This window comes from Pseudomonas sp. UBA5706, from assembly GCF_002419965.1.
Lineage (GTDB): Bacteria > Pseudomonadota > Gammaproteobacteria > Pseudomonadales > Pseudomonadaceae > Aquipseudomonas.
This window is the reverse complement of the sequence record NZ_DIHC01000011.1, coordinates 170,870-226,492: the sequence shown is the minus strand read 5'-3', so window position 1 is coordinate 226,492 and position 55,623 is coordinate 170,870. Positions and strand designations below refer to the sequence as shown.

At 59.9% G+C, this 55,623-nt stretch carries 54 protein-coding genes, 2 tRNA genes and 3 pseudogenes (1 of these 59 running past the window's edge); 27 read left to right on the top strand and 32 right to left on the bottom strand.

Translation table 11 applies throughout. The annotated features are described in order from the left end of the window. Nucleotides 1-29, bottom strand: partial view of a transcriptional activator NhaR gene (gene nhaR / locus B3I26_RS06785; protein ID WP_296256487.1) — the beginning only. It extends 868 nt beyond the left edge of the window; the window shows 29 of its 897 coding nt (coding positions 1-29); it begins with the start codon at nt 27-29; its stop codon lies beyond the left edge, outside the window. Between the two features lie 127 nt (nt 30-156). Here nhaR and B3I26_RS06780 point away from each other — a divergent pair, with 127 nt between their 5' ends. Further along, nucleotides 157-921 (top strand): TerC family protein, encoded by a 765-nt coding sequence (locus B3I26_RS06780; protein WP_296256328.1) that lies wholly within the window; start codon nt 157-159, stop codon nt 919-921. Between the two features lie 478 nt (nt 922-1,399). Then, nucleotides 1,400-2,095 carry a cysteine peptidase family C39 domain-containing protein gene (locus tag B3I26_RS06775; RefSeq protein WP_296256326.1) on the top strand — a complete coding sequence of 232 codons (696 nt, stop codon included), beginning with the start codon at nt 1,400-1,402 and terminating at the stop codon, nt 2,093-2,095. 171 nt (nt 2,096-2,266) lie between these two features. Here the strand turns inward: B3I26_RS06775 and B3I26_RS06770 are convergent, their stop codons facing one another. Further along, nucleotides 2,267-3,550, bottom strand: a complete 1,284-nt coding sequence (locus B3I26_RS06770; RefSeq protein ID WP_296256324.1) for an NAD(P)/FAD-dependent oxidoreductase — start codon at nt 3,548-3,550, stop codon at nt 2,267-2,269. Nucleotides 3,551-3,753: 203 nt separating this feature from the next. Between B3I26_RS06770 and B3I26_RS06765 the strand changes: the two genes are divergently transcribed. After that, nucleotides 3,754-3,830: transfer RNA gene (locus B3I26_RS06765), tRNA-Val, on the top strand. A gap of 94 nt (nt 3,831-3,924) precedes the next feature. Here the strand turns inward: B3I26_RS06765 and B3I26_RS06760 are convergent. Together B3I26_RS06760 and B3I26_RS06755 are read right to left on the bottom strand one after the other, a co-directional pair. After that, the gene (locus B3I26_RS06760; RefSeq protein WP_296256322.1) at nt 3,925-4,152 is read right to left on the bottom strand and encodes a hypothetical protein; all 228 of its coding nucleotides are present in this window, start codon (nt 4,150-4,152) and stop codon (nt 3,925-3,927) included. Nucleotides 4,153-4,310: 158 nt separating this feature from the next. Further along, complete coding sequence (locus B3I26_RS06755) at nt 4,311-4,658, bottom strand: hypothetical protein (protein ID WP_296256321.1); 348 nt, start codon at nt 4,656-4,658, stop codon at nt 4,311-4,313. 209 nt (nt 4,659-4,867) lie between these two features. On the opposite strand from B3I26_RS06755, the gene B3I26_RS06750 reads away from it, so the two are divergent. From B3I26_RS06750 to B3I26_RS06740, 3 genes are all read left to right on the top strand, one after another. Continuing rightward, nucleotides 4,868-4,944, top strand: a tRNA-Val gene (locus B3I26_RS06750). 276 nt (nt 4,945-5,220) lie between these two features. Beyond that, a complete protein-coding gene (locus B3I26_RS06745; RefSeq protein ID WP_296256320.1) occupies nt 5,221-5,787 on the top strand; it encodes a DUF4174 domain-containing protein in 567 nt (188 codons plus the stop codon). 167 nt (nt 5,788-5,954) lie between these two features. Beyond that, on the top strand, nt 5,955-6,251 hold the full coding sequence (locus tag B3I26_RS06740) for a 2-oxoacid ferredoxin oxidoreductase (protein ID WP_296256318.1): 297 nt from the start codon (nt 5,955-5,957) through the stop codon (nt 6,249-6,251). Between the two features lie 153 nt (nt 6,252-6,404). Here B3I26_RS06740 and B3I26_RS06735 read toward each other — a convergent pair whose 3' ends face one another. The 11 genes from B3I26_RS06735 to B3I26_RS06685 form a co-directional block, all read right to left on the bottom strand. Further along, on the bottom strand, nt 6,405-6,986 hold the full coding sequence (locus tag B3I26_RS06735) for a DUF5666 domain-containing protein (RefSeq protein WP_296256485.1): 582 nt from the start codon (nt 6,984-6,986) through the stop codon (nt 6,405-6,407). A 261-nt stretch (nt 6,987-7,247) separates the two neighbouring features. Further along, nucleotides 7,248-8,711: a D-alanyl-D-alanine carboxypeptidase/D-alanyl-D-alanine endopeptidase gene (gene dacB, locus B3I26_RS06730; RefSeq protein ID WP_296256316.1), complete on the bottom strand. Its 1,464-nt coding sequence runs from the start codon at nt 8,709-8,711 to the stop codon at nt 7,248-7,250. A gap of 438 nt (nt 8,712-9,149) precedes the next feature. After that, a complete protein-coding gene (locus tag B3I26_RS06725) occupies nt 9,150-9,494 on the bottom strand; it encodes a YggL family protein (RefSeq protein WP_296256314.1) in 345 nt (114 codons plus the stop codon). Nucleotides 9,495-9,676: 182 nt separating this feature from the next. Beyond that, complete coding sequence (locus tag B3I26_RS06720; protein WP_296256312.1) at nt 9,677-13,309, bottom strand: transporter substrate-binding domain-containing protein; 3,633 nt, start codon at nt 13,307-13,309, stop codon at nt 9,677-9,679. Nucleotides 13,310-13,317: 8 nt separating this feature from the next. Beyond that, nucleotides 13,318-13,941, bottom strand: a complete 624-nt coding sequence (locus B3I26_RS06715) for a response regulator transcription factor (RefSeq protein ID WP_296256310.1) — start codon at nt 13,939-13,941, stop codon at nt 13,318-13,320. 383 nt (nt 13,942-14,324) lie between these two features. Further along, nucleotides 14,325-14,723, bottom strand: coding sequence for a response regulator (locus B3I26_RS06710; protein WP_296256309.1), 399 nt, complete (start codon nt 14,721-14,723; stop codon nt 14,325-14,327). Between the two features lie 286 nt (nt 14,724-15,009). Next, on the bottom strand, nt 15,010-16,344 hold the full coding sequence (locus B3I26_RS06705) for a deoxyguanosinetriphosphate triphosphohydrolase (protein WP_296256307.1): 1,335 nt from the start codon (nt 16,342-16,344) through the stop codon (nt 15,010-15,012). A gap of 84 nt (nt 16,345-16,428) precedes the next feature. Further along, complete coding sequence (locus B3I26_RS06700; RefSeq protein WP_296256305.1) at nt 16,429-17,592, bottom strand: EAL domain-containing protein; 1,164 nt, start codon at nt 17,590-17,592, stop codon at nt 16,429-16,431. A gap of 136 nt (nt 17,593-17,728) precedes the next feature. Then, on the bottom strand, nt 17,729-18,070 hold the full coding sequence (locus B3I26_RS06695) for a hypothetical protein (RefSeq protein WP_296256303.1): 342 nt from the start codon (nt 18,068-18,070) through the stop codon (nt 17,729-17,731). Then, nucleotides 18,067-18,453: a phage holin family protein gene (locus tag B3I26_RS06690; RefSeq protein WP_296256301.1), complete on the bottom strand. Its 387-nt coding sequence runs from the start codon at nt 18,451-18,453 to the stop codon at nt 18,067-18,069. Before B3I26_RS06690 ends, B3I26_RS06695 begins: the two co-directional genes overlap by 4 nt. Nucleotides 18,454-18,458: 5 nt before the next feature. After that, complete coding sequence (locus B3I26_RS06685; protein WP_296256299.1) at nt 18,459-18,773, bottom strand: DUF883 family protein; 315 nt, start codon at nt 18,771-18,773, stop codon at nt 18,459-18,461. Between the two features lie 352 nt (nt 18,774-19,125). On the opposite strand from B3I26_RS06685, the gene B3I26_RS06680 reads away from it, so the two are divergent. The 3 genes from B3I26_RS06680 to B3I26_RS06670 all read left to right on the top strand — a co-directional run bounded on the left by B3I26_RS06680 (nt 19,126) and on the right by B3I26_RS06670 (nt 21,837). After that, entirely contained in the window at nt 19,126-20,334 is a 1,209-nt protein-coding gene (locus B3I26_RS06680) for an ammonium transporter (protein ID WP_296256297.1), read from the top strand. A 120-nt stretch (nt 20,335-20,454) separates the two neighbouring features. After that, entirely contained in the window at nt 20,455-21,540 is a 1,086-nt protein-coding gene (locus B3I26_RS06675) for an acyltransferase family protein (RefSeq protein WP_296256296.1), read from the top strand. Between the two features lie 45 nt (nt 21,541-21,585). Then, entirely contained in the window at nt 21,586-21,837 is a 252-nt protein-coding gene (locus B3I26_RS06670) for a glutaredoxin family protein (protein ID WP_296256294.1), read from the top strand. A gap of 40 nt (nt 21,838-21,877) precedes the next feature. Here B3I26_RS06670 and B3I26_RS06665 read toward each other — a convergent pair whose 3' ends face one another. Further along, the gene (locus B3I26_RS06665; protein ID WP_296256292.1) at nt 21,878-22,144 is read right to left on the bottom strand and encodes a hypothetical protein; all 267 of its coding nucleotides are present in this window, start codon (nt 22,142-22,144) and stop codon (nt 21,878-21,880) included. A gap of 584 nt (nt 22,145-22,728) precedes the next feature. Between B3I26_RS06665 and B3I26_RS06660 the strand changes: the two genes are divergently transcribed. The 5 genes and pseudogenes from B3I26_RS06660 (at nt 22,729) to B3I26_RS06640 (ending at nt 26,874) form a co-directional block, all read left to right on the top strand. Next, nucleotides 22,729-23,619, top strand: coding sequence for a pseudouridine synthase (locus B3I26_RS06660; RefSeq protein WP_296256291.1), 891 nt, complete (start codon nt 22,729-22,731; stop codon nt 23,617-23,619). A 129-nt stretch (nt 23,620-23,748) separates the two neighbouring features. After that, nucleotides 23,749-24,051 (top strand): annotated as a pseudogene (locus tag B3I26_RS06655) (DeoR family transcriptional regulator); the annotation flags it as partial. Nucleotides 24,052-24,418: 367 nt separating this feature from the next. Next, a complete protein-coding gene (locus B3I26_RS06650) occupies nt 24,419-25,609 on the top strand; it encodes a GAF domain-containing sensor histidine kinase (RefSeq protein ID WP_296256288.1) in 1,191 nt (396 codons plus the stop codon). Between the two features lie 44 nt (nt 25,610-25,653). Further along, nucleotides 25,654-25,968, top strand: a pseudogene (locus B3I26_RS06645) (manganese efflux pump); the annotation flags it as partial. A gap of 63 nt (nt 25,969-26,031) precedes the next feature. Further along, a complete protein-coding gene (locus tag B3I26_RS06640; protein WP_296256483.1) occupies nt 26,032-26,874 on the top strand; it encodes a hypothetical protein in 843 nt (280 codons plus the stop codon). 16 nt (nt 26,875-26,890) lie between these two features. On the opposite strand, the gene B3I26_RS06635 is transcribed toward B3I26_RS06640, so the two are convergent. Then, on the bottom strand, nt 26,891-27,910 hold the full coding sequence (locus B3I26_RS06635; RefSeq protein WP_296256286.1) for a DMT family transporter: 1,020 nt from the start codon (nt 27,908-27,910) through the stop codon (nt 26,891-26,893). 74 nt (nt 27,911-27,984) lie between these two features. On the opposite strand from B3I26_RS06635, the gene B3I26_RS06630 reads away from it, so the two are divergent. Beyond that, nucleotides 27,985-28,839 carry a LysR family transcriptional regulator gene (locus tag B3I26_RS06630; RefSeq protein ID WP_296256285.1) on the top strand — a complete coding sequence of 285 codons (855 nt, stop codon included), beginning with the start codon at nt 27,985-27,987 and terminating at the stop codon, nt 28,837-28,839. Between the two features lie 75 nt (nt 28,840-28,914). Here the strand turns inward: B3I26_RS06630 and B3I26_RS06625 are convergent, their stop codons facing one another. From B3I26_RS06625 to B3I26_RS06610, 4 genes and pseudogenes are all read right to left on the bottom strand, one after another. Beyond that, a complete protein-coding gene (locus tag B3I26_RS06625) occupies nt 28,915-29,226 on the bottom strand; it encodes a cupin domain-containing protein (protein ID WP_296256283.1) in 312 nt (103 codons plus the stop codon). Between the two features lie 26 nt (nt 29,227-29,252). Then, nucleotides 29,253-30,023: a class I SAM-dependent methyltransferase gene (locus tag B3I26_RS06620; RefSeq protein ID WP_296256281.1), complete on the bottom strand. Its 771-nt coding sequence runs from the start codon at nt 30,021-30,023 to the stop codon at nt 29,253-29,255. A gap of 139 nt (nt 30,024-30,162) precedes the next feature. Continuing rightward, nucleotides 30,163-30,954, bottom strand: a pseudogene (locus tag B3I26_RS06615) (ABC transporter permease). 84 nt (nt 30,955-31,038) lie between these two features. Next, complete coding sequence (locus B3I26_RS06610) at nt 31,039-31,935, bottom strand: LysR family transcriptional regulator (protein WP_296256280.1); 897 nt, start codon at nt 31,933-31,935, stop codon at nt 31,039-31,041. A 112-nt stretch (nt 31,936-32,047) separates the two neighbouring features. Between B3I26_RS06610 and B3I26_RS06605 the strand changes: the two genes are divergently transcribed. Continuing rightward, nucleotides 32,048-32,911: an aldo/keto reductase family oxidoreductase gene (locus tag B3I26_RS06605; RefSeq protein WP_296256278.1), complete on the top strand. Its 864-nt coding sequence runs from the start codon at nt 32,048-32,050 to the stop codon at nt 32,909-32,911. Between the two features lie 4 nt (nt 32,912-32,915). Here the strand turns inward: B3I26_RS06605 and B3I26_RS06600 are convergent, their stop codons facing one another. After that, a complete protein-coding gene (locus B3I26_RS06600; RefSeq protein WP_296256276.1) occupies nt 32,916-33,671 on the bottom strand; it encodes a creatininase family protein in 756 nt (251 codons plus the stop codon). A gap of 11 nt (nt 33,672-33,682) precedes the next feature. Further along, nucleotides 33,683-35,404, bottom strand: a complete 1,722-nt coding sequence (locus B3I26_RS06595; protein WP_296256274.1) for an amidase — start codon at nt 35,402-35,404, stop codon at nt 33,683-33,685. Nucleotides 35,405-35,644: 240 nt separating this feature from the next. Between B3I26_RS06595 and B3I26_RS06590 the strand changes: the two genes are divergently transcribed. Beyond that, nucleotides 35,645-36,628: a GlxA family transcriptional regulator gene (locus B3I26_RS06590; RefSeq protein ID WP_296256481.1), complete on the top strand. Its 984-nt coding sequence runs from the start codon at nt 35,645-35,647 to the stop codon at nt 36,626-36,628. Between the two features lie 23 nt (nt 36,629-36,651). Here B3I26_RS06590 and B3I26_RS06585 read toward each other — a convergent pair whose 3' ends face one another. After that, nucleotides 36,652-37,248, bottom strand: a complete 597-nt coding sequence (locus tag B3I26_RS06585; RefSeq protein ID WP_296256273.1) for a cupin — start codon at nt 37,246-37,248, stop codon at nt 36,652-36,654. A 293-nt stretch (nt 37,249-37,541) separates the two neighbouring features. Between B3I26_RS06585 and B3I26_RS06580 the strand changes: the two genes are divergently transcribed. Continuing rightward, on the top strand, nt 37,542-38,879 hold the full coding sequence (locus B3I26_RS06580) for a PQQ-dependent sugar dehydrogenase (protein WP_296256479.1): 1,338 nt from the start codon (nt 37,542-37,544) through the stop codon (nt 38,877-38,879). Nucleotides 38,880-39,060: 181 nt separating this feature from the next. Next, complete coding sequence (locus B3I26_RS06575) at nt 39,061-39,942, top strand: DMT family transporter (RefSeq protein ID WP_296256271.1); 882 nt, start codon at nt 39,061-39,063, stop codon at nt 39,940-39,942. Nucleotides 39,943-39,969: 27 nt separating this feature from the next. Here the strand turns inward: B3I26_RS06575 and B3I26_RS06570 are convergent, their stop codons facing one another. Continuing rightward, a complete protein-coding gene (locus B3I26_RS06570) occupies nt 39,970-40,866 on the bottom strand; it encodes a DMT family transporter (protein WP_296256270.1) in 897 nt (298 codons plus the stop codon). A gap of 132 nt (nt 40,867-40,998) precedes the next feature. Between B3I26_RS06570 and B3I26_RS06565 the strand changes: the two genes are divergently transcribed. From B3I26_RS06565 to B3I26_RS06555, 3 genes are all read left to right on the top strand, one after another. Next, complete coding sequence (locus B3I26_RS06565) at nt 40,999-42,333, top strand: PLP-dependent aminotransferase family protein (protein WP_296256268.1); 1,335 nt, start codon at nt 40,999-41,001, stop codon at nt 42,331-42,333. Nucleotides 42,334-42,508: 175 nt separating this feature from the next. Continuing rightward, complete coding sequence (locus tag B3I26_RS06560; protein WP_296256266.1) at nt 42,509-43,213, top strand: ATPase; 705 nt, start codon at nt 42,509-42,511, stop codon at nt 43,211-43,213. Nucleotides 43,214-43,429: 216 nt separating this feature from the next. Further along, nucleotides 43,430-43,852 (top strand): ester cyclase, encoded by a 423-nt coding sequence (locus B3I26_RS06555; protein WP_296256264.1) that lies wholly within the window; start codon nt 43,430-43,432, stop codon nt 43,850-43,852. Here B3I26_RS06555 and B3I26_RS06550 read toward each other — a convergent pair. Continuing rightward, nucleotides 43,782-44,219 carry an NUDIX hydrolase gene (locus B3I26_RS06550; protein WP_296256262.1) on the bottom strand — a complete coding sequence of 146 codons (438 nt, stop codon included), beginning with the start codon at nt 44,217-44,219 and terminating at the stop codon, nt 43,782-43,784. The two genes, B3I26_RS06555 and B3I26_RS06550, sit on opposite strands and share 71 nt — an antisense overlap. A 221-nt stretch (nt 44,220-44,440) precedes the next feature. Here B3I26_RS06550 and yghU point away from each other — a divergent pair, with 221 nt between their 5' ends. Then, nucleotides 44,441-45,280: a glutathione-dependent disulfide-bond oxidoreductase gene (gene yghU / locus B3I26_RS06545; protein ID WP_296256260.1), complete on the top strand. Its 840-nt coding sequence runs from the start codon at nt 44,441-44,443 to the stop codon at nt 45,278-45,280. A 124-nt stretch (nt 45,281-45,404) separates the two neighbouring features. Here the strand turns inward: yghU and B3I26_RS06540 are convergent, their stop codons facing one another. Further along, a complete protein-coding gene (locus B3I26_RS06540) occupies nt 45,405-47,507 on the bottom strand; it encodes a TonB-dependent siderophore receptor (RefSeq protein ID WP_296256259.1) in 2,103 nt (700 codons plus the stop codon). A gap of 313 nt (nt 47,508-47,820) precedes the next feature. On the opposite strand from B3I26_RS06540, the gene B3I26_RS06535 reads away from it, so the two are divergent. The 4 genes from B3I26_RS06535 (at nt 47,821) to B3I26_RS06520 (ending at nt 50,909) form a co-directional block, all read left to right on the top strand. After that, nucleotides 47,821-48,084: a hypothetical protein gene (locus B3I26_RS06535; RefSeq protein WP_296256257.1), complete on the top strand. Its 264-nt coding sequence runs from the start codon at nt 47,821-47,823 to the stop codon at nt 48,082-48,084. A 50-nt stretch (nt 48,085-48,134) separates the two neighbouring features. Then, entirely contained in the window at nt 48,135-48,374 is a 240-nt protein-coding gene (locus B3I26_RS06530; protein WP_296256255.1) for a hypothetical protein, read from the top strand. 10 nt (nt 48,375-48,384) lie between these two features. Beyond that, complete coding sequence (locus B3I26_RS06525; RefSeq protein ID WP_296256254.1) at nt 48,385-48,525, top strand: hypothetical protein; 141 nt, start codon at nt 48,385-48,387, stop codon at nt 48,523-48,525. A gap of 161 nt (nt 48,526-48,686) precedes the next feature. Next, nucleotides 48,687-50,909 carry an OsmC domain/YcaO domain-containing protein gene (locus B3I26_RS06520; RefSeq protein WP_296256252.1) on the top strand — a complete coding sequence of 741 codons (2,223 nt, stop codon included), beginning with the start codon at nt 48,687-48,689 and terminating at the stop codon, nt 50,907-50,909. 165 nt (nt 50,910-51,074) lie between these two features. On the opposite strand, the gene B3I26_RS06515 is transcribed toward B3I26_RS06520, so the two are convergent. The 5 genes from B3I26_RS06515 to B3I26_RS06495 all read right to left on the bottom strand — a co-directional run bounded on the left by B3I26_RS06515 (nt 51,075) and on the right by B3I26_RS06495 (nt 55,526). Further along, nucleotides 51,075-51,590, bottom strand: coding sequence for a GNAT family N-acetyltransferase (locus B3I26_RS06515; protein WP_296256250.1), 516 nt, complete (start codon nt 51,588-51,590; stop codon nt 51,075-51,077). A 156-nt stretch (nt 51,591-51,746) separates the two neighbouring features. Further along, nucleotides 51,747-52,106 (bottom strand): hypothetical protein, encoded by a 360-nt coding sequence (locus tag B3I26_RS06510; RefSeq protein ID WP_296256248.1) that lies wholly within the window; start codon nt 52,104-52,106, stop codon nt 51,747-51,749. Between the two features lie 305 nt (nt 52,107-52,411). After that, complete coding sequence (locus B3I26_RS06505) at nt 52,412-52,918, bottom strand: thioredoxin family protein (RefSeq protein ID WP_296256247.1); 507 nt, start codon at nt 52,916-52,918, stop codon at nt 52,412-52,414. 376 nt (nt 52,919-53,294) lie between these two features. Then, nucleotides 53,295-53,576, bottom strand: coding sequence for a hypothetical protein (locus B3I26_RS06500; RefSeq protein ID WP_296256245.1), 282 nt, complete (start codon nt 53,574-53,576; stop codon nt 53,295-53,297). Nucleotides 53,577-53,702: 126 nt separating this feature from the next. After that, nucleotides 53,703-55,526 (bottom strand): NAD(P)/FAD-dependent oxidoreductase, encoded by a 1,824-nt coding sequence (locus tag B3I26_RS06495; RefSeq protein ID WP_296256243.1) that lies wholly within the window; start codon nt 55,524-55,526, stop codon nt 53,703-53,705. Nucleotides 55,527-55,623 lie beyond the last annotated feature (97 nt).

Sequence of the window (55,623 nt, the reverse complement as noted above, 5' to 3'; positions counted from 1 at the left end):
AAGTAATGCAGTTGTCGGTAATTGAGCATCATGGGGCCTGATCGGGGACACTTCGTAATAACCGAAGTATATGCTTTAAAAATACGAATTTTTCTGAGGTGTTCAGCTATTTAGAATGCGCCGTTATCAACCCATCGGCTCATTGGATACCGGCGTATGGAATACCTTCTGCAATTGGCTGCAAGCCCCGCGGCGTGGATTGCCCTGGCGACGCTGGTCGTCATGGAAATCGTCCTGGGCATCGATAATCTGATCTTCATTTCGATCCTCACCAACAAGCTGCCGGCGCATCAGCGTACCAAGGCACGCCGTCTCGGCATCAGCATGGCGCTGGTACTGCGGCTTGGCCTGCTGGGCACCGTGGCCTGGATCGTTCAATTGACCGAGCCTGTGATTGACGTCTTCGGTCAGATCTTCTCGTGGAAAGACATGATTCTGATTGCAGGGGGGCTGTTTCTGGTATGGAAGGCAACTACCGAGATCCACCACAGCATGGATATCAGGACCGAGCAGGACAGCGCAATGTCCAAAACCGTGGTCATGGGCATGGCGGCGGCAATCGGCCAGATCCTGATGCTGGACCTGGTATTTTCCATTGACAGCATCGTCACCGCTGTTGGCATGACAGAACATCTGCCGATAATGATCACTGCTGTGATTGCCGCCGTATTCGTGATGCTGGTTGCATCCGAACCGCTGGCAAAGTTCATCAATGACAATCCAACGGTGGTGATGCTGGCATTAGGCTTTTTGATCATGATCGGCATGACGCTGATTGCCGAAGGCTTTGGTGCCCATGTGCCGAAAGGCTATGTGTATACCGCAATGGCTTTCTCGGCTTTGATTGAAATCCTGAACATGCTGGCCCGCCGAGCCAGGCAGCGAAAGCTCCAGGCAACTGCGCTGAAGCAGGAAGGCTGACAGCGTCGCTCAAATGAAAAGGGTCGGGAATGAGGCTCTCATCGCCGACCGTTTCACTCTGTGCGGTTACTCGCTAAGGGTCGCATCAATGCGCAGCGGCATGACGGTGCGCGCGCTCCATGCGCGGCGCAGGCTTTGTTGTCTCGGCGCTACGGGAATGCGGATGGTGACGACGCGAAATTCTCATTACCCCCCACAACATAGCGGTGGCAACTGCCAACCAGGCAGCGATCAACATTACTAAGGTCATTCCGAGGCTCATGTCTTCCTCCGGCTCTGTGCATTTCGTTCTCTTAGTAACCGACAGTCTAGTGCGCCGGTTGTTGCCGAAAATTGACCGGTGGTAGAAATCAGCGACCATTTTCATCTGTACGGCAAGGCTGACAGCGCATTGACGCTATACCGCCATGGTTTAGCGCTCTATGATCGGCGTCCAGGCCGGGTCGCAGGTTGCCCGGCAACGATAAGTGAGTGAAGAATGTCTCGAGCGCAAGCCTCTGCAAGCAAAAGGAAGTGGTTGGCCTTGGCATTGACTGTGGCGCTGGCCGGGTGTGCAGACCCCCATGCCTATAAGCCTGGTTACCCGGCCGAATACAAGCGTCTGCCTGATCGCGTCGAGATCAACTCGGTGCCGTTTTTCCGTGGCAATGCTTATCGGAGCGGGCCCTTCGCGCTGGCAAGCATATTAAGCGTACACGGCGTGCAGACCACGCCAGGCCTTTTGGAAAAACCGTTGAAACTGCCGGGCGCTGAAGAGATGCTCGATCAGAACATGGCGAATCTGGCGCGCGAATATGGGTTTGTGGTGTACCCGGTCGATCATCAATTGCCTGACCTGTTGGCGCAGGTGTCGGCGGGTTACCCGGTGCTGGTGCGCTTCAACGACGGATCGCTGTGGTGGAAGGAGCAGCGCTATGGCGTTCTCGTAGGCTTCAACCAGAACAAGCGCAGCGTGCTGATCTACTCCGGGCTCGGCCGCCTTACGGTCAGTTTCGAAGCGTTCACCTCAGACTGGAATAGCGCGGGCAACTGGGCGCTGCTGGTGCAAAGCCCTCGGCAGCTTCCCGCGCCTGTGGATCGCGAGCGTTGGCTCAAGGCAGCCAGCGATCTTGCCCAGGCTGGGCAAGAGCAGGCGGCGGGCGAGGCAGTGAAGGCGCTGAATAACGCCCATTAAAAGCGTTAACACTGCGAACGGACGCGCTGCCACCGGCAAGCGTGCCGCATCCCTTGTGGCAGTCCGACTTTCCGCGATAGCGAATTTGAAGACGCTGGCACTATCAAGCCGGGCTGCTAAAAGCGCAGTCGTCGCTCGGAGCGCTACCGCGCGCACGCCACGCTGCCAGCATCAGACCCCCAGTTTGTCTCGCAAGCTGTAGTACCACGCGCCCATCGCCGTCAGTGGCGTGCGCAGCAGTTGCCCGCCGGGGAACGGGTAATGCGGCAGGCCGGCGAACGCGTCGAAGCGCTCAGCCTGACCGCGCAGCGCTTCGGCGAGCACTTTGCCCGCCAGGTGGGTATAGGTCACGCCATGGCCGCTGCAGCCCTGGGAATAATAGATGTTGTCGCCCAACCGTCCGACTTGCGGCAGGCGTGACAAAGTCAGCAGGAAATTGCCCGTCCATGCGTAGTCGATCTTTACGTCCTTGAGTTGCGGAAAGGCCTTGAGCATGTTTGGCCGGATGATCGCCTCAATGTTTGCTGGATCGCGCGCACCATAGACCACGCCACCCCCAAAGATCAGTCGCTTGTCGGCGGAGAGGCGGTAGTAATCGAGCAGATAGTTGCAGTCTTCGACGCAATAATCCTGTGGCAGCAAGCTGCTGGCGAGCGCTTCGCCAAGCGGTTCGGTGGTGATCACCTGGGTCCCGCATGGCATCGATTTGGCGGCCAGTTCCGGTACCAGATTGCCGAGATAGGCGTTGCCAGCGACGATGACGAACTTCGCCCGCACCTTGCCCTGAGCTGTATGCACGACCGGGCTCGCGCCGCGCTCGATCTTGATCGCTGCCGATTGCTCGTGAATAACGCCACCCAACGATTCGACGGCCGCCGCTTCCCCGAGCGCCAGGTTCAATGGGTGAATGTGACCGCCGCTCATGTCGAGCATGCCGCCGATGTACTGATCGCAGGCCACCACTTCCCGAATACGACGGCGATCCATCAGTTCGAGCTGCGTATGACCGTAACGCTCCCAGAGCTTTTGCTGGGACTCAAGGTGGCCCATCTGTTTGGGGGTCAAAGCGGCAAATACCCCGCCGTCCTTAAGGTCGCATTGGATCTGGTACCGGGCTACACGGTCGCGGATGATGCGCGCGCCCTCGAACGCCATCTGACCCATCAACTGCGCCTGCTTCGGATCCACCGAGCGTTCGATGACGTCGATGTCCCGGCTGTAGCTGTTAACGATCTGCCCGCCGTTGCGCCCTGACGCCCCAAAACCCACCTTGGCTGCCTCGAGAACCGTGACCCTGAAGCCGTGCTCGAGCAGAAAGAGGGCGCTGGACAGTCCCGTATAGCCGGCGCCGATGATGCACACATCAGTCTCTACATCGTCTTGCAAGGCCGGACGCAAGGGAGCGGGGTTGGCCGAGGCTGCATAGTAAGACTGTGGGTATGCGGTGTTGGTCATCCTGCGGGCCCTGTTTAATATTTTTTACGAGAGGGCCGATGCTACCTGAGATAAAAAGCTCTCACCAGCCGATTTGAGCGGCAAGTGTCCTATATATGTGCCAGTCGCGGTACAGGCCGTTTGAAAAATCCAAAATTTTCAGACAGTTGGAAAAAGGAGCCGTTGACAGCCTGTTGAATATCAGTAGAATGCCGGCCCACAGCAGGCACGTAGCTCAGTTGGTTAGAGCACCACCTTGACATGGTGGGGGTCGTTGGTTCGAGTCCAATCGCGCCTACCAGACAAAATCCGCTCTGCTGGGCGGTAATGAGAAGGGCATTCCGAGAGGGATGCCCTTTTTTGCGTCTGTTTGTCAGCCCGGCAGATCGCACGGCTTACTCGGCTTTGGCGCGGGTGATCCTGCCCGCCTTGATCTCATCCACGTAAGCTCGCAAGCGATCAGCGTCTTTGTATTGCTGATTCATCAAGTGCAGCACTGCGACTACGTCGACATCCTTGATACGTTCAGCCAATCGGCTGATCTCGCCTGCGGTGCGCTCCAGATTACCGGCAATCGTATTGAGTTCGCGCTTGAGTTCCAGTGCAGGTTTCTTCATTCCCATGTGTATGTCTCCACAACCAACGGGGCGGCGCTGACAGCTACCACGCTCGGTCAGCACCACGGTTTAACAGCGGGCGATAATACGCCAGCGTCGCGGATTTTGCGGGCACAAAAAAGGCGCTGCTTGAGCGCCTTTTGCCATGATCCAGCCGTGGTCTATCAGCCTCCGGCACCGCCCGCACCGGATGAGCTCCCAGAAGAGCCGGTTGAGCCACTGCCCGTCGATCCACCGCTCGTGGACGAGCCGCCAGGCAAGTCGACATCGTTGCTCCCCCCTGTTCCATTGCTCATGGCACCGGTGTTCATCCCGCGCCGGATACCGGTAGCAGCGTCGCCCTTGTCCATAGTGGTGCCTTGTCTATCTACGTCGCTGCCCAGCGTGCGTGGGTCCTGACCGGTCTGTGAAGGAGGAGGGCCTACGGTGGGGGAGGTAGCGCCTGCTACCGCTGCGAACGAGCCGAATGCCAGGGCACAGCCCATTGCCACTGCCGCTAACGATTTGTTCATCAGATGATCTCCTTGTCTTAAGTCCTGTACTGACCTTTGGCCCGGTGATTTCTCACATAGTGCCGTCATGGCGACAGGCGGTAATCGCTCGATTGGGCGCCGTTGCACTTCGCGCTGTGGTGGCCGCAAAAAATTCGCATATTCATAGGGTTAGTGAGTAAAAAGACGTTGACACGCAACTCAATATCCGTAAAATGCCGACCCACAGCAGGCACGTAGCTCAGTTGGTTAGAGCACCACCTTGACATGGTGGGGGTCGTTGGTTCGAGTCCAATCGCGCCTACCAAACAAATCCGCTCTGCTGGGCGGTAGCGAAAAGGGCGAGTCGAAAGACTCGCCCTTTTTATTTGCCCGGAATTTCATGGCCTGGAAAACTCCGGATCTGCGTTTTTTCCTGCTTCTCTCCTCGGGCAGCTTGCCCAGCCCAGCCGGGCCCTGCGTTCGCGGTTCAGGGAATTGAGTTAGCCCCTGTCTGAAAAAAATCCTGATTATTCACCCCCGCGACTGGACCTTTTGTCATGATGCGCGATCATCAGTGCATGGAAATCGAAAGGAGGTGCGTATGTTTATCCGGTCACTGACCCTTGCCGCCCTGTTCGCCGTTGCCGCTCCCCTGCTGGCAGCCGACGCAGATACCCTACTGGCTCAGGAGCGTGGCAAGTCTCGGCCATTGATCATCATTGCGGCAAGTTCAGTCGACCCTACGCTGGTGACGCTGAAGAAAAGCCTTAACGAATCGCCCAACAAAGAAGAGTTCGCCAAGCGCAACATGGTGCTGTACACCATCGTCGCACTGGCCGGGCAGCGTAATGGCAAGGACATGGACGCGCAGTCGACCATGGCGCTGATCAGGGAGTTGAAACTTTCGGTTCTGGATAAGGATCAGGCGCAGGTGATCCTGGTGGGCAAGGACGGTGAGAAGAAGATCGACCATAAAGGCGCGATCGATCCTAAAGAGATCTTTAGCACCATTGATCAGATGCCGATGGCCGAAAAGGAAGCGGCTGCTCCTGCATCCGCTGTTCCTGCGCCTGAGCCTAAATCCTCTGCGCCAGCCGGCAAGTCCGGCAAGGCAAGCAACTCCGGCAAGAGCGCTCCGGCGGCGCCGCCCGCTGGGCTGGATGATTGAGCCGTGCCCGAGCAACCCCGACGCGGGTGCCGCTTGAGGGGCGGCATCCGGTTGCAGAAGGATAGGGCTAGCTTGCGGCTTGCTGGTAAGATCCCTCCTTTTTTCTTGAAGGGACTGTCATGAAACACTGGGCGGGAGCTATAGCGCTAGCCATGCTGGCCGGTTGCATGAGTTTGAATCAGACGCGTTCGGCGGGCCCGGCACAGGTCTACTCGAGCCAGAAACCGGCGGCCGCGGTTGCCGAATGCATCAAGGTCAGCTGGGCTAACGTGCAGTTGTTCGGTGATGTCGCCGATGTCTTCATGGAGCAAGGCAAGCCTGGCGAGTTCACCGTCTACACCACCGAAGGCGAATACTTTGCCGACCTGGTCGGCAAGAGCGGGACCACGGCGATCAGCTTCTACGCCAAGCCTGGGGCTAAGGTGGTCGATCAGCGTGGCGCGATGGTTGCGACCTGTCTGTGACGTCCTGGTATCGACGTTATCGCTGCCGCCACTCGCTGGTCGGGTTAGCGTCGATGCCGGGCCACGTTTTGGCGGTAACGACGCTCGCGCAGTCGCCGACATCGGCAAGCCGGAGGGCTGCATGCCAAGCGTGTGCCGATGCTCCAGGTTGGCCTACATCGGTGGCGTGACCCCATTTTCCCCTGCCGATATCGACAGTGCGCTCAGCACGCCATCTGCTGCGGGTTGAGCCTGCAGCACAATCTTCACGCCAGGCTTGAGCAGGCTACGACCGCCGGGCGCCAGACTAACGATCGGCACGTCGTCCGGAATCACGATCTTCTTCTGCCCGCCCTTGTAGTTCACAGTAATGGTACGACCGTTGCTGGTCACCAGATCGCCCACCGAGCCATTGGTCATGGTGCTGTCCTTGCCTAGGTCGAACGCGCGATGTCCATCCCCGGTGCCCGCCATTTCTGGCGCGAACACGTGCACTTCCAGTGCCTTAAGCGTCCCGTCGGCCTGAGGGACGGCAGCCGAACCGACATAGCTGCCCGGCTTGATGTCCGACACCTGCGCTAATGTCACGCCTCGAACCTGAGTGTCGTTGGTCAAATGGACCTGCAGGTCCTCATTGCGATTGCTGTGGACCTTAAGCATATCGCCCTCAACCGCAGTGATTGCGCCTCGCACCCGAATGGGTTTGCCATCTTCGGCCTGAGACGCTCCGGCCATCATTAACGTCGACGTCAACATAGTGGCAATCAGCAGGCTGACCCGCAGAGGTTTGGTTGTTGTGAGAGTCATGATTGCCGTCCTGTGGGGTTGAGTCCCAAGCTTAGCGCTGCCTGAGCAGGAAGTTGATGACATCGGCGTCAGAAAGGCTCGCATAGGCTGTAATGGAGCTAAGCATGGCGCTGGGAGCATCGCGCTGTCGGAGCGTGGACCGAGTGTACAGCGGGGAGGGCATTTGCGCTGCGGATTACTCTGCGCAACGCGCCCTCATCCCGCTTATTGCTATTGCAACGAGATGGCCGTATTGGCCAGTTTCGGCTGGTTAAACATGCTCACCAGCACCTCATCGAGGATCGATGAAGCGCCCCACGGGCGAGCGTCGTTGAGGATGGCGACGACCACCCAGCTGTTGCCGTTGCTGTCGCGGCTGAACCCTGCAATGGCGCGAACCGTGTTCAACGTGCCGGTCTTGATGTGTGCCTCACCACGCAGTGCAGTGCGTTTCAGGCGTTTGCGCATGGTGCCGTCCATGCCGGCCAGTGGCAACGAACTCATGAACTCGGCCTGATACGGGCTGTTCCAGGCGGCTTGAAGCATTTGCGCCATTTCCCGTGCGCTCACACGCTCGGCGCGAGAAAGGCCGGAGCCGTTCTCCATCACCAAATGCGTAGCGATGATTCCCTTTTTCGCCAGCCACTGACGAACCACCCGTTGAGCGGCCTTGGCATCGTCGCCGTCGGCCTGGTTACGGAACTCCGAACCCAGGCTCAGGAACAGCTGCTGGGCCATGGTGTTATTACTGAATTTGTTTATATCGCGGATGATTTCGGCCAGGTCAGGCGAATAGGCCTTGGCAAGCAGCTTGGCGCTCCCAGGCACTACGTCCAGGCGGTCCTTGCCGAGAATGGTGCCGCCCAGTTCCTGCCAGATGGCGCGAACGGCGCCGGCAGTGTAGGTCGGGTGATCAAGCAGCGACAGGTAGGTCTGGGAGTTGCAACCATCGCCCAGTTGGCCGGACACCGTGACCGTGATGCCGCCGTCGGGTTCGGGCACCGGATTGTACAGCACCTCGCCGGTGCATTTAGTCGAGGCGAGCGCCTTGACCTGATTGTTGATGTGGATCGCCGCAATCGGTGGTTCTACCGAGACCAGAATTTTGCCGCCGTCATTGCGGGTCACGAAGCGCAGCGCCTTGAGATTGACCATCAGCGAGTCGGGACGAACCAGGAATGGCTTGTTCTTGTCGTTGCCATCGTCATCGAACACTGGCAACTGCGGTTGAATGAAATGGCTACGGTCCAGTACCAGATCGCCGGTGACCTGTTGTACGCCGTTGGCGCGCAAGTCACGCATCAACAGCCACAACTTTTCCATGTTCAGCTTGGGGTCGCCGCCGCCCTTGAGGTAAAGGTTGCCACGCAGCACGCCATTGCTCAGCGTGCCGTCGGTGTAGAACTCGGTCTTCCACTGATGGGTAGGGCCCAGCATCTCCAGGGCGGCATAGGTGGTCACCAGCTTCATGGTGGAAGCAGGGTTGACCGACACATCGGCGTTATAGACAGTGGGAGTGCCAGGACCGGTCAGTGGGAGCATGACCAGCGACAGCGCATTGTTATCCAGTTTGCCAGCCTTGAGCGCGTCCTGAACCTTGGGCGGCAACGCGGTGTTGATCGGTACAGCGGCGACAGGCAGGGAAATCGGTAAAAGCAGGGTGGCAAAAAAAAGCGGACGCAAAGACTTGATCATTCAATAAACCCTACTGCAGGAAAAGTGAAAACAGGAGGGGATGGATTCCCTCGTCACGTAAAAATAAACAGCGCTGAAAAACTTCTCGGCCCGTGAAAAAAAAATAGGGCCTGCAATGATGCGGCATTATGCCCCAAGCTTTCGTGACTTGCGCCGGGGGACGGCCGTCAAACCGCGCTATTTTTTTCAAATGCCACCGGATTGTCACGTGAATACATGTTTCTTCATGCCGGATTAGCAGTGAAGGGCGCAGTTTTGAACATTTAAGGCTAAACCGCATGGCCTGCCCAGGACGATCGTGGCCGCACTGGGGGGCGGAACCGATACCTGCCCCTTGATGATCAGCCACAAAAAAGCCACCGCGAGGGTGGCTTGTTTGAAGCAGTCGTTCAGGACCCAGTTGCCCAGGTCTCTAGCGGCTTGCTAACGGTCGGGCAATCAGGCCGCCGGGTTGATCGGCTTTTCCGGATACCAGGCGTCCAGCAACGAGCTGACTTCAACCTTGGTCAGCTCGCTGCGGCCTTTGAGCCAGGCCTCGACGGTAGCGCGCTGTTCTTCGGTGACCGAGCCGCGTTCGGCCAGGCAAACCAGGCCGTAGTCATCGCCGCCAACGTAGTCCAGACCGTTGCCGTCCATCGCATCAGTCAGGAACGCATCGAGGAAGGCGTCGATAGCCTCGTCGTCCAGACCTTCCTTGAATTCCAGATTCAGCTCGAAGCCCAATTCCTGGAACTCGTCAACACAGAGCTTTTTGCGCAGACGACGGGAGCGGTTAGTGGCCATGAAGCAATCCTCTTAGGTAAATTCGGGGCGCAGTCTACCAGCTAACGGCTGCGCGCGCGTCCGGCGCGTCGGATATCCGGTTTCGAACAGGTGGGGAACGCAGCTTGCAAAGACAGACTCTGCCGATGGCGCATTAAGTTAAATGCTCGGCGGCGGTACTTTACGGGTGGTGGGGGGTGATTCTAGAGTCGCCGCTGCTCCTTGAGCCCTTGCTCAAGCACCCCCATCGCCGCTTCCAGCGCCTGAGCATGCACGCTTACCCCTGCCAGCGGCCCTTCCCCATCGCACGCTTGCTCCAGCCGCGCGCACAAATCAATCACCTCACTGGCACTGATAATCCGCGCCGCCCCCTTGATCTTATGCGCTACATCACGAATCTCCCGCCTGTAGCCCCGAACAACCGTTTCCCTCAACTCGTTGGCGTCGTCCCGGCAGCTGTTGATCAATTGATCGATCAAGTGCGAGATCATCTCAGGCCGGTCGCCCGTCAATGCCACGATACTGCCCATGTCGAATGGCAGCTGTTCCATCTGCGCCCCTCTGTATCTGCGTCCGAGCCCTATCCGCGACAGCCGCTCGTTCAGTGCTGTCAGGCTGATCGGCTTGAACAGGCAGTCGTCCATCCCGGCCTCTCGACAGCGCTGTATTTCCTCAGCCTGGGCATTGGCAGTGAAACCCAGCACGGTGCAAGCCTGCTGCTTGTGCTCCTGCTCATGGGTGCGAATGGCCCGGGCCAGATCATATCCATTGATCACCGGCATGTTGCAGTCGACCATCACCAGATCGAAGTGCCGCGCCAACCATTGCTCCAGCCCTTGCGCACCCTGTTCGGCAAGCTCGCAGCGATGCCCGAGGAATTCCAGCTGCTGGCACAGCAGAAGCCGGTTGGCGGGATGATCGTCCACCACCAGAATGTCCAGGGTCTCAGCGCTCTTTTCACTGTTATCGCGCAGCACCGGGAGAGCCGCCAGCGGATCCAGTGACGTCAGTTCAAAAAGCATCTGCACGCGGGTGCCGTTGCCGGGCTCGCTGTCGAGGGTCAAGCTTGCGCCCATCATTTCGCACAGGGTGCGACAGATGAACAGCCCAAGCCCGGCGCCGGTTCTTGCCAGTTGCCCGCTGTTGTCGGCTTGAGCGAAGGGCGCGAACAGCCGGGCCTGATCCGCCGGGCTGATGCCGATTCCACTGTCCTGAATGACTACCTGCAGGCGAATCTGCTGTTCGTTTAGCGAGTCTTCGGCGTGCAGGCTGATGCGGATATTCCCCTGTTGGGTGAACTTGATCGCATTGCTGATCAGGTTGGACAGAATCTGCTTGAAGCGCAGGGGGTCGATCAGCACGTCGATGTTGATCCGGCTGTCCAGGTCCAGTTGCAAGGCCAGATCTTTCTGCCGGGCCAGGCCATCGAACACCCGCACCACTGATTCCACCAACTGCCGCAGGTTGGCCCGTTCCGGGTTCAAGGTCAGGCGCCCCGACTCGATGCGGGCGATATCAAGAATGTCGCCAATCAGGTTCAGCAAGTCCTTGGCCGAGCTGTACGCCACCTCGATGGCCGGTCGGTCCAGGTGTCCTTGATCCGCGCGTTTGAGCGCCAGCTCCAGCATGCCGATGACGGCGTTCATGGGCGTGCGTATCTCGTGACTCATGGTGGCCAGGAAGGTGCTTTTGGCCCGATTGGCATCATCGGCCTGTTGTTTGGCGCTCTGCAGGTCTTCGATCAATTGACGCCGTTCGCTGATATCGATCCAGCCGCCGATGATGCCCTGAACCTTGCCCAGCGAATCCCGGAAGGGAAGGATCCAGTGGTAGATCGTCAATGACTGGTCACCGATGTGCAGCGAGCGGTCGAGGATCAGTGGCGTATCGTTGGCCATCACCTGCTGGTAATCGGTGAGGTACTGCTGGGCCTCCTGAGTATCGCTAAGTGCGCCATCGAGAATGCTCGTGCCCAGCACCTCTTCACGCGTGGCCGCGAACGCGGTGAGGTAACTCTCATTGCACATCTGCAGCAGTCCATCGCGATCACGCACGTAGATCGGATGCGGGGTGCCGTTGACCAGCGCACTCATGAATTCGAACTGATCGCTCAACGCCCGTTCGGCCAGTTCCCGCTGCTTGATCTGGCGGCGCATCCAGGCATTCCACGCCAGCGAACCCAGCAACAAAAGGCCCGCGCCGATGACGATCTGATAGACCAACAGTTGATAGTCTTTCCAGGCGCCACGTCCGGCGGGCATATACGTGCGCCAGCGATTATTGATCAGCGCAAGGTCTTCCGGAGCAATGCTCGACAGCGCCTTGTCGATGATGCCGCTCAGCTCGGTGGCATTGCGCAAGGTGGCCATGGCGATGCGCGCCGGTTCACGACCCACGGTAACGCGCATTTGCAGGGTATCGTTCAAGCCTCGCGAGGAAATGAAATAGCCGGCGCTGAACAGCGAAGTCACTGCGCCTTCCACGCGACCGTGGGCCAACAGGTCCAGTGCCTGGGCAGGGTTGTCGACTTCCACCGGGTAGATTCGCGGATGGGCTTGCCGCAGGTAGTCCAGCACCGGACTTGCCAGGGTAAGGGCAACGCGTTTGCCTTCCAGCTGGTCGAGGTTGGAGGGGCTGGAGGTTTCCTTGCGGGTCACCAGCACGAAGGCGTTATCCATGTAGGGGCGGCTGAAGTTAAAACGGTTTTCCCGCTCGTCGCTGGGCACCATGGCGCCGATCAGGTCAGCCTGGCCTTGGCTCAGGCGATTCATCATGTCGCGCATGCTCGGGGCATGACTGACCTCGAATCGCAGCCCAGTGCGCAGTTTGATGAGGTCCAGCAGATCCGCGGTGACCCCACGGAAATTGCCGTTGGCGTCGATAAACGTCAGGGGCGCATAGGCGTCATTGATGACCACCCTGACCGTGGGATGCTGGGCGATCCAGCGTTCCTCGCGCTGGGTCAGTTGCAGTTTTTGATCGGTCAGCAGCAGGTCGGCGCCCGCACCCCAGCGCTTGGAGATGGCGATCCGCTCTTCGATGGGAATGCCCTTGAGGATCAGGTTGATCAGATCCAGCAAGACGGTATTGTCAGCCTTCACGGCAAAGCTGAACCCGTTGGGCTCGTGCTGGCCGAAATTGGCCATCTGCACGTTGTTCAGATAGCCCTTGCTGATCAGGTAATGGGTGGAAATGGCGTCGCCCAGAAAGACGTCCGCCTGGTTGAATGCGACGGCGTTGATTGCGCTCTGGAAGGAGGGAAAGGTCTGTAGACGGGCCTTTGGATACAGGGCGCTGATCTGCTCGGACGGTAGATAGTGATAAACCATGCTCAGGCGCAGCCCGTCGAGACCGTCGTTCAAGCTGCGAGTCTCACCGGTGCGGGTCACCAGCACGGGCTGATCCACCGCGTACGGCAGCGAGAGCCTGATGTCGGTACCGGCCGCTTCGTAGCCGTTGGCACTGCCCAGCACGTCGACCTCCCCGCTGAGTAGCGCATCGATCGCCTCGTCGCGAGAGGAGTAGCGCAGCACCCTGACGGGCAGATCCAGGGCCCGTGAGAGGATGCCTGCGTAATCTGCGGTAAAGCCCTCGTAATCGCGACCGGTGAGGGTCATGTCAAAAGGTGGATAATCCGGGGCCGATGTGCCCAGGACCAATTCGCGCTTGTTGCGTACCCATTGCCATTGGGTGCGGTCCAGCGCGACGTCCATGTGTGCTGGATTGGCCCGGCTTAGCAGGGTGTAACGTTCGGCCGCTTCCGTATGAGCTGGCGCACTGATGCTCAGGCACACAACTACAATTACTATCAAATAGTCCTTTAACCCCTTTGACATCCTATCTCTCACACTAGGGAATTGCGTTTTGCCATCTCGATAAGTTCTACCAGAGTCTTGGCTTTGAGTTTTTGCATCAAGCGGGTTTTGTAAGTGCTCACTGTCTTGTTGCTGAGAAACATGCCCTTGGCGATCTCCTTGTTTGTTCGCCCTTGCGCAAATAACTGCAGGACCATCAATTCGCGATCATTGACCAGTTTGAAACGTTCCAGTTCGTTAGGGTCGCCATCGCTGGCCGATACACCGAGTGCCTGGCTTGGGAAATAATTGTAGCCGGATAGTACGGCTTTAACCGAACTGACAAGTTCGCTGAGGTCTTCTTGCTTGCACACATACCCGGCAGCACCCGATTGCATGCAGCGTATTGCAAATAAGCTGGGCGCTTGTGCAGTCAATACCAAAATCTTCGCCGGAAGGTTCATTGCATTGAATCGCGCGAGCACCTCCAGGCCGTCCAGTTTAGGAATGCTGATGTCCAGGATGATCAGGTCCGGCATGCATTCACGTACCATTTGCATGGCGTCTACGCCGTTGTCGGTTTCGCCGACGATCTCATAATTTTCGTTCTCCAGCAGCATCCGGATGGCAAGGCGAATGACAGGATGATCATCGATGATAAAAACTGTGTTCATAATTCAGTCCATAACGGGCAGAGAAGAAAGCGCGCACCTTATCCCAGATGCTGGAAGGCGCGCATGAATAGAAAGGGCCCACGGCTATATATAGGAAAGTTCCTACAAAATTTAGCGCCTTACCGTACGTCAATAGCCAGTCGTCTTGAAATTGTTTAAAGAATGCAAAGCTTGCTGATACGCGAAAAGTTATCAGAAAACGAGTGTTTATTTCGAATCGGAATGATCCTACATTGAGGTCAGGCTCCGGCTACACCAATCAACCTGTTATATTTTTGAAACGGTGTCCACTGCCCAAATAAGGGAGCAATATGAATGCCTGGAAAAGCAGCTCATTATTAAATGGGCAATTGGATAAGTGTCAGTAAGACGCCTAAGCAGCGTCAGCGGTCACCCGGTGCGGATGAAACAAGTCGTAAAAGTTCGATGGTGTTCAACGGCTTGATCAAGCAGCCGAGTAATGGAAGGCCGTTTTTGATCGCTTCGCATTCGAGGTCCAGCAGCTGCGACGCTTCAAGGCCGCTGAGGAGCACGGCATAACGGATCAGGCCCCGTCGGGCAGCGCTGTCGATCAACTCGATGCCGCTGATATCGGGCAGGCGCTGGTCGCATAGCAGCAGGTCGTAGGGCGCGGGGCTGCGTTCAAGCGCTGCGAGGGCTTCACGGGCATTCAGCGCGGGTGTTACCCGATACAAACCGTTGTTATTAAGCAGGATTTGCAGAGAAATAAGCTGAAACGGATGATCCTCGACAAGCAGAATTCGAAAGTTGTGTTTGGGCATCGGGCGTTCCTGACGAAGCAATGGACTCTGATCGAGCCCCGGGCGTGGTGTGCGGTGCACGAAGCGGGCCTGGGTGGAGGAGGGCTTCGGCAGGTATGGATCGAGCCGCCAGCGTTCACGGGCTGGCGGATTATTCGGCAGAGGTGTAAGAGCGGCGATAGGATGATTCCCGCGTACGTGTAGGACGTTTCCGAAGATTTAGTTTTCTTTTCGTTTTTACGTTAAAAGAAAAGCCCGATCTCCTCTAGGATTTCGGGCTTTCGGCGGTCGTGCTGCAGGCGTCGGTTTACTGGAGTGGACTGGAACGACCGGTCATTTCCCGGGCCATCTCGGTGGCGTAGCTGTCAGTCATGCCGGCGATGAAGTCGATAACCCGTAGAAATGACGTGTGCAATGGCCATTTCGGGTCAGGTGCGTTGTTGCCCAGCAGATCGAGAATGCGTCGGCTTTTGAACGACGGTGTAAGGCCGCCGTATTGCTCCAGCGAGGCGCCGCAGAACGCGTTGAGGAGGATTTCCAGGGTGGTGTAGGCGCCGATTTCATGCAGCGTCTTGCGTTTGTCCTGAAAAATTTTCTTGCGCGCCATGTCCTTGGCATTGAGCACGCAGCGTTTGGCGGGGCCATGCATGTGTTCCACCAGATCGCCCTGCAGCGTCCCGGCGAGCAGAGCGTCCTGCTGCTCGACGAAAGCGCGGGCGGCGGCATTGGTCAGGTGCTCGATGGCCTTGCCGCGCAGGATCGCCAGTTTGCGTCGGCGCGAGTCGTCGGGCCCGAGTTGACGGTAGGTCTCCGGCAGGTCATCGCCCACCAGTCCAAGCAGCAGGGATTCGACTTCCGGATAGCTGAGCAACTCCATTTCAAGCCCGTCTTCGAGGTCGATCAGCGCGTAGCAGATATCGTCGGCTGCCTCCATCAGATACACCAACGGATGCCGCGCCCAGCGCTGCTCTTCAAGCTGCGGCAGGCCCAGTTTGCTGGCGATCTGCTCAAGGATCGGCAGCTCGCTCTGATAGCAGCCGAACTTGTGTTTCTTGTAGCCCAATGAGTCGGCGTGGCGCGCGGTCCACGGGTACTTAAGGTAGGTGCCCAGCGTAGCGTAGGTCAGGCGGGTTCCGCCTTCGAACTGGTGATATTCCAGTTGAGTGAGCACGCGGAAGCCTTGGGCGTTGCCTTCGAAGTTGAGGAAGTCGTCGCGCTCGACGTCGCTCATTGCATCCAGCCAGCCGCGTCCTGCCGCCTGTTTGAACCAGTTGCGGATGGCGTCCTCACCCGAATGGCCGAAGGGCGGGTTGCCGATGTCATGGGCCAGACACGCCGATTGTACGACCATGCCCAGGTCGCTCGGATCGCACCAGTCGGGCAGGGCGCCGCGCAGGGTTTCACCAACGCGCATGCCCAGTGAGCGACCGACGCAGCTGACTTCCAGCGAGTGGGTCAGGCGCGTGTGGATATGATCGTTGCTGGTCACCGGGTGGACCTGGGTCTTGCGTCCCAGGCGGCGGAAGGCGCCGGAGAAGATAATGCGGTCGTGGTCCTTGTGGAACGGACTGCGCCCCAGTTCTTCAGGGCTGTGCAAGGTCTTGCCGAGGCGCTCGCGGGTGAGCAGGGTCTGCCAATCCAAGGCCGGTACTCCATCGGGTAATTAACGGCCTAGCTTCCCGGTTCGTTCGATAGGCTGCAAGCAGAACATAGCGACAACGGACGTTCAGAAGCCTACGGCGTCGACGTCAATCAGCAGAAGGCGCTGGCCGTCATCGAAGAATTGTCCGGCGGTCAGGCAATACTGGTTGCTTGTCGCATCGCGGTAGGTGTTGGACAGGGTCAGGCGGCGCTCGTGCCAGCCTTCGGCAAGCAGGTGGTAGAAGTACGGACGCCAGGACCAGTTGTGGCCCATGTAGCGGGCATCGGCGATCCACGTCCCGTCACTCAGCTCCAGGTTGGGTGTGAGTTGCGTGCCGTGTCGGTCGCACTGGTAAAAGCGCAACAGCCAGGGGTAGGCCTGCACATCGGGCAGCTGCTCCAGCGACGCGTGGTTCTGCGCCCAGACCTGGAGCTGCTGCATAAGCTGGCTGAGCTGTTTGCGCAGGTGCATCCAGCGCTCGCGGTCTACTACTTTTTGCATCACGTAGCGGTCGCGCAATTCGGCGAAACGATCGACAAAAGCGTCGGCGCGGAAGAAATGTTCCTCTGCCTGAGCAAACAGAAAACCCTGAACGTAGCGAGAGCCGCATTCAAGCGCAAAACTCAGTTCTGCCTCAGTCTCCACCCCTTCGGCAATGATCCAGCAACCGGTCTTTTCGGCCATCTGCGCCAGCGCCTTGACCACGTCGCTGCTGGGCCCGCCACGGGCGGCGGCCTGGAACAGGCGCATGTCGAGCTTGAGGATGTCCGGCTGCAACGCCAGTACCCGGTCGAGCTGCGAGTAGCCGGCGCCGAAGTCGTCAATGGCAATGCGCGCGCCTGCCTGGCGATAGCGCGCCACGACCTCACTCATTCGCTGGCTGTCGCCACCCAGTTCGGTGATCTCGAAGACGATTCGTTGCGGGGCAATCCCGTGTTGCTGCAGTTGCTTGAGACTGGGCAGGGGCTGTTCGGGGCGCACGCGACTGATCCAGCGTGGCGAGATGTTCAGACTCAGGAACCAATCATCCGGCACCTGATGCAAACGACTCAGCGCATTGCCTCGAATCAGTCTATCCAGGCGACGCAGCTCCACCGCTGGTCTTCTAGGATCGGCGAACAGCGGGCCTACTGATAACAGGCGGCCGTCTTCCTGACGCAGGCGCCCCAGTGCTTCTACTCCCGCAATACGGCCGGTGGCGGTATCGATGAACGGCTGAAAGCAAGCGAGCGGTTGCCCATCGATCACAGGGTGTCCTTTGTGGTGGGTGGCGGCGGCCGTTGGCTTGATCGTTTAAACGAATGCCGCACCGTCGCCCCACGTAAGTCGTGGTGCGACGGTGCGGCCTAGGGTTTATTTGCAAGAATGCAGCCAAATGGCCGGCTCAGCGGCGGCGACCGGAACTCTGAATAATAAGCCTAATGATGGGCATAACGCTGGCGCTGAGCTTGACCAAGCGCGTCACACTGCCGGTACGTTTGCTGCGCGCGCCTTTGCCGGTAAGAAAGCCCAGCAGTGACACCGCACCGACGCCCCACAGTGGAGCATGCTTGATGCCCAGCGAGCCGGGCAGGTCATGGGCCATGCCGCGCATTCGATGCAGAGGGCGCATCAGTTGCGTCGACTCGTGGCGAATTTCCTGGCGATGCATTTCCATACGCAGGCGTATCAGCGCCTTGCGCAGTTCCCGACGATTATGCGTCTGGGGCGAATCAGGCGTACTCATGGCATCAGTCGCTCGCGGTCATTGGCCAGTTCTTCCAGGGTGGAGTGAAATGGCGAGGATTCATCGAAGATCGCGGCCTTCAGGCGCATGGCGCAGAACAGCGCGGCGAGGGTATAAAACGCGCAAAGACCGATGATGCCGTACAGGCGATAACTGTCCCACACCAGAATCAGCAGCAGCGCCGACAGCCCGATCAGCAGCAGCAAGGCGAACACCAGTGCCAGGCCTGCGAACAGCAGCAGGCTGACAGTGCGCGCTTTCTGTTCCTGCAACTCGATGCCGAACAACTCGACATGACTGTGCAGCAGGCCTAGAAAAGCTGCGCCAAGGCGGCGGGGCGACGAAGTATTTTCGGTCTCGATTGGACCTGTCCCTGGTGTCATAGCAATCAGCGCCTGGTAGCCAGCAGACCGAGCAGGAAGCCGGCTCCTGCCGCGATGCCGACCGATTGCCACGGATTGGCCTGCACATATTCTTCGGTCGCAACGACCGCTTCCTGGCTGCGTTCGCGCAAGGCGGCTTGGGCCACTGATAGGGTTTCGCGGGCACGCAGCAGGCTTTCATTGATCTGGTCGCGCAGTTCGTCGGCCTGTTCGCCAGCGAGAGAGGCTGTATGTGCGAGCAATTTTTCCGTGTCTGCAACCAGTGTCTGGAAGTCCGACATCAAGACTTCCTGGGCTTTCTCTGCGGTTGGGCGAGCCATGGTGTTCTCCGAGTAAGGGGGCAATATGGGCTTTCGAGTATGGCCCATTCGTGAAGGTTCATTCCAATTCCTTCAACTTGCCATGTGCCGGGTGGTATAGCTCTTGCTTCTTGCCGGTGCGCCAGGGAGGCGGAGCGCTCCACGACGGAGCGTTTGTGTCAGCGAATTGCCGAGACACTGATCAAAAACCAAAAAACCGAGAAAAACGCCTCGGCGTTCAATTTTTTCGCCTCCAGGCATGCGCCAAATCGGGTCATGCCCCGCTGATCTGCACCAATATGGTGTCGTTCCTGCCGTGGGAGAAGAACGTTGTTCAGCCTTGGTGCTTTCGTTATTTGCAGGCCTGCCCCCCATGGAAAATGTGCAAAGTGCGGTGGAAACCCTCCTCCACAGCTCTAATACCCTGTTCATTCTGATCGGCGCGGTCATGGTCCTGGCCATGCATGCCGGTTTTGCCTTTCTGGAGGTCGGCACTGTCCGGCAGAAAAACCAGGTCAACGCGTTATCGAAAATCCTCAGTGACTTTGCGGTGTCCACCCTGGCTTACTTTTTCGTCGGTTATTGGATTTCCTATGGCGTGACCTTCCTGCAACCGGCCGGCGTGCTGGCGACCGATCACGGCTACGGGCTGGTGAAGTTCTTCTTTCTGCTGACCTTCGCTGCGGCCATTCCTGCAATCATCTCCGGTGGTATCGCCGAGCGCGCGCGCTTCGCGCCGCAGTTGTGCGCGACGGTGCTGATCGTGGCATTCGTTTATCCGTTTTTCGAAGGGATGGTATGGAACGGCAACCTGGGTTTACAGGCATGGTTGCAAAAGACCTTCGGCGCCAGCTTCCATGACTTCGCAGGCTCGGTGGTGGTGCATGCCATGGGCGGCTGGCTGGCGCTGGCGGCGGTGACGCTGCTCGGTGCCCGCAATGGTCGGTATCGAGAGGGCAAGCTGGTGGCGTATCCGCCATCGAGCATACCGTTCCTGGCATTGGGCTCATGGATTCTCATCGTCGGCTGGTTCGGCTTCAACGTCATGAGTGCACAGACCCTGGATGGCGTCAGTGGACTGGTCGCGGTCAATTCTCTGATGGCCATGGTGGGAGGCACGGTCGCGGCGCTGCTCGTCGGTCGCAACGACCCGGGCTTCCTGCACAACGGTCCCCTGGCTGGCTTGGTGGCGGTGTGTGCCGGCTCGGACCTGATGCACCCGGTGGGCGCGCTCGCCACCGGGATCGTCGCCGGTGCACTGTTTGTCTGGTGTTTCACTGCCGCCCAGGTACGCTGGAAGATCGACGACGTGCTGGGCGTCTGGCCACTTCACGGTTTGTGCGGCGTTTGGGGCGGCGTTGCCTGTGGCATCTTCGGCCAGAGTGCATGGGGCGGCATCGGCGGCGTCAGCCTGGTGAGCCAGTTGATCGGCACTGCACTGGGGGTCCTGGTCGCGCTGGTAGGGGGCTTCGCGGTGTATGGCGGGATCAAGCTGTGCCTGGGGCTGCGGCTCAGTCAGGAGCAGGAGTACTACGGCGCCGACCTGTCGATTCACAAGATCGGGGCTGTCAGTCACGACTAATGCACGACGTGAGCGCTTGGCTATGCTTAGCCCCGAGAGGGCGGGCATGGCCGGTTGCATCCCTCTCGACATTCCTGATTTGCCGCACCCGCTGGGTTGCGTCTGTTGTAGGAGCGATCGATGGAGCGTTTGTATGCCCTTCAGGGCTTGAGGGGCTTGGCGGTATTGGGCGTGGTCCTGTTTCACATGACCGCCGTGGAGCATAAGTACGCCGGCGGCGACATTCTCCTGCCGCCGTGGCTGGATTTCTTTCAGCTGGGCGTCGATCTGTTCTTTGTCATCAGTGGTTTCGTGATGGTGATCGTCAGCCGTGGGCGCTTTCAGAACATCGCCGAGTGCCGGCGCTTTATATTCAATCGCCTTGCGCGGATCTACCCTACTTACTGGCTGTATTACTTCATCACCCTGGCGGTGGTGCTGGTACAACCGACGCTGGTCAACAGCAGTCACGGGTCGTCCAACCTGCTGATGTCTTTCCTGCTGCTGCCCAATGATCGCGTGCTGCTGGTGATGGTTGCCTGGTCGCTGCTGTTCGAGTTGTGGTTCTACCTTGTGTTTACCGGGCTGATGTTTTTTCGCGAGCGTTGGTTACCGGCGTTTCTCGCGGGTTGGGCGCTGATTCTGGTGTTATTCAACAGCTTTGAGAACTGGCAGGACCATAGTCCCGCGCTGAAGATCGTCCTGCATCCGTATGCGCTGGAGTTCATCCTCGGCGTTGCCCTGGCGCTGCTTTTCTACGGTCGGTATAGCGGCCGTATTCCGACCTCGGCGGTTGCTGTGGCTTTGTTTGCCGCGCTGCTGCCGGGCGTAGGATTGATCGGCTATTACCGGCTGTTCGACGATCAAGGCATGTTGCGCATGCTTTCGGTGGGCGCGGTGTTTGGCACGCTGATATTCGCTCTGGCCCTGCTGGAGCGACGTCGGCTTATAAAGGTGCCTGGGTGGCTGGTGGCGGTGGGTGATATGTCCTACACCCTGTACCTGTCTCATTTGCTGGTGTTAGGCGTAGTCGGACGTTTCTGGCAAATGTTCGGTAACTGGCCGAACAGCCTGCTGGACAACGCACTGTTCGCGGCACTGATGGTGGCCGCGGTATTGTGCTACGGGTGGGTGGGGTATCGTTGGTTCGAGAAGCCAGTGCTGGACCGGGCCAACGCTTTTTCCAGACGGCATATGCACCTCGACGGTATTTCAGGGCGGGCCTAAACTGGCCATCCAGCTTCTGAAATCCTGCACGCAGAGGGACAGGACATGCCGCCGGAATGCCAGCTGTTCGGAACATTGGGCTGTTATTTATGCGAGGTCGCCGAGGCCGAGTTGATGCCTCTGGTGGAGCATGGCTTGCTGGTCGAATTGGTGGACATCGCCGATAGCCACGTCATGAATGACCTCTACGGCTTGCGCATTCCAGTGCTGCGCCGCACCGATACCGGCGCCGAACTGGACTGGCCGTTCGACACCAGGCAGGTGGTGTGCTTTTTGCGCGATCAGGTCAAAAGCTAGGGGGCGCGACTGGGCCGCGGCGCGGCGCAGAACGCCCGTCTCAAAGATACTGAGTGTCGACGACCATGGCTTTGGCGACTGCTTGCTTCTGCGCTTCGCTCATGCCATCCCAGACATGGACTTTAGCGTAGTAGCCAAGGCCGGCCACGATGTACAGGCTCAGGGTAAAGACGATGAATACGGACATGAAGGTCCAGCGGCCTACGTCGGTTTCGTCGTCGGAGAACGATTGCGAATAGCTGTCTTCGCTTTCGGCAGGGGTGCCCGTCGAAAGGCGTTTAATCCATTGAAACAATTGAACCAGCATGTGCATAACCTCAAGGTTGAAATACGAAATCGGTCGTGGGCAGTGCAGGACACCGGGGTGTCTCGGGTTTTCAGTGCCGACGTTGCAAGTCCGGCGTTCGCGCCCTGGAGGCGCTGGACAAACGCTGAAAACGAAAAAAGCCCGTCGATGACGGGCTTTCTTTTTATGAGTCCAGGTCCGGCAGGCGTTTTCGAATTCGATCATTACCTTAAGCATGTCGATTCGGTTTCGCGCCTGCTTGCCGAGTTCGAAACATTTTAGAACAAATAAATTTCGGCTTCTACCGCTCTTATGTAGATGTCTGACAACTGGTATGGCTTCACGCTGCGACAAAACGTCGCGCGCGGCTATCGCGACGCAGACTAGAGCTCTTCATAACAGGCTGCGCATTTTGTGAGAGCAGGAATCGCCGCAGTCGCGTGCGCGAAATCGCTACCGTCGGCAAGCCGAACCACAGCCGCATGAGGCTTCATCAGTTGTGCTGGAGGCCAGACACGCGACGACGGCCCTGCTCGCGCAACGCGCCGGGGCTGGGCGATAATGCCGGGCTTGTCGTATCTGCCACCTTCGGTCCTGAGTCGCCCATGTCTGAATCCACGTTCATCCCTGCTGCCCGCCAAGCCAGTACGCTCTACCTGCCACCGGGTCCTTGGCTCACCGTGCTTGATTGCCTGTGTGAACGGTTCAGCGCCATCAGCCGGGCGCAGTGGCTTGACCGGATTGCCCGAGGCCGAGTGCTGGACGCCCAAGGCCAGCCTATCGCCAGGGATCTTGCCTATCGCGAGGGGTTGCGCATTCATTATTTTCGCGAAGTGCCCAACGAGACGCCGATCCCGGTGCAGGAGCAGATTCTCTATGCCGACGAGCATCTGGTGGTGGCCGACAAACCGCATTTTCTGCCTGTCACACCTGCCGGGGAATATGTGGAACAGACCCTTTTGCGCCGACTGATCCGCACCCTGGATAACCCTGACCTGGTACCGCTGCATCGCATCGATCGGCATACCGCGGGCCTGGTGTTGTTCTCCGCCCACAAGCTCAGTCGCTCGGCGTATCAGGCATTGTTCCCGACGCGCCGGATCGATAAACGCTATGAAGCCATCGCTGGCGCATTGCCTGAGCTTGAATTCCCCAGGGTGCATAAAAGTCGCCTGGTGGACGGCGAGCCTTTCTTTCGCATGCAGCAAGGGGAGGGGCAGAGCAACACCGAAACCCGGATCGAAGTGTGTGAGCGCAACGGCGATCTGTGGCGCTACGGTTTGTATCCGGTGACTGGCAAGAAGCATCAGTTGCGGGTGCACATGACGGCCTTGGGCGCGGGGATCTGCAACGATCCGTTTTACCCGGACGTGATTAAGGACGCCGTGGACGATTACGACAAACCCTTGAAGCTGCTGGCGCAGGGGTTGCGTTTTGTCGATCCGGTAACCGGGGAAGAACGGGTATTCGAGAGCCAGATCAAGCTGCAGTGGTAGTTTCAGGACCGCCACCACGGCGTGACGGCGGCGGCGTCCACATGCTCGCTGCCGCTGGATAGCCGGATGGCTACAGGGCCAGGCGTTGTACGTTAATCTATGCGTTCCATTTCCACGGCAAGAGCCTCCATGACCGACGATCAACTCCCGTCACCTGACGCCGCGCCGGTCCAACCGGCCCAGCGTCGCGAGATGATCATTCGCAGGCTGCGTCGCGAACAAACCTTGAGCGTCATGCAGCTGACCGAAATCTTCAATTGCTCGCACATGACCGTGCGCCGCGACATCGCAATACTGGAGCAGGAGGGGCTGGTGTTCCCGGTGCCCGGCGGAGTGCGTCTGGCCAGCCAGATGGCCAGCGAGCCGTCCCATCATCATCGGGTGATCCTTGAGGCTGAACAGAAGCAGCGCATGGCGGTGATCGCCGCGCGCCGAGCTGCTGGCCTACCGTGACAAGGCGTACGCCGCATTGAGCAAACTGCGCGCGGAACTGGGCCCGGCGCCAGGCCTGGTGAGCTGAGGCTGCACAATACCGCGGTTGCAACGCCCGCGGCTTGTGGTTCTGCCCCGCAGGCTCCAACAGCATGCGGGGCAGTGCTCGACGTGATTGGCGATCTGCCGTGCACCGGCAGTCCCGTTTATCGCGCCGGGCGCCGTACCGCGTAATGTGGTCGAAGGAGGTTGCGATTTGCCCGATTGGGCAATGGCGTCGGGGCACAGTTGGGTTAATATCGATCTGCTGGCAGTCCCGCTGGCAGTGACGAACACGTCGCATCCCATCTTTTTACGTGGCGACCGTATGCCTGACATATCTCCGCTTGCCCACGATATCGCCTCCGTGGCGAGGATCGACGCCGTGCCGGTCATCCTGAGCATGGTCAAGCATGTGACCGGCATGCGTTTTGCGGCGATCGCTCGGGTCACCGATCGGCGCTGGGTGGCCTGCGCTGTCGATGATGCGATCAGTTTCGGCCTCGAGCCCGGCGGCGAGCTGGTGCTGGAATCGACCATCTGTCATGAGATCCGGCAGAGCCATCAGCCCGTGCTTTTCACTCACGCCAGTGAACACCCGTTTTACTCGCAACACCACACGACCAGAACCTATCACCTGGAAAGCTACGCCTCGATTCCGATCATCAAGGCCGATGGGGAGTTTTTCGGCACCTTATGTGCCATCGACACCCTCCCTGCGCATTTCGACGAAAACGCCGTACTCAAGACCCTGACCCTGTTCGCACAGCTGATTGCGATGCACCTGGACATGCAGCAAAACCTGGAAAAATCCGAACACGAACTGGCCGACGCCACGGAAGTGGGGCGTCTGCGAGAACAGTTCATCGCGGTGCTGGGTCATGATTTGCGAACGCCGCTCAGCGCCATTCGCATGAGCGCCGATCTGCTCGAATCCCGGCTTGAGGACACGCGCCAACGCGGCTTGGCCAGCGCCATTCGCAAAAGTTCGCAGCGCATGGGAGCGTTGATCGAGGACGTGCTGGATTTTGCCCGTGGCAAGCTGGGGGGCGGTATTCCGGTGCGGCGCACTGTGGTGGATGACCTGCAGGGCGTCTTCACCTCGGTGATGGCCGAAATCTGTGCCTCTGAGCCCGAGGTGAAGATCCACCAGAGCATGGCCATCCCCTGCGGCGTTTATTGCGATCCGGCGCGCATCGGCCAGTTGCTCTCCAACTTGCTGGGCAATGCCGTCAAGCACGGTTCGCGGCAGTTTCCCATCGAACTCAGCACTCGTATGGAGGACAGCGACCTGGTCGTGTCGGTCACTAACCAGGGCCCTTGCATCCCCGAGGCGTCGATGCCCTTGCTGTTTCAGCCCTTCAAGCGCTCCGAAGCCAGTTCCAGAGAAGAAGGCCTGGGCCTGGGGCTGTATATTGCCGCGCAAATCGTCAATGGCCATCGCGGTACGCTATCGGTCAGTTCATCAGATGAACAGGGCACCTGCTTCATTGCGCGTTTTCCGGCCGGGGTCGAGTGAGCGGCGGGCGATGGATTACCGCCTTGTACGGCGAACGTGCGCAGATCCACAACGGCTTCAAGCACGATGATGGGGCCGAGCAAAAGCCCGACCAGCCCGCCTTCCTGATCCTTGCCGTTACTGCATTTGCTTCCAGTATCGATACGTTGGCGTTCGGCGTCGGTCCGGCGTTCGTCAGCGTCAACATCCTGGTGGCGGCCGCCGCCATCGGCGCTGCCACCACGGTTATGGTCATCCTCGGCGTGATGCTTGGCCGGGTGTTGGGACCGGTCGTGGGCAAACGCGCCGAGATTGTTGGCGATATTGTGTTGATAATGGTCGGCGAAACCCTCTTCTATGAGCATCTTTCGGTAGGCTGATTCATGAATAAAACACTGCAAACGCCCTATCCCGCGCAAACGTCCACGCGACGCTACACGCTGATGCTGATCGTGCCGGCGGTGGTGCTTCTCGCAACGGCGGGCTTTTTTGCCTGGCAAAATTTTTATCCGGTGCAGGCCAACGAAGGTTGGCGGTATCAGGTCTTGCATGAGGATGTGCCCAAAGCTGCATCGATGGTGCCCGCCAGTGATGGCTCGTTGGTGGTCAGTCAGGAACTGCGCGATGGCAAAGGCAGCATCGTGCGCATCCTGGCCGATGGTAAACGCGAGACGGTGGTCCAGGGGCTGTCCAAGCCTGACGGCATGATAGCGGCGCGAGGTGGCTGGGTGTTCAGTCAGGAAATCGAAGGCGCGATGGTCAGCTTCCTCAAGGACGGGCAAGTGACCTCGCTGTTCAAGGGGGCGGATGTGCAGGGGCTGTGGAACGAGGGCGATGACCTGTACGCCATCGAAGATCGCAAGGGCGATGGCCGGCTGCTGCGCTACCACTGGAGTGACGGCAAGCTGACGGTGTTGCGTGAGGGGCTGTCTGAAACCGAGTCCATCACCCGCTGCACCGATGGCCGCATGCTTTACACCGAGAAGGAAAAAGGCGTGGTGCATCAGTTGACCGAGGATGGTCGCGACCCGGTGGTGCTGAGCAATCTTAATCAGCCGACGTTCCTGATGTGCGACCAGCGTGGCCTGTGGATCAGCGAAGATGCCACCCATCGTGCGCGCCTGCTGCTGATCGAAGCGGATGGCAAGCGTAGGACCATCCTTTCGTTTCTCAAGGCGCCGCAGTCCATCGTGCCGACTGACCGCGGCACCTACCTGCTGGCCGAGGGCGGACGCAACCGGATCCTGGAGCTGGTGCCGGGGCAGGATGATCAGGCAGCCAAATGACGATCAGCCGTCAGCGCTATTCGCCCGACGCAACGCTACGGGCGGCGTCGCTGCTGTCAGGTGCGCAGGCCGGGCGCAGCACCTGCGCCGGCCGCGGTGAATCGCGCTTGGCCTGCCGTGCTTCGGCGCGCACCACCAGCCCGATTCCGATTGCTGAAATCGCCATTCCCGATGCCATTTGCCAGGACAGCGGCTCATCGAACATGGCCCATGCCCACAGCATGGTCAGGGGTGGGCTCAGGTACAGCACACTGGCCACGCGCGTGGCGCTGGCACGGCGTAGGCAGAGCCAGTACAGCCCGTAGCCGCCCATTGTCGAAAGGCCCACGGTCCACAACACGCTGAGGGCAAAGCCGGTGCTCGGGATCGGCGCCAGACCGCCACGCACGCCTTCGATGGCGGCAAAGGCGAAACTGGAAACGAAGCATTGCAACCACAGGTTCGGCAGCAGGCCCAGCGGCTTTGAAGCGCTGGCGCGTTTTTGCCAGAGGGTCGCCACCGCGAGCGATAGCATGCCCGCCAGCGGCAGGCTGTAAGCCCATAACGGCGCATTGCCCCAGGCCAGGGCGCCGTGCGTCACCCAGACCACTCCGATCAGGCCGACGATCAGCCCTGCCCAGGCCTGACGCACCAGCCGTTCACCGAGCACCACAGCGGCCAGCAACGCCATGCCCAGCGGTAGTAAATCGGCGAACAACGCCGCCAGCCCTGCCGGAACGCCCAGCGCGATGCCTTGGGTTACACCCGCCAGATAACCGGCCATGGCCAGCAGGCCGATTCCGGCATTTCTGAGCAATACGCCGATGGGGGCTTGCCATAGCTGGCTGGCGACGAAGGGGAACAACACAACGCTGACCATCACGCAGCGCCAGAACACCACCAGCAGCGCCGGGGCGTAATCAATGGAAAAGCGTGCGCCGATGAAGCCCGAACTCCAGGTCAGCACCAGTGCGGCTTCAAGCAACGGCAGCGCAAATATCGGATGCTTGGTGGACTGGGATGATGCGCGGGGTGAGGTCGATTTTGGCTGATTCATTCGCACAGGCTACGAAACCGGCGTAATCTTGAAAATCAAAATATCGTGCAGTAATAGTTTAAAAAGGCTAAACCATGACCTCCATTCTCGATATCGACCTGGTCCGCACCTTTCATGCGGTCGCGCGTATCGGCAAATTCAGCGCCGCTGCCGAGCAACTCCACAAGAGCCCGGCGGCGGTCAGTGTGCACATACAGCGCCTGGAGGCGGTAGCGGGTGGAAGGCTGCTCAATCGCGATAACCAGTCGGTGTCCTTGACCGTTTTGGGCAAACGCCTGCTGGTCTCGACCACCGAGTTGCTGCGCACCCACGACCAGGCGCTGGCTGATCTGCACGGTACGCACCTGGCGGGCCGAATAACCCTCGGCGTGCCCGACGAGTACGCCCGGCATGTCATCAAGGACATCCTGCCGTCCTTTACCGCGGCGTGGCCGAATGTCGTTCTGGAACTCAGGACAGCGCCCAGCCATGCCCTTAGGGAGCAGGTCCAGCGGGGTAAGCTGCAAACGGCCGTGATCACCCAGAGCAAAGGCTGTTCAGGTGACGACGCGCAGGTACTGGTGTCCACCACTCCGGTCTGGGTAGGGCCAGCCAATGTCAGTCTCGCATCGCTTGATCCTCTGCCACTGGCGGTACACGCCCCGCAGTGCCCTTATCGCCAGCTCATGAACGAGTCGCTAAGGGCCCTTGGCCGTCGCTCGCGGATTGTGCTCGAAAGCCCCTCCAACCAAGCGATCAAGGCGTGCGTAGAGGCGGGGTTGGCGATCAGCCTGATCGACCGCGGCAAGGTTACCGAGTCCATGCAGATTCTGGACGGGCTGCCGGTCATGCCCGAACACGAGGTGGTGTTCCTGCGCAGCCCGTCTTCGTACGGGGACCAAGCAGTCGATCTGCTTGCCCGGGCAATGCAGCAGTATTTTCGGATGTAGCCGTACGCATGCACCGGCAGGCCGTACCGCGACAGGATCGACCGGACGGCGGCGTCGCCCGGTCTTGCGGTGCCATCAGACGCTTCCTTCGCTCTCCACCACCAGAATTCGCGCCACGCCCAATGGATGAGCCACATGGGCGGTGCCGACAGAGGCGTAGAATACATCGCCGGTTTCCAGGATCGTCGATTGCTCGACACCGTCGACCTTGAAGTGCATTTCCACGCGGCCATCGAGTACCGCGAAGACTTCCTGGCCGTCGTTCACATGCCATTTGTAAGGCTGGTCGGTCCAGTGCAGCCGTGTAGTGATGCCGTTCATGTTGGCGATGTCCAGCGCCGCCCAGGCACGCTCGCCGGTGAACGATTTACTGCGGATGATCTTCACGGGCTTACCTTCAATCAATGAATCAGTCAATCCAGCCGACGGCACAGGTAGGCCTGGGTCTGATACGGGAATTCGATGGTTTGGCGATCACGCAGGGCAGGGTGGGTGTTGATCAGTTCACGCAGCTGTTCGGTCATCAGGGCCTTGTCGGCCTCCGGCAGCGCGGCGATGAAGCTCACCGACAGAAAGCGGTTCATGATCACGGTTTCGGCGCTGTCCGCGTGCGTGTAGTTAAAGCAGGTCAGTTCGGGCTGCGTGAAGTAGCGTCCCGTAAACGGCTGACGCCAGTGGCCGGTGTGAAAGCGCGGGGTGTCGCCTTCATATGGCGTGATGATCCGGGTGATTTCGGCAACCCAGTCCACTGTTTCGTCGCGCACATTCCAGATCAGACCCAAACGCGCGCCGGGCTTGAGCACGCGATGGATTTCGGCCAGCGCGGCGTCATTGGCAAACCAGTGAAATGCCTGGGCGCACACCAGCGCGTCGACGCTGGCATCGGCCAGGGGCAGGGATTGGGCCGTGCCGTGGATGATGGATGTGCCGGGCAGATTCTTGGCGAACTCCTGTCGCATGGGCTCCACCGGTTCGATGGCCGTCAGGTGATCGGTCAGTGGCGTGAGTAATCGGGTGAATTTGCCAGTGCCAGCGCCCAAATCCACCACCGACGACTGGGCGTCGATGCCCAGCGTGTGTCGCAGCCAGGTGTTCAGTTCGTCCGGATAATCCGGTCGTCCTTGGGTATAGGTACCCGCTTGCGTTGAAAACCCCACCTGCGCTGCCTGGTGAACGACTGACATGGTCGGCGATCTCATCGTGGAAAAGTGGCCGACGCATTATGCGGCAAATGGCAGATGCTGATAAGCAGGCCTAACGGTTCATCAATGCCGCTAAGGAGTTGCTTGCTCTGCAACCTGGATGGGTTATGTGCTCGGGCGTTCATCCACTGCGCGCCACCAGTCTATGAAGCATGAAGCGGTGATCGGCCGAGAACAGCCGCCTGAACGTCAGCAGTACCGCGACGACCGTGCCCAGCGCTGAACCGGCCGCGATCAGAAATGACCATCTGATAGCGCGCCGCCTCGATCGGGTTTTCGCCTGCCAGTACCTGCCCCGTCATCATGCCGGGCAGACTGACGATGCCGACCACCGTCATCGGGTTCAAGGTCGGCATCATCCCGGCGCGAACGGGCTGCCGCGCGGCTCCCTGAGCGGCCTCCCAGCGCGTCCCTCCCCATGCCAGGATCATTTCGACAGTGTTGCGACCCGATACCAGTTCCTGGGTCATGCGCTCGATACCCAACGAGACGGCTGTCAGCGTATCGCCCAGGATCATCCCCAGAATCGGAATGGCGTACTGCGGTTCGTACCAGGGTGGATGCGTAGGATCACGAACAAACCAATGGCCGTCACCAGCCAGGAGCCGCTCCAGACCGATACCACGCTGTCGAACAACTGCCCGGTGTAGGTGCGTCTGCCGTGACCGGCTGCGCTGATCCCGGCGATCAGGGTCATCAGACACATCAGCGGCAACACCACATACCAATGGGCGCAGGCAAACACCCGGCCCAACAGGTAGCCGACGGCCTACAGCTGGACCACGGTGCGCACCGACGCCCATGGCAACCGGAATCCCATCCCCAGCTTGAGGATCAGCGATAGCGCGCCATTGATCAGGATAAGCGCGGCAGCGACGGCCAGATCCATGGCTGACAGACGCTGATAATTCATGCCCGTACTTCCGACAGCAACATGCCCTGGGGTGGGTCAGCGATCATTTGTACATGGCCGCGATCGCTTGAGGCAGTGACCGCTTCAGCGCTGTTTTATGAAGTCCACAAACGCCCTTAACGGCGAGGGCACATAGCGGCGGCCTGGGTAGTAGAGCAGTGGGCCGGTGAACGTCTGCCACCACGGTTCGAGCACCGGTTCCAGGACGCCGCTGTCCAAGTGTGGACGCAGCCAGTCTTCGAACAGAAAGACCACGCCCAGCCCGTCGATAGCGGCCTGCACGGCCAGATCCACCGCGCCGGCGATGTTCACCACCAAAGGCCCGGTCGGGTCGACGCGGACGATTTCTCCGTCATTCTCGTACTCCCACAAAGGCATCGAACCGCTGGGGAATCTGCCCCGCAGGCAGGCGTGATCAAGCAGCTCCCGAGGGTGCTGCGGGCGGCCTTTGGCATTGAGATAGGCAGGGGAGGCGGCTGTGGCAAAGCGCTGAAACCGCGGGCCGATCGGCACGGCGATCATGTCTTGCTCCAGGCGTTCGTCGTAGCGAATGCCGGCGTCGCAGCCGGCCGCAAGCATGTCGACGAAGCTTTCCTCGACGATGATTTCCAGTCGAATATCCGGGTGGGCCTGCAGGAACGGCGTGATGATCGCCGGTAGCACAAGCCGCGCGGCGCTGGCGGGCACATTGAGCTTCAAGGTACCGGACGGTCGATCGCGAAAATCGTTGACCACGTCCAGCGCTGACTCGACCTCGCCAAGGGCAGGCACGATGCGCTCCATCAACCGCGCGCCAGCCTCGGTCGGCACTACGCTGCGGGTGGTGCGGTTGAGCAGGCGTACACCAAGGCTCGACTCGATACGCCGCACTGCATCACTCAGGCTCGACGCCGATCTACCGCTGGCCTTTGCTCCTTCGCGAAAACCGCCTGCCTTGACCACGGACACGAAGGCCATCAGGTCCTGAATATCTGCCGCCATCACTCACCGCCATTGTTCGATCAGCCGTACAACCCGTGCCGATTGCACCTGATTATCGCTCGGCGGGTCAACGCCTATAGTGCTTGGACATACGTTGATAGAGGCAAATGAAATGAGCCATGCCAGCCACGCAGGTACTGTGCGCATCGGTGATCGAAACGTGAATCGCATGGGCTACGGCGCCATGCAACTGGCCGGCCCCGGGGTGTTCGGGCCGCCCAAGGATCCCAAAGCCGCTATCGCCGTGCTGCGCGAAGCGGTGGCATTTGGCGTGAATCACATCGACACATCCGACTTCTATGGCCCGCACATCACCAATCAGCTGATCCGGGAAGCGCTGCATCCTTACGCCGACGATCTGACGATTGTCACCAAAGTCGGCGCCAGGCGTGGCGACGACGCCTCGTGGAGCCCGGCGCAAAGCCCCGCCGAATTGGTTCAGGCGGTGCATGATAATCTGCGCAATCTGGGGTTGGACGTGCTGGAGGTGGTCAATCTGCGCGCGTGGGGCAATATGCATTCGCCGGGCGAGGAGTCCATCACGGAACAATTCACTGCCCTGGCCGAGCTGCAACAGCAAGGGCTGATTCGCCATCTGGGCCTTTCCAATGTCAGCGCGGCACAGGTCAAACAAGCACAGGGCATTGGCAAGGTGGTGTGCGTGCAGAACCACTACAACCTGTCCCATCGCGACGACGAGCAATTGATTGCCGAGCTGCGCGGACAGGGCATCGCGTACGTGCCGTTTTTCCCGCTCGGCGGGTTCACTCCGTTGCAATCGGATGTGCTGGCCAACGTCGCCCGGGGCCTGGGGGCATCGCAGCTCAACGTGGCGCTGGCCTGGCTGCTGCAACGCTCGCCCAATATCCTGCTGATTCCAGGCACGTCTTCGGTGGCGCACTTGCGCGAGAACCTGACCGCCAGTGAGCTGAAGATCCCGCCAGAAGTGTTGGCGCAACTGGATGCGGTGGCCTAGCCCCTCATGTTGGATCGGGAGCACGTTCCCGGCTGAACGCATCGACCGCCCGCACCAGGCCCTTCGCCGCAAGCATCACCAGTGCGCCGCCCTTTTCCGGGGTGGCCAGGGCTGGGTCCGACCCCATGCGGCCGTCCGGGTAGCGTGCGCGGAAATCGCGGGCCTCTCGAATAGGGCCTGTCGAGGCGATGTTCGGCGAGTAGGGCGCCGATTTGATCGCCTCGGGATAGGCCCACTGAGTCACTGCGATTTCCGAGGGCGTGGCGTGGGAGCCATGCCCGATCGGGAATTGCTCGTGGGCCAATTGGCCGACACCTTCCAGGTCCCACCAGTTGCACAGTTTCAACGCGAAGCCGGCAGGGCGTCGGGCAAAACTCGCTTCTGCGTACAGTTCCGAGAAGGCCGCTTCGATGGAGGCGACGTTCCCGCCATGACCGTTAAGGAACAGAATCTTCTCGAAACCGTGGCCGGCCAGTGAGCGTACCCAATCACCGATGGCGGCGATGAAGGTCGATGGACGCAGGGAAATCGTGCCGGGAAAGCCCAGGTGATGCTGCGCCATGCCGATATTGAAAGTCGGAGCGATCAGGATGTCCGCATTTTTCTGAGCGTGATGCGCAATGATTTGCGGGCACATCCAGTCGGTGCCCAACAGACCGGTCGGCCCGTGCTGCTCGTTCGAGCCGATGGGCACCACGATGGTACGACTGCGGGTCAGGAAGGCTTCGATCTCGCACCAGGTCGACAGGTGTAAAAGCATGCTGTTCTCTCTCAGGCCGGCTGGGTGGGGGAAGACAACGGCGGAGTACGCGGCGGCACCCTTCGCTTGCTGCCTGTCGATTCGAACGCCGATGCCAGGCGCAGCAGTGCCGAATCGTCATAGGCGCGGCCAGCGAAGGTCAAGCCCACCGGCATGCCGATGTCCGGCATCACGCCCATCGGTACCGTGACGGTCGGCACGCCCAGATGGCGAATAGCGAGGTTACCGTTGGCGACCCACACGCCGTTGCTCCAGGCGATGTCTGCCGAGTGAGGGTCGACATCCGAGTTGGCTGGCGCGACGTCGGCCACCGTCGGAAACACCACCGCATCCAGCCCCAGCGCGTCCATCCAGTCTTCCAGGTCGATGCGCCGGGTTTCCTCCAGGCCGCGCAGACCGTCAGCCAGGGTGTCGATCTCGTTCCAGGGTGTGATGCCGCGCTCGGCCATGCGCACGTATTCGTCCATCCCTGCGGCCAGATCGCCTTCGCGGTTGGGCAGGGTGCCAGGGTCATGGGGAAAGATGTTCGGGCCATCGACATCGACCAACCGGTTCAGCGTGGGGTCGCCGTTGGCGCGCAGGAAATCATCGAACGCCCAGGCGGTCAGGTCCCACAACTCGTGGTGCAGGAATTCCTTGGAAACGATGCCGCGGTTGTACACGGTCGGCGCGCCGGGACGGTCGCCTTCGCAGTTGGAGACCAGCGGGAAGTCGACTTCGATCACTTCGGCACCGGCCGCTTCAAGGGCCTTGCGCGCCTCGTGCCACAAACCGATCACCGACGGCCGGGTGTTGATGCGTTGCCCGGTCGGCCCGCCGATGCCGGGTGAGTCGCTGGTGCCCGCCTCGGGGTCGGCATTGATGTACATGCGCGGCACGCCCAGACGCTTGCCTGCCAGCGCGTCGGCTTTCACCGCCAGCTCGGCATAGGACGCCGGGCGCACGGACGCGACGCTGGGGATCGGTACCCATGGCTGCAAGCGCCAGAGATCGCCTCGGGAGTCCGGGTCTTCGGCGACCACCACCTCAAGCACTTCGAGCAGGTCGGCCATGGTCCGTGCGAACGGCACGACCACATCCATGGTCGGCGTCAGCGGCCAGTTTCCGCGCACTGAGATCACCCCGCGCGAAGGCGTGTAGGCACACAAGCCATTGTTGGACGCCGGGCCACGGCCGCTGGACCAGGTTTCCTCGGCCAGCCCGAACGCGGCAAAACTGGCCGCGGTCGCCGTGCCTGCGCCGTTGGAAGAGCCGGAGGCGAAGGGAGCGGTAAGGAAAGCCGCGTTGTACGGACTTTCCGCGCGACCGTAAACCCCACGCTGCATGCCACCGTTGGCCATTGGCGGCATGTTGGTCTTGCCCAGGCAGATGGCCCCGGCCGCACGCAGGCGCTCGATGGTGAACGCATCGCGGCAGGCGACCAGGTTAGCGAAAGCGGGGCTGCCCGACGCTGCAGTCAGGCCTTTGACCAGGTAGCTGTCCTTGGCGGTGTACGGAATACCGTCCAGCGGCCCCAGGGTCTGGCCATTGGCGCGGCGTGCATCGGCTGAGCGGGCCTCTTGCAGAGCGTCGGGATTTCGCACGACCACGGCATTGAGTGCCGCATCGGTTTCAGGACCGTCGTAGGCATCGATCCGCGACAGATAGGCTTGCACCAGTTCGACCGAGGTGGTTTGGCCTGACGCCAGTGCAGCACGCAGTTGGGCAATGGGCACTTCGGTGACTTCGATCATGCGTTCACCGCCAGTGCGCTGGAATGAAGGGTTAGGGGTGCTTCGAATGGGCTTTTCATCGTGCTTTTCCGTTTCGCTGCGTGCTCTCGGGCGTACCGGAGCCGGCTGTAGTGGTCATCCGGGTGGTGTATTTAACACCAAGCGGGCACTACCGGCACGAGCGTTTGATCGATACTCTCTGCCCGAGCGATCTGGGCATCGAGGCGAACGTTGAGCGAAAGACGAGAGTTCAGTGGCGGCATGCAGGGTAAGAACTACCGGTACCTTAACGCCGATAAACCCCCACCCGGCACGGCCACCCGCGCCGGGTTCGTGCTGCTTGAACATTTCTCGCTACCGGCCTTCACCCAGATGCTCGATACCCTCGTCACCGCCAACCTGCTGCGACCGCGGCTGTTTTCGCCGCGCACCTTCGGCATGCTCGAAGGCGAGGTCGTTAGCGATCTGGGATTGGTCATCCGCCCTGATGCACGGCTTGAACCATCGGTGCTCAAGGACCTCGATCTGCTGGTGATCTGTGGCGGCTACCGCACTGAACTCAAGGTCGACGAGGCCCTGATCCCTTTGCTGATGATTGCTTCCGAGCGCGGGCTTACCCTGGCAGGTCTGTGGAACGGCGCGTGGTTTCTCGGTGCCGCGGGTTTGCTTGAGGGCTACCGCTGCGCGATCCATCCGGAGCATCGTCCAGCGCTGGCGGAAATGGCCCGGGTCAGCCATGTCACCAGCGAGCCGTTCGTGGTGGACCGTGACCGACTCACCGCTTCCAGCCCGTCCGGAGCTTTCCACATGGCGCTGGAATGGATCAAAACGCTGCACGGCGAGGCGCTCGTGGAGGGCATCGAAGACATCCTCTCGTTCGAGGAGTCACGTTACCGGCGCACCAAGCCCAGCCGCCACATCTCGATGAGTGCGCCGCTCAGGGAAGTGGTCAAGCTGATGGAAGCCAACCTTGAAGAACCGCTGGAAATGGAGCAACTGGCGGAGTACGCCGGACGTTCGCGGCGGCAGATCGAGCGTCTGTTCAAAGAGCAACTGGGTACTACGCCGCAGCGCTATTACCTGGAGCTGCGTATCACCGAAGCCAGACGCCTGCTGCAGCACACCGAGCTGTCTCAGGTAGAGGTGCTGGTGGCCTGCGGGTTCGTCTCGCCGAGTCATTTCAGCAAATGCTACAGCGCGTACTTCGGCTACCGCCCCTCCAGGGAAAAACGGCTGGTTAAGTAAGGCGCAGGCCAGGCACGGCTGACTCACGCCACAGGCCAGTAGTGGCTTAGCGGTGGTTCCCGGCCCGTTACCGGGTCGGTCTCGGGAAACGTGAGCCTGGCCATGCGCTCGCTCATCGCCTGGGTGGGCGCTTGGCGGCATATATCCCAGTCCTGTCCTGGCGGATAGCCGCCGACCACCAGGAAATCGTCGCTGGCCCACACGCGGCAATGGCCGGTGCCGGCGGGTAACAGCACCACATCGCCCTGGTTGACCGTTACCTCGTGGCCATTCGGCCCGCCCAGCAGCAACCGCGCGCTGCCCGAGGCAAATCCCAACACTTCATGGGCGGTCGAATGGTAGTGGTGGTAATCGAATACCCCGTCACGCCAGGCCGGTTTCCAGCCGTTGCGGATGAACAGCGCTTCCATGGCCGAGGCCAGCTCGCCGTCGGTCATCACGTCGCTGTAATGCAGCACCGGCAGGCGCGGGTTGTTCGGTACCCAGCCGTTGCGTTGCAGCAAAAGTGTCTTCGGTGTTTGCATGGTCTTCGCCCAGGCAAAGCCGGTCGGCAGCGCAATCGAACCTGCGCCCACGACCAGTGCCCCTTTGATGAAAGTGCGTCTATCGACTGTCGTCATGGGTATCCCCTCGTTGCAGATGACCCGCGCAAGCCTGCCACGTTCCCTGGATGACGCGCGCCGATGATGTCACGCTGCCTGAGGAGGTTGCTGTTTCAACGCCCGCCACCTGCATAGCGTTGAACCCTTGTGTTCGCGGCGCGGTCGGTTGATTCGTGCCTGAAGATCATTTGTCATTTGCGGCCTCCGGGCTGTTTGGCGTCGGGCGACAAGGCGATACTTCGCAAGACTTTGAAAATCAAGACTTTGAACATTCAACAAGGCCCATGGATGGCCGTCGCGAGGTTCCAATGATGAATGCAATGCATCGATTTGCACTGCTGATAAGCGCTGCTACGTTGCTCAGCGCCTGTGGTGAAACGTCCAAGCTGCCGTTTCAGGCGGGCGTTGGCCCCAAGCCGCAGTTGCCCGAGCCAACCCATTCGCTGATTCCAACGTTAAAGGTCTCCAAGGCCGTGGGCTGGACTGGCAGCGCAATGCCCAAGGCGCCCGAGGGCTTCAAGGTGCAGGCCCTGGCCGAGAACCTGCAGCACCCGCGCTGGCTATACAAATTACCGAACGGTGACGTGCTGGTTGCCGAGAGCAACACGCCGCCCAAGCCTGAAGGCACGACGGATGGCGGCACGGGCCTGCTGGCATGGGCCAAGCGTACAGCCACCGGTATCGTCATGGGACGTGCCGGGGCCGAGGCACCGAGCGCCAATCGCATTACCCTGCTGCGTGATGCCGACGGTGATGGCAAGGCAGAAGTGCACAAGGTGTTTATCAGCGGGCTGACCTCGCCATACGGCATGGCATTGGTGGGTAACGAGTTGTTCATTGCCAACGCCGACGCAGTGGTCAAAGTGCCGTACAGCGAAGGCCAGACCGAGATCACTGCGACGCCCGTTAAAGTCACCGATCTGCCGGCAGGTATCAATCATCACTGGACCAAAAACATCGTCGCCAACAGCGACGGCAGCAAGCTCTACGTGACCGTGGGGTCCAATAGCAACGTCGGCGAGAACGGCATTGAGGCCGAGCAAGGGCGGGCGGCAATCTGGGAAGTCGATGCCATGACCGGTCAGAAACGGCTGTTTGCCAGTGGCCTGCGCAACCCCAACGGCTTGATCTGGAAACCGGGCAGCACCGAGTTGTGGACCGTAGTCAACGAGCGTGACGAAATCGGCAGCGATCTGGTGCCTGACTACCTGACCTCCGTTAAAGACGGCGCATTCTACGGCTGGCCGTGGAGCTACTACGGCAACCACGTCGACACCCGCGTGCAACCGCCACGCCCGGACATGGTGGCCAAGGCCATCGCTCCGGATTACGCGCTGGGTACGCACGTCGCGCCGCTGGGCCTGACCTATTCGGATGCTCGCGGTATGCCGGAGAGCTTCGCCAACGGCGTGTTCGTCGGTGAACACGGTTCCTGGAACCGCAACCCTCAGGCAGGCTACAAAGTGGTGTTCATTGGCTTCCAGAATGGCCAGCCGTCGGGAATGCCGATCGATTTCCTCACCGGCTTCCTGAATGCCGATGGCCAAGCCCAGGGTCGTCCGGTCGGTGTGATCCTCGATCAGCAAGGTGCGCTGCTGGTGGCGGACGATGTGGGCAACAAGGTCTGGCGTGTAAGCCGCACTAAGTAGTCGGTAGCGGCTAGCCGTACTGTGTATCGGCGGTACGGCCCGAGACGGTTTGGGCCGGCGCCAATGTGCATATTGGACGCCGGACCATCCTGTGGTCTACTTCGCAGCTTCGCGGATTGACAGCCGCGCCTAAACTGCGTGCGCAAGCGCCGCACACTCATCCAGTCTCCGGGACGGCCCGATGCAGTTTTCTTCCGGTTCCCAGCGTCACGTCATCGGCATGTGGTTGATGGTTGGCGTGGGCTTTGTCTTTGCCAGCCATGACGCCATTTCCAAGACCCTGATCCTCGCGCTGCCGGTGATCTTCGTGGCGTGGTCGCGCTACCTGATCCATACGCTGCTGGTGACCGCTGCCATCCTGCGGGATCGGCGTACCGATGCCTTTCACACCCGGCGCCCGTGGCTGCATCTGCTCAGGGCCGTTTTTTTGCTGGGCGACAGCCTGACCTTTCTTTTCGGCCTGACCCATGTGCCGCTGGCGGAGTCCACCGCACTGGTGTTCCTGGCGCCGGCCTTTGTGACGATCCTTTCGCCCTTGCTGTTCGGCATCAGGGCCGATCGTTTGCAGTGGTTGTCGGTGATCGTCGGGTTTATCGGCGTGCTGGTAGTGATCAATCCGGGCGGTGACGGCTTTACCCTGTGGATGCTGTTCCCGCTGGCGTGCGCATTTTGTTTCGCGGTCTATCAGATGCTCACGCAACTGGCTGGGGAATCGGACAGCCCGGCGGTGTGCAGCTTTTATGTGGGCGTGTTCAGCACCGCATTGCTGAGCCTGGCGGTGCCGTTTTTCTGGGTCGCACCGAGCCCTTCGCAATGGCTGCTGCTGGTGGTGCTCGGCAGCCTCGGGCTTTCGGCGCATTTTCTGATCGCCAAGAGTTATCGTTATGCTTCGTCCTCAGTGCTGGCGCCCTTGGGCTACCTGCAGATCGTCTTCGCCAGTGCATATGGAATGGTATTTTTCGACAGTTATCCAGCGCTGTCATCAGCGTTCGGCATGGCGCTGATCTGCCTGAGCGGGCTGCTGGTGTACGCCAAACGCATCCCGGCGGCGGTGGCCGGTTAAGCCCAGGCACCCACGCCTGGGCGTCGATCAGCGGGTGCCTTTGCGCGCCCCCGCCACGCACAGGATGACGGCGACGGTGACCACGATCATGGTCACGCTGACCTGCTCGTGCAGCAGCGTCACCGCCAGCGCCAAGCCGAAAAAGGGCTGTAGCAGTTGCAACTGACCCACCGCGGCAATCCCACCCTGCACCAGACCGCGATACCAGAACACAAAGCCGATCAACATGCTAAACAGCGAGACGTAGCCCAGGCTTAGCCACGCTGGCAGGCTGATGTGCGCAAAAGAAGACGGCGCAGTAAGCCAGCTCAGCGGCAGCATGATCGGCAGCGACAGGACGAGCGCCCAGCAGATCACCTGCCAGCCGCCCAGCGTCCTGGAAAGCCTGGCGCCTTCGGCGTAACCCAGGCCGCACACCAGAATCGCCAGCAGCATCAGCAAGTCGCCCGTCGGCGACGCGGTTAGGCCTTGGGACACGGCAAAGCCGACCACCAGCGAACTGCCCAGCAATGAGAACAGCCAGAACACAGGGCGAGGCCGTTCACCGCCACGCAGCACGGCAAAGACAGCGGTCGCCAACGGCAAAAGGCCGACGAACACAATCGAATGCGCGGAGGTGACGTATTGCAGCGCCAGCGCCGTGAGCAGTGGAAACCCGATTACCACTCCCAGCGCGACGATGCACAACGCCAGCAGTTGATGCCTGGCAGGGCAGGTGTGCCTGAGCAGCAACAGCACGCACAAGGCCACGATGCCGGCAATCGAGGCGCGCGCGACCGTCAGGAACACGGGGGCGAACTCCTGGACCGCGATACGCGTCGCCGGCAGTGAACCGCTGAAAATCACCACGCCGATCAGGCCGTTGATCCAGCCGCCGGCGGTCTGATCCTGGCGTCGGTGTTGCGGATGTGGAGCTGTTTGCATGGTGACAGGCTCATTGAGGCAGCGGTGATCGGATGAGGTTCGGTGTGGGAGGGTAGGGACGTGCGGTTGCGGTTGGCGAATCCTAGAGCGCAGAATCATTACAATCAAAAAATTGTCATGGATACACCGCCGATGCCTCGCGCCCGCTACAAGACAATCGTTGACACCTTTGCCAGCGAGATTTCCTCCGGTGCACTGCCGCCGGGTAGTCGCCTGCCCACGCACCGCCAGTTGGCCGCGCAGCACGGGTTGGCATTGGTGACCGCGTCCAGGGTCTACGCCGAACTGCAAGCGATGGGCCTGATCAGCGGCGAGACGGGCAGGGGGACGTTCGTGCGGGAGATCGCGCTGCCGCTCGGCCACGGTATCGACCAGCAGGCCGGAGCGGTCGGTGTGCTGGACCTGAATTTCAATTACCCAACACTGCCCGGCCAAGCCGAGTTGCTGCGCAGCGGCTTGCGGCAATTGGCTCTGTCAGGGGATCTGGACGCACTGTTGCGGTATCAGCCCCATGCCGGGCGCGCCCATGAACGTGGCTGTATCGCCCGGCACCTGGCCGATCGCGGACTGGCAGCACAGGCCGAACAGGTGCTGATCGTCAGTGGCGCACAACATGGGCTTGCCGCCACGGTCATGGCCTTGCTCAAGCCGGGGGATGTGGTCGCGGTCGATGCGCTGACCTACTCGGGCTTCAAGGTGCTCGCCGACGCCCAGCGGCTGGAACTGGTGCCTATTGCGTTGAGCGACACGGGGCCTGACCTGGATGCACTGGAGCAGCTCTGCCGCAAACGGCGCATCAAAGCGGTTTACACGATGCCGACCCTGCACAATCCCATGGGCTGGGTCATGGGCCTGCCGTGGCGCCAGCGGTTGGTGGGCATTGCGCGCCAACACGGCTTGCTGCTGATCGAAGACGCGGCCTACGCCTTCCTGGCCGAAACGCCGCCCGTTCCGCTGCGGGCGCTGGCGCCGGAGCGGACGGTCTATGTGTCCGGTTTCTCGAAGAACGTCGCCACTGGCTTGCGCGTCGGTTTCGTGGTCGCGCCCTTGCACTGGGTGCCTGCTATCGAGAGAACGATCAGGGCCACCACCTGGAATACGCCCGGGGTGATGACCGCGCTGGTCTGCGGCTGGATCGAGGACGGCACCGTCGCGCGGCTTGAAGCCGAAAAACGCCACGACGCAAAACAGCGCCAAGCCTTGGCGAAGCAGGCGTTCAGCGGGATGACCGTCGTCGGCCATTGGACCTCGTATTTTCTGTGGTTGCCGCTGCCCGAAGAGGTGCGGGCGGATCAGGTGGTCGTGGCGCTGCTGGCGATGAATATCGCGGTGTCCACCGCTGAAGCCTTCGCCGTTTCCAGCCCCGTGCCACATGCCGTTCGGCTGGCGTTAGGTTCGGTCGGGATGGACGCGTTGCAACAGGCGCTGCAACAGGTTCGCCAGGTCATCGGCAACTTCGCGTACTGAGTTAGTCTGAAAAAGCCTATTGCTAAGGTGCTTTATTCAGAAAAGCGTAAAGGACCTTCTCAGCAGGCCTACCATTGGTGAAATCGATAGTTAACATCACGCAATGCGAGTTCTTTTTTTCATTTAAAGGAGCAGGATAACGCCATACCGAACCGGTTTTGGAAGGACACCCGCGATGAGAATTTCTACCGTGCTGACGCTGGTCGCGCTACTGACCGGTGGTGTTGCCCTCCATGCCCCTGTCTATGCTGCCAGTGCGGCGATTGTCCCTACGCCGTCGGTTACCGAGGAGCAGTCTTGCCACCTGATGCCCGTTGCTGACAGCGGCGTGGCGCTCAAACGGTCGCAGTCGGTCGGTGTGCTTTACAGCGAGAACACGGTCAGTACGCTGCACTATCTTGAGCAATACCACGCTGTAGCGTTGAACGGCGCCAGGAACGGCGCGGTGGACTCACGAATCCGCCAGGCATTCGTCGACAGTTCCGATCCGAAGCTGGCGATCGACTGGCTTAACTCTTCCCTTGTCCGGCAATTTGCGTCGGTGACGGTCTACGGCAGCCTCGACGCCTTAATGCAGGCGCGCCCTGACGTGGTGGTCATGCTCGACACTTACAATCAGCTCGTCACTCAACGCAATAGTAAGGTTCAGGCTCGTTTCATTGCGAAGTTCTATGACTCGAATCTGCAATACATCGGCAAGGCCCAAGGCCTGGGGACCCGGGAGCTGACCTCTGTCTGGGTTCACGATAAGGCCGCTGCGCAAATCGCCCTGCAGATCGACCAGCAGCGTGATTTGCAAATCCAGGCGCTCAAGCAGTTCGATGCCTCGCTCAAGGCCCTGGTGAGTGCCGGTGAAGTGGCGCAAGTGGCGGGCAACTGACCAAGCTACCGATGAGCCTACCGACAACAGGACGCTGAGCCGCCTGGCTGTCGGCGGTGGTGTCGGAGCTGCCTGAACGCGACCTCTGCTACTTGATGCGTGGCCTTGTCTCGCAGCGCACTGCACCTCAGCGCACCTGTCCCTTGAACTCTCCGTGTCGCCTTGCGCCCTAATACCCAAAGCTGCAACCGCAGCGGCAAACCAGGGAGCGTGCCCATGCCGGAACCAGAAGTCCTTAACCTGTACCGTGCCTATATCGATTGCCTGAATCGTCAGGATTGGTCTGCACTGGGTCAGTTCGTCGATGACGAGGTGCATTACAACGGCCAGTGGATCGGCCTCGCCGGTTACCGGGAGATGCTGGAAAACGATTTCCGTGCCATTCCCGATCTGCAGTTCGTCATCGATTTGTTGCTGGCCGACCCCCCGCATATCGCCGCGCGGCTGTGCTTCGACTGCACCCCAGTGGGGCAATTATTCGGCTTGGCGGTCAATGGCCAGCGGGTCAGTTTCACCGAGAACGTCTTCTATGAGTTCAGTGGCGGGCGTATCCACAGCGTTTATTCGGTCATCGACAAGGCGGCTGTCCAGGCGCAGTTGACAGGTACTCGTGCAGCCTATGTTGCAGCGCAGCGATAGCGTCCGGCAGCGCCAGAAACCGTTCGATGGTTATGATCTCCCAGCGCTGGCCTTCGTCGCCAAAAACCACCTGATCGAACGTGCCCTTGGGAACCCTGGCCACCAGAAACCAGGTGTCCTGACCCTTCATGCCCTGGCCCGGATAAACCCGCTCGTACACGATCCACTCGGGTTTTAAGGTCAGGCCAAACTCTTCGTGAGTTTCCCGAAGTGCGCACTGCTCAGGGGTTTCGTCGCCTTCGCGACCGCCACCGGGCAGGTCCCAGCGTCCGGGCCAGGGAATCGACGGCAGGTCGTCGCGCAGGTAGGTCAGCAAAAGACCTTCGCAGATGACAGCGATCTTGGCGCCTGAAAAGGGCGGATGCATGCTCGGCGGGCTCCTTGGGAACGGGCTGCCAGGCAGCCGGGAAGCAATGGAAACCCGAGCTTATCTGCCTGAGCGCCGCGATTGAAATGTGCTTGAGTCGCCCCAAGGTAACTGCATACCCTCAACCGCTCTCAATCGCACCCCGGTAGGTCAGGCCTTGCCGCCTGGTTTTGCGGCGCTTCATGGATCACCGTCAGTGACTCACTCTGGAGGCTTGTTTAATGACTAACTCAGCGTACGTTCCCCCCAAGGTCTGGAAAAACGAAGCCGGCTCCGGCGGCCAGTTTTCCAAAATCAACCGTCCCGTCGCCGGCCCCACCCATGAGAAAACCCTGCCTGTGGGCAAACAACCGCTGCAGCTCTATTCGCTGGCGACTCCCAACGGTGTGAAGGTCACCATCATGCTCGAAGAGCTGCTGGCGCTGGGCAAGCACGAAGCTGAATACGACGCCTGGCTGATTCGCATTGGCGAGGGCGACCAGTTCTCCAGCGGTTTCGTCCAGATCAATCCCAACTCCAAGATCCCGGCTTTGCTCGACCGCAGCGTCGAGCCACCTGTGCGCGTGTTCGAATCCGGTTCTATTCTGTTGTACCTGGCGGAAAAATTCGGCGCCTTGTTGCCCAGCGATCCTGCAGGCCGAACCGAAACCCTGAATTGGCTGTTCTGGCAAATGGGTGCGGCTCCTTATCTGGGCGGCGGCTTCGGGCATTTTTATGTTTATGCCCCGGAAAAGATCGAATACGCCATCAATCGCTTCACCATGGAAGCCAAGCGTCAGCTGGATGTACTGGATCGCCGTCTGGCCGAAAGCCCTTACCTTGGAGGCGACCAATACAGCATCTCTGACATCGCGGTGTGGTCGTGGTACGGCCAGTTGGTGCGCGGCACTGTCTATGATGCTGCCCACTTCCTTGCCGCCGAGGAGTACACCCATGTGCAACGCTGGGCTGAAGAAATCGCCAACCGTCCTGCGGTGATACGCGGCTTGCGAGTCAACCGGACCTGGGGCGAGGACGGCGAGCAGGTAACGGAGCGGCATTCGGCGGCGGATCTGGACTGAGGCTGGGCCATGATGTGACCTGAAGCGGTCCGGATTGCCGGCGATAACGACCTTGCAGCCACCACCGCTGGCAAGCCGGACCGCTGCACATCAGTAGTCGGGAAAACCGCAGGACAGGCGCGCTTCAGTAAGTCCAGGTCAGCGACGCAGTCAGGTTACGCGGTGCGCCGTAGTTGGCGCTGGTCGCGCTGTTGTACAGCGACATCAGGTATTTGCGATCGGTGACGTTGTTCAGGTTAAGCGACGTGCTCCAGTGCTGATCGATGTCGTAGCCGGTCATCAGGTCCACCAGCGCGTAGGCGTTTTGGCGAATCGCGCTGTTGCCATCGTTCTCCACCGGCCCCTGCCAGCTCACGCGCGCGCCGACCCTGGCCTGTGGCAGCCCCGGCAGTCGATAGGTGGCCATGCCGCGAACGCTGTGGGTTGGCACGTACTTGCGGGCACGATCGCCGTTGTCATCATCGATGCGCACATAGGTGTAGCCTGCAAGCACGTCCAGACCCGGCAAGGCTTCTCCGGAGGCCTGCAGTTCGATGCCGTGGCTCTTGTAGTCCAACGCGTTGTAAACAGTCTGGCTACCGACGAGACCTACGTACTCAGAGACGTTTTGCTGCTTGGTCTTGAACGCTGCGGCGGTCAGGTTCAGGCCATTGTCCAGGCTGCCCTTGAGGCCGATTTCTTCACTGGTGCCTTCCAGCGGGTCCAGCATTCTGCCGTCCAGGCCCACCTTGTATTGCGGGCTGAAAATCCGCGTCCAGCTGCCGTAGACGCTCCAGCGGTCATTGAGGTCGTACACCAGGCCGGTATATGGCGTGACCTTGCCGTGCTCGCGGGTATCGTGATCAACGCCGTAGTCCAGACCGCTGCCATCGGCACTGAGCATTCGCGCCCCGACGATCCAATGCAGGTCATCCATCAGGCTGAAACGGGCCCCGGCATAAACACTCTTTTGCGTATCGCGGTAGTTCTGGTTATTGGTCTGCGAGGTCCAGTTCAAGGGCGGGCGAACGGTCGCGCCTGCCAGTGCACCCGAGAAGCTGGTGTCGTAGTAACCCGCCTCACCCTCGCCAATATCATGCTCGTTGGCCTTCAAATGCGTGCGGCCATAGTTGGTACCCAAGGTCAGCTCATGATCGCGGCCAAACAGCGTGAAAGGTCCGGAAAGCTGTGCCTCGCCGATCATCTGGTCGGTCTTGCTGGTGATATGGGTGGCAAACGCTGTCGCATCATCGCCGGTGACGCCGGAGATGTAGAACATGTCTGTGTCCTGATACTGGCGGATGCCGGTCAGCGACAGTTTGCTGGTCCAGCCGTTGCCGAAGTCATGCTTGAGTTCGGCAAAGGTGCGCTGGGTGTGCACATTCCAGTAGGTCCATGGCTGGCCGACGTTGGCGCTGCGCCCGCTGTAGTGGATCGGGTTACCGTCCGCATCGGCCAGCGGCAGGTTGCCCCAACTGCTGGCATTGGCGTTGCTGTCGTGCTGGGAGAAACCGACGGTCAGGGTGTCGGCATCGGAAAGGTCGAAGTCCAGCAGGCCCGCCGCCACGTTTAGTTCGTGACTGTAGCGGTCCAGATAGGAGTTGCCTTTGTCATGGGCATAGATGAAACGCCCGCGCACGTTGCCGCTGTCGGTCAGCGGGCCGGAAACGTCGACGTCCACCCGACGGTTGTCCCAGGAGCCGACGCTGGTACCGATTTTGGCCTGCAATTGCTTGGTCGGACGCTTGCGCACGAAATTGACGGTGGCCGATGGGTTGCCGGTGCCGCTCATTAAACCGTTGGCGCCGTGAAGCACATCGATTTGCTCGTACTCGGCCAGGTCCTGATCGCCCACCAGCAAGTCACCGGTGAAAGGCATGCCCATGCCGTCGTATTCGAAGGTGGTGATGTCAAAGCCGCGCGAGGTGAACTGGGTACGATCGGTCTCGATCTGCTCGACCGTCACTGACGGCGCTGCGCGCAAAGCCTGCTTGACGCTGTTCATCCTGAAGTCGTCGATCTGGTCGCGGGTCACGGTAGTGACCGCTTGCGGCGTTTCCTTGTCCGATAGCCCCAGGCGCGTCGTGCTGGTGGCTGTCTTGCCCTGATAACCCAGGCTTTGATCGTCGGCTGGCATGCCGTCGCTTTGGATCTGAGTGGAGGGGAGGGTGATTTCAGCCCCATAAACGAGAGGCGTGGTGCTGCAGGCGCCAGCCAGGATCAGGCAGGCAGGTAGGCGGGCTTTCACGGGTGGTTTCCTGAGTCGGGAGCAGAAAATTGATCGGTAATAAGAATGCGAATGCGAAATATACACAATTGGTAATAAGTGTTTACGAATTTTTCACATTTACAACTGATGCTGGACCGCACAAGAGAGCTGAAGGCAGGTTACAGGTAGGAATACTCACTAACGTGGGTGCGACAAGCGCTGTCCCGTTGAGAGCATCTTCATATAAGGGTTGGGGATTTTCCGACAGATTGCATGCAGAAAGGATCAACACTGTCTAGGCTAAAACTTGATGGGTACAAGAAGACCCAGCAGTTCACTCAGGAGTTTTACTATGCGTAAGTGGGTTTCTTCAATTGCCGTTACGTTGTTGCTCACCGGTTCGCTGGCGCCGCTGGCATTTGCCGAGGGCGATGTGGCCGACGGTATAAAGCACGATAACCAAGAGCTGGACAGAGGCGTCGACGATGGCGCAAAAGAAGTCGACAAGGGGGTTAAGCACGATGCCGACGAGGTGGACAAGGGCGTAAAACACGATGATGAAGAGCGTCACAAAGCCGACAAGCATGTCGACAAGGAAGCCAAGAAACACCTCTGATACCAGCCAGGCAACGACCCAGGCTGCGATCAATCTATAAGGAATGAGATATGCGCTTTTTTTCTTTGTGTCTTCTGACCGCTCTTGCAATCAGTCAACCGGCCTTCGCCAAGGACGATCATCACGAATGTGAAGAGGCCCTCGGTAAACTGAAGGCGACCACGGATGCCGACTACAGCGCCTCCGGGCACCATGAACACCAACAGGCCAAGGCCGCCCATGAATCGGGTGACTACAAGAAGTGCGCTGATCAGGCGAACAAGGCGATCACGCATTTGAAACAGAAGTGATGGTGAACCGATGAAGAAGCTCACAGTGGCCCTCCTGTTCTTGATGTGCGCAGGGTGCCAGTACTTTGGCTATCAGGATGACAACTGCACCAACGAACCGGATCAACCGGCCTGCGACGGTAGTCATCCTGTCGAAGGTCATCGCAAGTAAATCCCGCTAACCTTCAGAAGCATCCATGCCCCTTCATTCGACGGCGACGTTTCACAGACGCGCCGTTGCGTGAGGGTGGCCCGCAGCCGGAAAAGCGCAAGACATCCGGTGGGAAACCCGGATAATGGCGGCCTCTCGTTTTTCGCTTCTGGTACTGCCGCATGGAAATCAAGGTCAACTTTCTCGACAATCTTAGACTTGAAGCCAAGTTCGACGATTTCACGGTGATTGCCGATCAGCCCATTCGCTACAAAGGCGATGGCTCGGCGCCGGGGCCGTTCGATTACTTTCTGGCGTCGTCGGCCTTGTGCGCGGCCTACTTCGTTAAGTTGTACTGCCAGACGCGCAATATCCCCACCGATCACATTCGCCTTTCGCAAAACAATATTGTCGACCCGGAAAACCGTTACAACCAGATCTTCAAGATTCAGGTCGAGTTGCCCGCCGATATTTCCGAAAAGGATCGGCTGGGCATTCTTCGCTCCATCGACCGCTGCACGGTCAAGAAAGTGGTGCAGGCTGGCCCTGAGTTCGTGATAGAGGAAGTCGAAAATCTCGATGCCGATGCCCAGGCGTTGCTGATGCCAGCATCCAGTACCGAGGGGGCGAGCACTTATATAGCCGGCAAGGACCTGCCGCTGGAGCAGACCATTGCCAACATGTCGTCCATTCTGGCGCGGCTGGGCATGAAGATCGAAATCGCCTCGTGGCGCAATATCGTGCCCAACGTATGGTCGCTGCACATCCGCGATGCCCATTCGCCGATGTGCTTTACCAACGGCAAGGGCGCGACCAAAGAGAGTGCACTGGCGTCGGCACTGGGCGAATTCATCGAGCGTCTGAATTGCAACTTCTTCTACAACGATCAGTTCTGGGGCGAAGACATCGCCAACGCTGCGTTTGTGCATTACCCCGACGAGCGCTGGTTCCAGCCCGGCCCCGATGACGCCTTGCCGAGCGAGATTCTTGACCCATACTGCCTGAAGATTTACAACCGCGACGGCGAACTGCGCGGTTCGCATTTGTTCGACACCAATTCCGGTAACACGCAGCGGGGCATCGTTTCCCTGCCGTTCGTGCGTCAGTCGGACGGCCAGACGGTGTATTTCCCGTCCAACCTGATCGAAAACCTGTACCTGAGCAATGGAATGAGCGCTGGCAATACGCTGGCCGAAGCCCAGGTGCAGTGCCTGTCGGAAATCTTCGAACGCGCCGTCAAGCGCGAAATTCTCGAAGGCGAAATCGCTCTGCCTGACGTGCCGCATGAGGTGATCGCCAAATACCCCGGTATTCTCGCCGGCATTCAGGGGCTGGAAGAGCAGGGCTTCCCGGTGCTGGTCAAGGATGCATCGCTGGGCGGTGAATTCCCGGTCATGTGCGTCACCCTGATGAACCCGCGCACCGGCGGGGTGTTCGCCTCCTTCGGCGCACACCCAAGCTTTGAGGTCGCGCTGGAACGCAGCCTAACCGAATTGCTGCAAGGTCGCAGTTTCGAAGGCCTGAACGATCTGCCGCAACCGACGTTCGAAGGCCATGCGGTCACCGAGCCGAACAACTTCGTTGAGCACTTCATCGATTCGAGCGGGGTAGTGTCCTGGCGCTTCTTCAGCGCGAGGGCCGATTACGAATTCGTCGAATGGGACTTCTCAAGCCAGGGCGGCGCCAGTGCAAAAGCGACAGCCAACGCCGAAGAGGCCGCGACGCTGTTCGGCATTCTCGAAAACATGGGCAAGGAAGCCTACATGGCGGTTTACCAAGACCTTGGCGCTACCGCCTGCCGCATTCTGGTCCCTGATTATTCGGAGATATATCCGATCGAGGATCTGATCTGGGACAACACCAACAAGGCGCTGCTGTTCCGCGCCGACATCCTCAACCTGCACAACCTGAGCAAAGTCGGCCTCAGAACGCTGGCCCAGCGCCTGGAAGACAGCGAACTGGACGATTACACCGACATCACGACCCTGATTGGCATCGAGTTCGACGACAACACTGCCTGGGGCCAGCTGACCATTCTGGAGCTGAAACTGCTGATCTATCTGGCCTTGCAGAAGTACGAAAAAGCCAAGGATTTGGTGGAAGCGTTTCTGCAGTACAACGACAACACCGTTGAGCGCGGCCTGTTCTACCAGGCGGTGAATGCCGTGCTGGAAATGCAATTGGACGAGGATCTGGCGCTGGAGGATTACGAGGTCAATTTGCGCAGGATGTTCGGCAACGAGCGTATGGACGCTGCCATCGGCTCGGTCAACGGCAGCGTGCGCTTCCATGGCCTGACGCCAACCAGCATGAAGCTGGAAGGGCTGGACCGGCACCTGCGGCTGATCGATAGCTACAAGAAGCTGCACACGGCAAGGGCCCTCGCAGCGGGCGCTTCGCGGTAACGCACGATCAGGCCAGGGTTGCGCAGATACCGGTTCTGCAGCCCTCCGGCTTACCGGCGGTGGTGAGTCCGATCGCGGCCGCCGGAAAACTGGATGGCTACAGCACACCCGATTTGAGATTCTGGCTGCGAAGTGTGACTGGCTGCGAAGTATTAAAAAGCCGCGTCAGAGCGAACGAATGAATCGACGTTCGCCGCAGCTCGGGCTTTCGTCCGACGCTGCGAGGGAAAATCCACAACGGTCGAGTACTTTGGCCGATCCGACATTTGCCGTATACACGAAGGCAATCAATTGCGTCAGGCGCCAGCGTTCACGTGCCTGCTGAATCAGATGCCTGAGCGCCAGCGTCGCCAAGCCTTGGCCTCCCGCGTTTCGAGCGACGCGGTAACCCACCTCCGCAGTGTTCGGTGCAGTGTTGATGTTCTTCAGATTGGCTCGTCCCACGATCCTTGCGCTGTGATCCTCAATGACGAACGGATGCCAGGTGCCCGCCGCCATGGCGCACAGGTACTCATCAATATGACTACCCACACCTTGCAGCGAATAGAACGCAGCGGCCCGAGCCTCGATGTGCGATTCGAACCACTCGCGATTCTCGATTTCGAAGGCCAACAGGGCTTCGATGTCGCAGCGTTTCATTTCGCGAATGGAGAAGGTGTCTTCGAGAGGTTGAGTTGACATGGGGTATCGGTCCTTATGCTGGCCTGCGCGGAATGCCGCTTGCGCGCAGCCGCGCAATGAACTCAGCTCCTTGCATCCATAACGCACGCCACAAGGAGCCTGGGCAGCGGCAGCCTTCAATCAGCTGACCCTGACCGACGGGAGCTGCCAGGCACTTCAGCTTCTAAGATCGGTGTTCTTGTCATCCGAACAGACTTTGGGCTTATCAAGCGGATGGAATTTGCCCTTCACCTGTAGTTCGTCGAAGTGCTTGCCCAACGCTTGTTCTGTCTTGCTCACATAACTGTCGTCCAGGCTGTCTACCACCACCCACACCTTCGGCAGGTTTTGAAAATAGGCCTCGTCGATCTTTACATCCGTTGTCAGTTCCCGGTCCGAACGCCAGAGGCACTTGCATTGTGTTCTGTCGGGTTCCTGTGGCCAGGCTTCAGATGTGGTGATCCAGATTTCATAACAATTTTTCAGCTCATCTTTTTCCAGTGTTTCCAGTTTTTCCAGCGGAATGAATGTATTCACGGTGTCACCTGTTAAGCGAGTGGATTTCAAAGCGCCGTGTCTTACGCGCGCCTACCCCTGTTCCTGACTGTTTCAGAGGTGTACACCTATAGGGCCAACAAGTGGCAAGGGAGTTCCCTCGACACAATTCCGGCACCTGCAACGGCAGCACACTGCAGCGTTCAAGCCCGCCGCTTCGCTGGCACATGAGGCCAGGCGGCCGCCATGGTCCACTACGATATGCCCCGCAGGTATCGGGCTTGCCGGTCGCACTGGTTGTGCTCGCTACCGCTGGTAAGCCGGACGGTTACACGGTCCGGCCTGCGTTAAGGCTTTGCAGTTTCGAAGAGGTCGAGCAGATCGCGAATCGTGCTTTCAAGATAATGGCCTGCGCGGTACTCCGGCTTGACTGCATCGCCGCCCGCCAGCACGTCGCGCGGACGTTCGATGAAGCGGCCTGTCACTTGAAATTGTTCATCGAGCACCAGGACCAACGGGATTGAAATTCGCTCCAGCCCCAGGCGTTCCTTCAGCTCGTTTTCGGCGCGTCCTTTGCTCATGATCGCCAGGCCGATGTTCGGGTGCATGCGTTGCAAAAAGTCCAGGACGGTGACGTTGATCTGGCAATCCGGACACCACATTTCGCTCGCCGCCAGTAGATGGAAGCGGCCCTCGACGGCACGTATCCGTTGTTGCGTCGCCGGGGTGATCGCCTCGGGGGCGGCCAGTTTTTGCTGGATGACCCGCACGGCGGCGATTTCCGCGGGCAGGCCACGGCTGACGAAGGATTCAAACGCTTCGCCGTGGTTGAAGAGTTGCAGGTAGCTGGACATGGGGCGATCTCGCTGTGCAGTCGGATGCACCACTGCGCCAGTCATGGAAGGCGCGGGTGAACATCATCGACCAGTAGGTTCATGCAAAGGCCTAGTGGCCTGATCATAACCGGGTGTAGCGGCGAACGTTCGACGATTGTTCTGGACGGGTCTGACGTGATCGCTGGCCTCGCCCCGTCATGTATCTGCGAGGAGGCAGCAGTCGTTCGTTCGCACCGTGCGATCGCCCTGCAGACGGAGGCCATCGGCCGCGCGGTGCTTTACGCCATCGAATAGCCGGATGAGGTGGATGAAGGAAATCGTGGTACGGCCGACGCCGGCCTTCCACTGACGGTGAAGGCGGGGAGCCGATCATTGGTAAAGGCCGTCGGTGGTGTTACTTACGCCCCTTGGGCTTGACCTTGTCCAACCGCGCGATCGCCAAATTGTGCAGGTACTGCCTTACCGCGTCGTGATGCTCGGCACTGACGTGATAGCAGTCCAGCAGGCCGAGCAAATACCCTTCGGCCATCGCGTGGTAGCGAGAGACGCCTTCTCGGGTGTCGCTGGTTTGCAGCTTTGCGATCAACGCGTCGATTCGGGCACGATTTTCAACCGGGAACCAGCCCTGCTGTGGCGGCGAGCCGGCTTCATCCGATAACGTTGCGTCCAGATTCATTAGACCTCCAGGCGGGGACCAGGCTGTCGCACGATACCACTTGAACACAACGGCAACGGCACAAAGGTGATCGCCCAGCCCAGCCCAGCCCAGCCCAGCCCAGCGCCAGGCCGGTCGACCGTTCCCTTAATCCTTGTGATGCCTTTGGGCCAGACCATAGACTGAGGTGTCGAGGCCTTCGAAGCGCGCTTTGAGCTGTAACGCAAGGTACAGCGAGTAATGCCGCGACTGATGCAGGTTGCCCCCGTGAAACCACAGGTTGTCCTGCTGCGTCGGCTTCCACATGTTGCGCAGTTCGCCTTCATACGGGCCGGGATCCTTGGTCGTGCCGGAGCCCAGCCCCCAGCAGCGGCCCACCTTATCGGCCACATCCTGCGAGATCAGTTTTGCCGCCCAACCGTTCATGGATCCGTAGCCTGTGGCGTAAACGATCAGGTCAGCCGGCAGGCGCGTGCCGTCGTTGAGCAGCACAGCGTCGCTCTCGATGCGCTCCACACCCAACCCCGGTGCACTCTTGAGCTTGATCGTGCCGTTGGCAATCAGCGCCGAGGCGCCGACGTCGATGTAATACCCCGAACCACGACGCACGTACTTCATGAACAGCCCCGAGTCGTCATCGCCGAAGTCGAGCATGAAGCCGGCCTTGCTCAAGCTGTCGTAATAGTCTTTGTCCCGCTCCTTGATGGCGGCAAAAATCGGCTTGTGGAAGCTCGGCATCACCTTATAGGGGATCGAGGCGAACAGCATGTCGGCCTTGTCGGTCGTCAATCCGGCGGCCAGCGCATCCTCTGAGTAGAGGTCGCCGAACATCAGTTCCATCAGGCTGTCGGAGCGCACGATGTGGGTGCTGGAGCGCTGCACCATCGTCACGTCGGCGCCGTTTTCGACCAGGTCGGCGCAGATGTCATGGGCCGAGTTATTCGCGCCGATGACCACTGCGCGCTTGCCACGCCAGGCATCGCCGCCGGGGTGGCAACTGGAATGATGTTGCTGACCGACGAATGCATCGGCCCCTGGGTAACCCGGCACATTCGCAACCCCCGACATGCCGGTGGCAAGGATTAACTGAGTGGGCTGCAACGTCAGCCGCTGGCCATTACGCTGCACCTCTACCGTCCATTTTGCGGACTGTTGGTTAAAGCGTGCGCTCAGGCATTCGGTGCGTGGCCAGTAGTTGAGCTCCATGACGTTGGTGTACATCTCCAGCCAGTCGCCAATCTGGTCCTTGGGCGTGAACACCGGCCAGTGCGCGGGGAAGGGCAGATAGGGCATATGGTCATACCAGACCGGGTCGTGCAGGCACAGCGACTTGTAGCGCCCCCGCCACTGATCGCCGGGGCGCTCAGCCTTGTCGACGATCAGGGTCGGCACGCCCAGTCGCTTGAGTCGCGCAGCCAGGCCCAGGCCGCCCTGACCGCCGCCAACGATCAGGCAATAGGGTTGAGTGGTAATCCCCAGTGAGGCAGCTTCATCGCGACGACGCTCCAGCCAGTTACGCTTGTCGAGGTGGCCATGACCGTGATTGGCACCCATTGGCCGGCGCCGGCCAGTGGGTTCTTCGTGGCCCTTGAGCTCGCGCATGGCCGTCAGCAATGTCCAGCACAGGCCGTCCTTCAGACGAACATAGCCTTTGCCCCGGGCGACGTCCGTTTCCAGGCTGATCCAGCCTCCGAGCACGCCGTCCTTCAGCGTCGCCTCGCCCTGCAGTTGCCATTGCTTGGGTCCCGTGAGGCCAAGCCTGGTATGGAGCATGTCGCCGATGGCGGGCTTGCCTTCCAGGGTCACCAGGTTCCAGCTGAAAAGCAGCAAGTCACGCCAATAACATTCCTCGGCAAACAGCTCGAGGACGCCAGGCAGATCACGTCGGACAAGTCGTTCGTTGAGCGTTGTGACCCAGTTCGAGAGCTGGGAAGTGGGTGTGTGCACAGGCGCTTGCGTAGCGATGTTCATGAGGGGTTCTCCCGGTCTTTTTGTTTTTGTACCGCTTCGATCAGAGCAAGGGCCGGGCCACCTTCGGGAAAAGCCCGTTGCAGAGCCTTCGCGGCAG

Bases quoted from the DNA above. Each gene is read 5' to 3' on its own strand.
- B3I26_RS06515 (WP_296256250.1), bottom strand. From the start codon at position 51,590: ATGTCAACTCAACCTCTCGAAGACACCTTCTCCATTCGCGAAATGAAA.
- B3I26_RS06675 (WP_296256296.1), top strand. From the start codon at position 20,455: ATGGAGCGTTTGTATGCCCTTCAGGGCTTGAGGGGCTTGGCGGTATTG.
- B3I26_RS06500 (WP_296256245.1), bottom strand. From the start codon at position 53,576: ATGAATCTGGACGCAACGTTATCGGATGAAGCCGGCTCGCCGCCACAG.
- B3I26_RS06565 (WP_296256268.1), top strand. From the start codon at position 40,999: ATGCCTCGCGCCCGCTACAAGACAATCGTTGACACCTTTGCCAGCGAG.
- B3I26_RS06580 (WP_296256479.1), top strand. From the start codon at position 37,542: ATGAATGCAATGCATCGATTTGCACTGCTGATAAGCGCTGCTACGTTG.
- B3I26_RS06600 (WP_296256276.1), bottom strand. From the start codon at position 33,671: ATGCTTTTACACCTGTCGACCTGGTGCGAGATCGAAGCCTTCCTGACC.
- B3I26_RS06715 (WP_296256310.1), bottom strand. From the start codon at position 13,941: ATGAACACAGTTTTTATCATCGATGATCATCCTGTCATTCGCCTTGCC.
- B3I26_RS06770 (WP_296256324.1), bottom strand. From the start codon at position 3,550: ATGACCAACACCGCATACCCACAGTCTTACTATGCAGCCTCGGCCAAC.
- B3I26_RS06560 (WP_296256266.1), top strand. From the start codon at position 42,509: ATGAGAATTTCTACCGTGCTGACGCTGGTCGCGCTACTGACCGGTGGT.
- B3I26_RS06640 (WP_296256483.1), top strand. From the start codon at position 26,032: ATGCTGATCGTGCCGGCGGTGGTGCTTCTCGCAACGGCGGGCTTTTTT.
- B3I26_RS06585 (WP_296256273.1), bottom strand. From the start codon at position 37,248: ATGACGACAGTCGATAGACGCACTTTCATCAAAGGGGCACTGGTCGTG.
- dacB (WP_296256316.1), bottom strand. From the start codon at position 8,711: ATGATCAAGTCTTTGCGTCCGCTTTTTTTTGCCACCCTGCTTTTACCG.
- B3I26_RS06780 (WP_296256328.1), top strand. From the start codon at position 157: ATGGAATACCTTCTGCAATTGGCTGCAAGCCCCGCGGCGTGGATTGCC.
- B3I26_RS06680 (WP_296256297.1), top strand. From the start codon at position 19,126: ATGGAAAATGTGCAAAGTGCGGTGGAAACCCTCCTCCACAGCTCTAAT.
- B3I26_RS06710 (WP_296256309.1), bottom strand. From the start codon at position 14,723: ATGCCCAAACACAACTTTCGAATTCTGCTTGTCGAGGATCATCCGTTT.
- B3I26_RS06740 (WP_296256318.1), top strand. From the start codon at position 5,955: ATGAGTTTGAATCAGACGCGTTCGGCGGGCCCGGCACAGGTCTACTCG.
- B3I26_RS06670 (WP_296256294.1), top strand. From the start codon at position 21,586: ATGCCGCCGGAATGCCAGCTGTTCGGAACATTGGGCTGTTATTTATGC.
- B3I26_RS06635 (WP_296256286.1), bottom strand. From the start codon at position 27,910: ATGAATCAGCCAAAATCGACCTCACCCCGCGCATCATCCCAGTCCACC.
- B3I26_RS06650 (WP_296256288.1), top strand. From the start codon at position 24,419: ATGCCTGACATATCTCCGCTTGCCCACGATATCGCCTCCGTGGCGAGG.
- B3I26_RS06605 (WP_296256278.1), top strand. From the start codon at position 32,048: ATGAGCCATGCCAGCCACGCAGGTACTGTGCGCATCGGTGATCGAAAC.
- B3I26_RS06590 (WP_296256481.1), top strand. From the start codon at position 35,645: ATGCAGGGTAAGAACTACCGGTACCTTAACGCCGATAAACCCCCACCC.
- B3I26_RS06595 (WP_296256274.1), bottom strand. From the start codon at position 35,404: ATGATCGAAGTCACCGAAGTGCCCATTGCCCAACTGCGTGCTGCACTG.
- B3I26_RS06505 (WP_296256247.1), bottom strand. From the start codon at position 52,918: ATGTCCAGCTACCTGCAACTCTTCAACCACGGCGAAGCGTTTGAATCC.
- B3I26_RS06530 (WP_296256255.1), top strand. From the start codon at position 48,135: ATGCGCTTTTTTTCTTTGTGTCTTCTGACCGCTCTTGCAATCAGTCAA.
- B3I26_RS06575 (WP_296256271.1), top strand. From the start codon at position 39,061: ATGCAGTTTTCTTCCGGTTCCCAGCGTCACGTCATCGGCATGTGGTTG.
- B3I26_RS06690 (WP_296256301.1), bottom strand. From the start codon at position 18,453: ATGACACCAGGGACAGGTCCAATCGAGACCGAAAATACTTCGTCGCCC.
- B3I26_RS06725 (WP_296256314.1), bottom strand. From the start codon at position 9,494: ATGGCCACTAACCGCTCCCGTCGTCTGCGCAAAAAGCTCTGTGTTGAC.
- B3I26_RS06775 (WP_296256326.1), top strand. From the start codon at position 1,400: ATGTCTCGAGCGCAAGCCTCTGCAAGCAAAAGGAAGTGGTTGGCCTTG.
- B3I26_RS06685 (WP_296256299.1), bottom strand. From the start codon at position 18,773: ATGGCTCGCCCAACCGCAGAGAAAGCCCAGGAAGTCTTGATGTCGGAC.
- B3I26_RS06495 (WP_296256243.1), bottom strand. From the start codon at position 55,526: ATGAACATCGCTACGCAAGCGCCTGTGCACACACCCACTTCCCAGCTC.
- B3I26_RS06520 (WP_296256252.1), top strand. From the start codon at position 48,687: ATGGAAATCAAGGTCAACTTTCTCGACAATCTTAGACTTGAAGCCAAG.
- B3I26_RS06620 (WP_296256281.1), bottom strand. From the start codon at position 30,023: ATGTCAGTCGTTCACCAGGCAGCGCAGGTGGGGTTTTCAACGCAAGCG.
- B3I26_RS06535 (WP_296256257.1), top strand. From the start codon at position 47,821: ATGCGTAAGTGGGTTTCTTCAATTGCCGTTACGTTGTTGCTCACCGGT.
- B3I26_RS06720 (WP_296256312.1), bottom strand. From the start codon at position 13,309: ATGTCAAAGGGGTTAAAGGACTATTTGATAGTAATTGTAGTTGTGTGC.
- B3I26_RS06550 (WP_296256262.1), bottom strand. From the start codon at position 44,219: ATGCATCCGCCCTTTTCAGGCGCCAAGATCGCTGTCATCTGCGAAGGT.
- B3I26_RS06755 (WP_296256321.1), bottom strand. From the start codon at position 4,658: ATGAACAAATCGTTAGCGGCAGTGGCAATGGGCTGTGCCCTGGCATTC.
- B3I26_RS06665 (WP_296256292.1), bottom strand. From the start codon at position 22,144: ATGCTGGTTCAATTGTTTCAATGGATTAAACGCCTTTCGACGGGCACC.
- B3I26_RS06525 (WP_296256254.1), top strand. From the start codon at position 48,385: ATGAAGAAGCTCACAGTGGCCCTCCTGTTCTTGATGTGCGCAGGGTGC.
- B3I26_RS06695 (WP_296256303.1), bottom strand. From the start codon at position 18,070: ATGAGTACGCCTGATTCGCCCCAGACGCATAATCGTCGGGAACTGCGC.
- B3I26_RS06630 (WP_296256285.1), top strand. From the start codon at position 27,985: ATGACCTCCATTCTCGATATCGACCTGGTCCGCACCTTTCATGCGGTC.
- B3I26_RS06760 (WP_296256322.1), bottom strand. From the start codon at position 4,152: ATGGGAATGAAGAAACCTGCACTGGAACTCAAGCGCGAACTCAATACG.
- B3I26_RS06610 (WP_296256280.1), bottom strand. From the start codon at position 31,935: ATGGCGGCAGATATTCAGGACCTGATGGCCTTCGTGTCCGTGGTCAAG.
- B3I26_RS06745 (WP_296256320.1), top strand. From the start codon at position 5,221: ATGTTTATCCGGTCACTGACCCTTGCCGCCCTGTTCGCCGTTGCCGCT.
- B3I26_RS06735 (WP_296256485.1), bottom strand. From the start codon at position 6,986: ATGTTGACGTCGACGTTAATGATGGCCGGAGCGTCTCAGGCCGAAGAT.
- B3I26_RS06570 (WP_296256270.1), bottom strand. From the start codon at position 40,866: ATGCAAACAGCTCCACATCCGCAACACCGACGCCAGGATCAGACCGCC.
- B3I26_RS06660 (WP_296256291.1), top strand. From the start codon at position 22,729: ATGTCTGAATCCACGTTCATCCCTGCTGCCCGCCAAGCCAGTACGCTC.
- B3I26_RS06555 (WP_296256264.1), top strand. From the start codon at position 43,430: ATGCCGGAACCAGAAGTCCTTAACCTGTACCGTGCCTATATCGATTGC.
- yghU (WP_296256260.1), top strand. From the start codon at position 44,441: ATGACTAACTCAGCGTACGTTCCCCCCAAGGTCTGGAAAAACGAAGCC.